Annotated in this window: 37 protein-coding genes and 2 tRNA genes; 18 read left to right on the top strand and 21 right to left on the bottom strand. The window is 55.8% G+C overall.

The window, feature by feature from the left end; genetic code table 11:
* Positions 1-1,048, top strand: a 1,048-nt coding sequence (locus tag H1D41_RS17820) for a hypothetical protein (RefSeq protein WP_228850191.1), incomplete at its 5' end; no start/stop codon positions are given.
* A gap of 105 nt (positions 1,049-1,153) precedes the next feature.
* Positions 1,154-1,558, top strand: coding sequence for a hypothetical protein (locus H1D41_RS17815; RefSeq protein ID WP_107495172.1), 405 nt, complete (start codon positions 1,154-1,156; stop codon positions 1,556-1,558).
* Here H1D41_RS17815 and H1D41_RS17810 read toward each other — a convergent pair.
* Genes H1D41_RS17810 through H1D41_RS17785 form a run of 6 tightly spaced genes read right to left on the bottom strand, consistent with a single transcriptional unit; the run spans position 1,555 to position 8,123 of the window.
* Positions 1,555-2,499, bottom strand: coding sequence for a 2-hydroxyacid dehydrogenase (locus tag H1D41_RS17810; RefSeq protein WP_228850190.1), 945 nt, complete (start codon positions 2,497-2,499; stop codon positions 1,555-1,557). The two genes, H1D41_RS17815 and H1D41_RS17810, sit on opposite strands and share 4 nt — an antisense overlap.
* A gap of 7 nt (positions 2,500-2,506) precedes the next feature.
* Positions 2,507-3,646: a rod shape-determining protein RodA gene (rodA, locus tag H1D41_RS17805; protein WP_107495170.1), complete on the bottom strand. Its 1,140-nt coding sequence runs from the start codon at positions 3,644-3,646 to the stop codon at positions 2,507-2,509.
* Positions 3,643-5,562, bottom strand: a complete 1,920-nt coding sequence (gene mrdA / locus H1D41_RS17800) for a penicillin-binding protein 2 (RefSeq protein WP_228850189.1) — start codon at positions 5,560-5,562, stop codon at positions 3,643-3,645. Before mrdA ends, rodA begins: the two co-directional genes overlap by 4 nt.
* Positions 5,562-6,101, bottom strand: coding sequence for a rod shape-determining protein MreD (locus H1D41_RS17795; protein WP_228850188.1), 540 nt, complete (start codon positions 6,099-6,101; stop codon positions 5,562-5,564). Before H1D41_RS17795 ends, mrdA begins: the two co-directional genes overlap by 1 nt.
* The gene (mreC, locus tag H1D41_RS17790) at positions 6,094-7,026 is read right to left on the bottom strand and encodes a rod shape-determining protein MreC (RefSeq protein WP_228850187.1); all 933 of its coding nucleotides are present in this window, start codon (positions 7,024-7,026) and stop codon (positions 6,094-6,096) included. The genes H1D41_RS17795 and mreC overlap by 8 nt, the downstream gene beginning before the upstream one ends.
* A 59-nt stretch (positions 7,027-7,085) precedes the next feature.
* A complete protein-coding gene (locus tag H1D41_RS17785; protein WP_107495184.1) occupies positions 7,086-8,123 on the bottom strand; it encodes a rod shape-determining protein in 1,038 nt (345 codons plus the stop codon).
* A 280-nt stretch (positions 8,124-8,403) separates the two neighbouring features.
* Between H1D41_RS17785 and H1D41_RS17780 the strand changes: the two genes are divergently transcribed.
* Together H1D41_RS17780 and H1D41_RS17775 are read left to right on the top strand one after the other, a co-directional pair.
* A complete protein-coding gene (locus H1D41_RS17780; RefSeq protein WP_228850186.1) occupies positions 8,404-9,312 on the top strand; it encodes a sterol desaturase family protein in 909 nt (302 codons plus the stop codon).
* Positions 9,312-9,806: a DUF2141 domain-containing protein gene (locus H1D41_RS17775; RefSeq protein WP_228850185.1), complete on the top strand. Its 495-nt coding sequence runs from the start codon at positions 9,312-9,314 to the stop codon at positions 9,804-9,806. Before H1D41_RS17780 ends, H1D41_RS17775 begins: the two co-directional genes overlap by 1 nt.
* A 74-nt stretch (positions 9,807-9,880) precedes the next feature.
* On the opposite strand, the gene H1D41_RS17770 is transcribed toward H1D41_RS17775, so the two are convergent.
* On the bottom strand, positions 9,881-11,470 hold the full coding sequence (locus tag H1D41_RS17770; RefSeq protein WP_228850194.1) for a 2-isopropylmalate synthase: 1,590 nt from the start codon (positions 11,468-11,470) through the stop codon (positions 9,881-9,883).
* A gap of 286 nt (positions 11,471-11,756) precedes the next feature.
* Entirely contained in the window at positions 11,757-13,280 is a 1,524-nt protein-coding gene (locus H1D41_RS17765) for a 2-isopropylmalate synthase (protein ID WP_228850184.1), read from the bottom strand.
* Positions 13,281-13,475: 195 nt separating this feature from the next.
* Between H1D41_RS17765 and H1D41_RS17760 the strand changes: the two genes are divergently transcribed.
* A complete protein-coding gene (locus tag H1D41_RS17760; protein ID WP_228850183.1) occupies positions 13,476-15,134 on the top strand; it encodes an NAD+ synthase in 1,659 nt (552 codons plus the stop codon).
* Here the strand turns inward: H1D41_RS17760 and soxR are convergent, their stop codons facing one another.
* Entirely contained in the window at positions 15,135-15,596 is a 462-nt protein-coding gene (gene soxR / locus H1D41_RS17755) for a redox-sensitive transcriptional activator SoxR (protein WP_107495162.1), read from the bottom strand.
* A gap of 90 nt (positions 15,597-15,686) precedes the next feature.
* On the opposite strand from soxR, the gene H1D41_RS17750 reads away from it, so the two are divergent.
* The 4 genes from H1D41_RS17750 to H1D41_RS17735 all read left to right on the top strand — a co-directional run bounded on the left by H1D41_RS17750 (position 15,687) and on the right by H1D41_RS17735 (position 19,329).
* Complete coding sequence (locus tag H1D41_RS17750) at positions 15,687-16,070, top strand: VOC family protein (RefSeq protein ID WP_228850182.1); 384 nt, start codon at positions 15,687-15,689, stop codon at positions 16,068-16,070.
* A 191-nt stretch (positions 16,071-16,261) separates the two neighbouring features.
* Positions 16,262-17,584: a glutamate--tRNA ligase gene (gltX, locus tag H1D41_RS17745; protein WP_228850181.1), complete on the top strand. Its 1,323-nt coding sequence runs from the start codon at positions 16,262-16,264 to the stop codon at positions 17,582-17,584.
* Positions 17,581-17,829 (top strand): CBU_0592 family membrane protein, encoded by a 249-nt coding sequence (locus H1D41_RS17740; protein ID WP_228850180.1) that lies wholly within the window; start codon positions 17,581-17,583, stop codon positions 17,827-17,829. Before gltX ends, H1D41_RS17740 begins: the two co-directional genes overlap by 4 nt.
* 105 nt (positions 17,830-17,934) lie before the next feature.
* Positions 17,935-19,329, top strand: a complete 1,395-nt coding sequence (locus tag H1D41_RS17735; RefSeq protein ID WP_107495158.1) for an MATE family efflux transporter — start codon at positions 17,935-17,937, stop codon at positions 19,327-19,329.
* On the opposite strand, the gene H1D41_RS17730 is transcribed toward H1D41_RS17735, so the two are convergent.
* The 8 genes from H1D41_RS17730 to H1D41_RS17695 form a co-directional block, all read right to left on the bottom strand.
* Positions 19,330-19,920 carry a gamma-glutamylcyclotransferase family protein gene (locus H1D41_RS17730; protein ID WP_228850179.1) on the bottom strand — a complete coding sequence of 197 codons (591 nt, stop codon included), beginning with the start codon at positions 19,918-19,920 and terminating at the stop codon, positions 19,330-19,332. It abuts the gene before it with no gap.
* Positions 19,917-20,642: a type 1 glutamine amidotransferase gene (locus tag H1D41_RS17725; RefSeq protein ID WP_228850178.1), complete on the bottom strand. Its 726-nt coding sequence runs from the start codon at positions 20,640-20,642 to the stop codon at positions 19,917-19,919. Before H1D41_RS17725 ends, H1D41_RS17730 begins: the two co-directional genes overlap by 4 nt.
* A 25-nt stretch (positions 20,643-20,667) precedes the next feature.
* On the bottom strand, positions 20,668-22,041 hold the full coding sequence (locus H1D41_RS17720; protein ID WP_228850177.1) for an NAD(P)/FAD-dependent oxidoreductase: 1,374 nt from the start codon (positions 22,039-22,041) through the stop codon (positions 20,668-20,670).
* On the bottom strand, positions 22,016-23,356 hold the full coding sequence (locus tag H1D41_RS17715; protein WP_228850176.1) for a glutamine synthetase family protein: 1,341 nt from the start codon (positions 23,354-23,356) through the stop codon (positions 22,016-22,018). The genes H1D41_RS17720 and H1D41_RS17715 overlap by 26 nt, the downstream gene beginning before the upstream one ends.
* The gene (locus tag H1D41_RS17710; RefSeq protein ID WP_228850175.1) at positions 23,349-24,167 is read right to left on the bottom strand and encodes an ABC transporter permease; all 819 of its coding nucleotides are present in this window, start codon (positions 24,165-24,167) and stop codon (positions 23,349-23,351) included. The genes H1D41_RS17715 and H1D41_RS17710 overlap by 8 nt, the downstream gene beginning before the upstream one ends.
* Positions 24,164-25,042, bottom strand: coding sequence for an ABC transporter permease subunit (locus tag H1D41_RS17705; RefSeq protein WP_228850193.1), 879 nt, complete (start codon positions 25,040-25,042; stop codon positions 24,164-24,166). The genes H1D41_RS17710 and H1D41_RS17705 overlap by 4 nt, the downstream gene beginning before the upstream one ends.
* Positions 25,043-25,055: 13 nt before the next feature.
* Complete coding sequence (locus tag H1D41_RS17700) at positions 25,056-26,195, bottom strand: ABC transporter ATP-binding protein (RefSeq protein ID WP_228850174.1); 1,140 nt, start codon at positions 26,193-26,195, stop codon at positions 25,056-25,058.
* 62 nt (positions 26,196-26,257) lie between these two features.
* Complete coding sequence (locus tag H1D41_RS17695; RefSeq protein ID WP_107495151.1) at positions 26,258-27,337, bottom strand: polyamine ABC transporter substrate-binding protein; 1,080 nt, start codon at positions 27,335-27,337, stop codon at positions 26,258-26,260.
* Between the two features lie 147 nt (positions 27,338-27,484).
* On the opposite strand from H1D41_RS17695, the gene H1D41_RS17690 reads away from it, so the two are divergent.
* The 4 genes from H1D41_RS17690 (at position 27,485) to H1D41_RS17675 (ending at position 32,381) form a co-directional block, all read left to right on the top strand.
* The gene (locus H1D41_RS17690; RefSeq protein ID WP_228850173.1) at positions 27,485-28,174 is read left to right on the top strand and encodes a GntR family transcriptional regulator; all 690 of its coding nucleotides are present in this window, start codon (positions 27,485-27,487) and stop codon (positions 28,172-28,174) included.
* Positions 28,175-28,244: 70 nt separating this feature from the next.
* Positions 28,245-29,639, top strand: a complete 1,395-nt coding sequence (locus H1D41_RS17685; protein WP_228850172.1) for a glutamine synthetase family protein — start codon at positions 28,245-28,247, stop codon at positions 29,637-29,639.
* A 43-nt stretch (positions 29,640-29,682) separates the two neighbouring features.
* Positions 29,683-31,080 carry an aspartate aminotransferase family protein gene (locus H1D41_RS17680; RefSeq protein WP_228850171.1) on the top strand — a complete coding sequence of 466 codons (1,398 nt, stop codon included), beginning with the start codon at positions 29,683-29,685 and terminating at the stop codon, positions 31,078-31,080.
* 5 nt (positions 31,081-31,085) lie between these two features.
* Positions 31,086-32,381: an NAD(P)/FAD-dependent oxidoreductase gene (locus H1D41_RS17675; protein WP_228850192.1), complete on the top strand. Its 1,296-nt coding sequence runs from the start codon at positions 31,086-31,088 to the stop codon at positions 32,379-32,381.
* Between the two features lie 287 nt (positions 32,382-32,668).
* Here the strand turns inward: H1D41_RS17675 and metG are convergent, their stop codons facing one another.
* Positions 32,669-34,387 (bottom strand): methionine--tRNA ligase, encoded by a 1,719-nt coding sequence (gene metG / locus H1D41_RS17670; RefSeq protein ID WP_228850170.1) that lies wholly within the window; start codon positions 34,385-34,387, stop codon positions 32,669-32,671.
* 76 nt (positions 34,388-34,463) lie between these two features.
* On the bottom strand, positions 34,464-35,693 hold the full coding sequence (locus tag H1D41_RS17665) for an MFS transporter (RefSeq protein ID WP_228850169.1): 1,230 nt from the start codon (positions 35,691-35,693) through the stop codon (positions 34,464-34,466).
* Positions 35,694-35,982: 289 nt separating this feature from the next.
* Between H1D41_RS17665 and H1D41_RS17660 the strand changes: the two genes are divergently transcribed.
* The 5 genes from H1D41_RS17660 to H1D41_RS17640 are packed head-to-tail and all read left to right on the top strand — an operon-like array spanning position 35,983 to position 40,606.
* Positions 35,983-37,026 carry an aldo/keto reductase gene (locus H1D41_RS17660; RefSeq protein WP_228850168.1) on the top strand — a complete coding sequence of 348 codons (1,044 nt, stop codon included), beginning with the start codon at positions 35,983-35,985 and terminating at the stop codon, positions 37,024-37,026.
* A 57-nt stretch (positions 37,027-37,083) separates the two neighbouring features.
* The gene (locus H1D41_RS17655; RefSeq protein ID WP_228850167.1) at positions 37,084-37,992 is read left to right on the top strand and encodes a BKACE family enzyme; all 909 of its coding nucleotides are present in this window, start codon (positions 37,084-37,086) and stop codon (positions 37,990-37,992) included.
* A 22-nt stretch (positions 37,993-38,014) separates the two neighbouring features.
* Positions 38,015-38,353 (top strand): hypothetical protein, encoded by a 339-nt coding sequence (locus H1D41_RS17650; protein WP_107495143.1) that lies wholly within the window; start codon positions 38,015-38,017, stop codon positions 38,351-38,353.
* Between the two features lie 55 nt (positions 38,354-38,408).
* Entirely contained in the window at positions 38,409-39,851 is a 1,443-nt protein-coding gene (locus H1D41_RS17645) for a carnitine 3-dehydrogenase (RefSeq protein WP_228850166.1), read from the top strand.
* Positions 39,851-40,606, top strand: coding sequence for an SDR family oxidoreductase (locus H1D41_RS17640; protein WP_228850165.1), 756 nt, complete (start codon positions 39,851-39,853; stop codon positions 40,604-40,606). The genes H1D41_RS17645 and H1D41_RS17640 overlap by 1 nt, the downstream gene beginning before the upstream one ends.
* 65 nt (positions 40,607-40,671) lie before the next feature.
* On the opposite strand, the gene H1D41_RS17635 is transcribed toward H1D41_RS17640, so the two are convergent.
* Positions 40,672-40,748, bottom strand: a tRNA-Met gene (locus H1D41_RS17635).
* A 6-nt stretch (positions 40,749-40,754) separates the two neighbouring features.
* A tRNA-Glu gene (locus H1D41_RS17630) sits at positions 40,755-40,829 on the bottom strand.
* Between the last annotated feature and the right edge of the window lie 48 nt (positions 40,830-40,877).

The raw sequence follows: 40,877 nt of genomic DNA, 5'->3' as shown, positions 1-40,877 counted from the left end.
AAGCGGAGGCGAAAAATTCGTCGACGCCCTCTTCGAGGCAACCCACGACATCATCAAAAACAAAAAACAAAAACTGAAAAAATACAAACCAAACCAAAACACACCAGGAATTCAAATCGCAGCGCAAAGGCAAGAAGATGTCTCCGGTGCTGTTGCCCCGGCTGCAATGCCTGCAGAGCAACCGGCATCTGCGCGCGCACCGGGAATTACGATGCCACGTCGTCCCGTGCGGGTATCGCGTGACAAGGCTGCAGAGCCTCGCCGCATCCATTCCGGAGAGGCGCAGAATCTGCGGGCGGAATTGTTGCAGACTGCAGAGGCCGCGCAGCCGAAACCACCAGCGCCCGAACAGGGGCTTGTTGAACAGATGCGCCAGGAAATTCCGGCAAATGACCGACAGCCGCCGGAGCAGCCGGAACCAGACGTGACAGACAGATCTGATCTGGCCTTAATTCTTGGTAATGAAAGCCGTGTAGAAGAAGTGGTCGAAGCGCCGTTGATTGCTGCATCAGAGCCTGAGATTGAGGAACTTCCAGTGGAAACGGAGCTTCCAGAGGTCAACTTTGATAAAATTCTTTCGCATGTCGTGAAAAATGTGACTGAAAAACCGGTCGAAGAGATGGTTGAAGCCCCTGAGGCTGAGGGCGAGCCAGAGGATCTCGAATTGTCTCTGGACCTGTCCCTGTTTGTAGACGAGCAGAACCATTCTGAACCAGAACCACCGGAGACAGACGTTTCGGAAGAAATGATGATCGGGAATGTGCTGACGGCAGAGAGCGATATCAGTGAGGCGCCGGCAGAGGTGATCCATTCTGAAGATCCGCCTGCACAGTCCGGGCCATTAACGGCTGCTGAAATCTGGACTGAACTGACATCAGGGGCGGACAGGCCCACGGATGTAGATGGTGTGATTGATGCGATTGGCAGGTTGTTGCAGGTACAGTCTGTTCCGGCCCCTGAAGATCAGGAAGTTGCGGATGCAGATAAAATGCCTGTGGCGACCAACGCAGGGGCGAAATCTGTTTCTGGCTGGGATTTCCTGACCTGATCATTTGAGAATTCCGGTTGCTCTTTTTGGGGGCAACCAGAAAACATAACATAGAAATTTACGGGTGTGCTGAGCAGCACTTTCCTACAACTGAACGAGATCACAATGGCTCTGGACGCGGCGCTTCACACATCGATGCAGACAATCCCTGAATGTCTGGCATCGGGTTATATCGATATGACATCCGGAATGCTTTTGGGGGTGCAAACCTCAGAGGAACATTCGCAGGATACACTGGATACGCTGGCGGCTGCAGCCGCGGATTTGTTTCAGGGCGCGAGCGTCACGGAATTCGGCCGGAAGTTCAATGAGGCAACCGGTGGCACTGGAAGTGATGAACATTACTTCCAGGAAATTATCATTTTCAGTTCCAACCTGCTGCATGTGTTCATGCGATCCAAGGCCTGGCCTGATCAGGTGCTTTGTTATATCTGCCGCAGTTCTGCGAACCCGGGCCTTGTGTTGACCAAAGCCCGGATGAGTCTGGAAGCCGTATCCGGGGCGGTTTAATACCCGTTTTTCCGGTCTGCGAGGTTGATGAAACCTTCGCCGGTTTCACCCCGGCGAATGTTTTCGGCAACCATTTCTGACGCAGTGTCTGTCCGGGTTTCAGCCGCCATGTGCGGGGTGACCGTGACATTTGGATGTGTCCAGTAAGGATGTGTGCCGGGCAGGGGTTCGATGCGGAAAACATCTAAGGTCGCATGGGCGATTTGTCCGCTGCCCAGCGCCGCCAGAAGCGCATCATCGTCAATCAACGGGCCGCGTCCAGGGTTCACAATGAAAGAACCACGCGGCATCAGGGCAAGGGTTTCTGCGTTCAGAGTGTTTTCGGTTTCCGGGGTGTTTGGCAGCAGAAGCACGACGATTTCGGATCGCTTAAGAACATCGCGCAGTCCGTCTTCGCCAGAAAAACAGGTGATGCCTTCCAGATCTTTCTGGCGGCGGGACCAGCCCGCTACGTCAAACCCAAACTGCCGCAGCATCCGCGCACAGGCACTGCCAAGTGCCCCCAGCCCCAGAACCGTCACCTGACGCTGCCGCGCCAGCGGCGGGCAATGGGGTTTCCATTCTCCGTTTTGCCCGAGGATCTGCGCATCCATTCCCAGGTGGTGACGCATCACATGGCCGCAGACCCATTCGACCATACCGTCTTCCAGGCCCTTATCGACCATCCGGCACAGGGGCTGGGTCAGGGTTGGATTGTTGATCACACGTTCGACCCCGGCCCAGAGGCTCAGCACTGCTTTGCAGCGGCTGTAGGGGGTGAAATCCTGCACAGGGCTGTTTGGCGACCAGACAAGATAATCGACCTCATCCGGTGTACAATGCGGCGCGCTGTGGGCGGAAAGGGTGAATTCAACATCCACCGCCCGCAGTGCTTTTGTTAGTGCCCCTTCATATTCAGCCCAGTCGGATTGTTTGGCGGCGAAGAGAACATTGACAGACATGGTTTTCCTATCTGGGTCGGTGGATATATGCGCTTTGAACAAAGCCGAAAGCGACCAGAATGACAAGCATTGCTGATCCGCCATAGGACACAAGTGGCAGAGGAACCCCAACGACAGGTGCAAGCCCCATGACCATTGACATATTAACGGCAAAGAACAGGAAGAAAGTTGCAGCAACCCCAATGGTCATCAGCGAGGCAAAACGATCTTTGTTCTGGAAGGCCGCGGCAAGACAAAAGAGCAAAACCAGCAGGTAGAGGCCCAGCAGGGAAATGCCGCCAATAAAGCCGAATTCTTCTGCAAGCGTCGTAAAGATAAAATCTGTATGCTTTTCAGGCAGAAAGTTCAGGCGGCTCTGTGTGCCCTGCATATATCCTCTGCCGGTCCAGCCGCCGGAACCCAGGGCGATTTTGGATTGCGTGATGTGATAGCCACCGCCCAGGGGATCCCGCGATGGATCAAGGAACGTATCAATCCGGCCATATTGGTAATTCTTCAGCAGTTGCCAGTCGGTGCCGCGTGATTTGAACACTGCTACAACAATACCGATCACCGAACCAATCACGCCAGCGAAATACCACAGGCTGACACCGGCTGCGAACATGACGATGCCCCCGCCTGTGATCAGAAGAATGGCAGTGCCAAGGTCCGGTTGGCGCAGGACAAGCCCGACAGGCAACAAGATCAGAAGTACCGGAACCAGAACCCAGAAGGGATGCGAAACTTTGCGGACATCCAGCCAGTCATAATAAGCTGCAATCAGCAGAATGACGGTGATCTTCATAAGCTCTGATGGCTGCAGACGCATAAAACCCAGATTGATCCAGCGCTGCGCCCCCATGCCGACTTCGCCAAACAGCTCCACCGCAACCAGCAGCAACAGGGACACCAGATAGGCGACCGCCGCCATATTGCGCCAGAACCAAATCGGCACCATGGCAACGATGAACATGGCGACCATGCCCATAGCAAAGCGTTTCATCTGCGGTTCGGCCCAGGGGCTGAAGGAACCCCCGGCCACAGAATACAGCATCATAAACCCGACACCACAGATTGTGCTGAGCAGAACGATCAGAGGCCAGTTCAGGTAAAGAACTTTGCGCAGCCCGGTTGGCGTGTGTTTGATCTGATATTCAAGATAACTCATGCCTGGCTGCTTTCATCCCGCAGGGCGTCGAAATCGCGCAGTTCCAGGTTGTTGCGGATCTGGCGGGCTTTGGCGCGTGCTGAAGACGGATAGGCATCCTCTGGTGGAAATCCGCCATACATCGCAAACAGCAGAATGTCGCGGGCAACAGGGGCTGCCGCTTTCGATCCGCCGCCACCATGTTCCACCACCACAGACACCGCATATTTTGGCGCATCATAGGGGGCAAAGCCAACAAACAGCGCATGGTCACGTTGTTCCCAGGGCACATTGGCGTTGTTTACGCGGTTGTTGGACACCTGGCTTGTCCCGGTTTTGCCGGCAAGTTCTTTGCCGTCTGCAGCAATGCGTGATCTAAACGCGGTGCCACGCCGGTTGTTGCTGACAGCGAACATCCCCTGGCGAATGGCGCGCAGATGATTTTGGTTCAGGCCCAGTTCCGGGGGTTCCTCAATCGGCACCTCGACAGAATTCACCGATTTCACAATACGTGGTTCAACGGCGCGCCCGGTGGCAAGGCGGGACGTCATCACAGCCAGTTGCAGTGGGGAGGCCAGTACAAAGCCCTGTCCGATAGACGCGTTCAGACTGTCGCCAATCACCCATTCTGCACCCCGGCGTTCCAGCTTCCAGGCTTTGGTCGGTGTAAGGCCGGAAGAGACCGCAGACATGGGCAGCGCATGGCGTTCCCCCAGGCCCAGACGGCGGGCCATTTCACTGATCTTTTCGATCCCCACACGCTGGGCGATGTCATAATAGTAAATATCGCAGCTGTTGCGCAGGCTTTGGTTCAGGTTCATGTTCCCGTGACCTGAATGTTTCCAGCAGTGGAAGCGACGTCCACCAACTTCGGTGTAACCCCGGCAATAGATGGTTTCTTCCGTGTCAATCAGACCGGCATCCATCGCAGCAAGCGCTGTGACCATCTTAAAGGTGGAACCTGGCGGATAGGCCCCTTGCACAGCTTTCCCCTGAAGCGGGTTCAGGGGGTTTCCGGTCAACTCGCCGTAATCCGCAACTGAAATCCCGCGCACGAATTTATTCGGATCGAATGTCGGGACCGATCCGCAAGCCAGAAGATCACCGGTTTCCACATCCATCACCACGGCAGAGGCCGCTTCGCCCGCAAGGCGTGCCTGAACATAGTTTTGCAGAGGTGCATCAATCGTTAGCTGGATATTATCGCCGGGAATACCTTCGCGCCGGTCCAGTTCGCGAATGATCCGGCCCCCCGCGTTGACTTCATTGCGTACATTCCCGGCCTGACCGCGAAGCTGACGTTCAAGCTTATTTTCAGCCCCGGATTTGCCGATCTGGAACTTGGGGATCTGAAGCAGCGGATCCTGATCTTCAATACGGGAGAGATCATAGTCAGATACAGGTCCGACATAACCGACAACATGACAGAGATCTTCCGCGACCGGATAGCTGCGCGACAGACCAACTTCGGGCGTGATGCCGGGCAGGGCCGGGCCATTAACCGCGATCGCTGATACTTCTTCCCAGGTCAGACGATCCGCGACGGCAACCGGCACATGTGGGGCACGGTCCATGACGGCCTTCAACGCTTTGGCCCGGTCATTTTCCGTCATCGGTATAAGTTCAGAAAGCTTGTCCAGGGCTTCTTCCGGATCACCAGCTTCTTCGCGGACCATCACCACGCGGTAATTCTGTTCATTGGTCGCAAGCGGCAGGCCATTGCGATCCCAGATAAGCCCGCGGGCAGGGGCGATCAGGCGGTCTTTGATGCGGTTTTCATCCGCCAGCAGGCGGAACTGATCTGCCTGATCGACCTGCAGATAACGCATACGTGCAGCAAGCCCCGTGCCAAAAGCAAGCCAGGCCGTGCCCAGAAGTAATCCCCGGCGGGTGATCCCGCGTGTGCTTTCTTCATTCTCTTTTGGCGGCCGGCGCATCAGGCGTACCCTCCACTGCTTTCACGATCTCCGGGGTGAAGGTATCGCACTTTCAGGACAAAATGACAGAATGCGGCGCATGCCGGATATGCCAGAGTTGTTACAAGAACCTCGCGTGCACTCAGGTCAAACGGCGGTGGTGACAGCATCAGCATCTGCATAGGAAGCCGTACACCAAGTGCCAGGGCAATCATGACGACCGTGACGACGCCCCATTCCAGGAGGAAGGGGAATTCGCGCATAAACGGACTGCGCGAACGTAAAAATTCGGTTGCGACAATCATCAGTGCAACGCCAAGTCCCGGGGGGCGTTGCAAAAGGATATCTGTCAGAAAAAACACCAGTGCCACGGATACAACCGGCACCTGATCAGGTCGGCGCACAACCCAGGCACAGGTCAGGGCGATCAGCAGATCAGGCGGTGGAATATCCATAGGGGTGGTTTGCAAGGGGATGAGCTGCGCAAAGACAATCACGGCACATATCAGCGGGTACAGCAGACGCCAGCTCCAGAGATGCAGGCTGACCGGATCAACCATTGTCATCCCCGGTGGTGGCTGCTGTGTCGTCGGTTTCTTCCTGTATTGCGTTGTCTGTTGTCGGATCAGATGTTACAACAAGTCCGCCGGGATCTGTCAGGGCTGGGGCCTCATGCAGGCGGATCACACGCAGGAATTCCAGCCGTTCATAATCCGCAGCCAGCAGAACCCGCAGACGCCCACCGGGGGATTCCGTAATCTGACCAATCAGAAGATCCGCCGGAAACACACCGCCGTCGCCTGATGACACAACCCGGTCGCCGGGGCGCACAAGATCAGGTTTATCCAGAAGCTCAATTGCCGGGGCGGGCGTGTTATCCCCCGCAAGAAGCGCGCGCTGACCAGATGGCAGGATGGTGATCGGAATACGGCTGTTTGAATCAGTCAGAAGCAGCACGCGTGAAGACCGGTTGCCCACACCAGAAATTCGCCCGACAAGGCCCAGCCCGTCCATCGCGGCCCAGCCATCGGTAATCCCGTCCCGTTCGCCAACATTCAACAGAACAGACTGATGGAAAGGCGACCCGCTGTCTGCGGTGACAACACCGGTCACCCAGGTCAGTTGCGGATCAAGGCGGACCTTGTTCAGATCCAGCAGGCGGGCATTGCGTTGGTCAAGCTGCAGGGCGGCTTCCTGCCAGACGCGCATTTCCTGGAGTTCGCTGCGCAGCTCCTGATTTTGCTCATACAGGCGCTGATAACTCTGGAAATTCGCGATCATTTCACTGATCCCGGTCACCGGCGCCATGGCCCAGTCCATGTTTGGCAAGATCACATCCGTGATCTGGGCGCGCAAACGTTCCACACGGGGGCTGTCGATGCGCCAGATCAGGAAAATCGCAAGCATAAAGACAACCAGGATACCCACCAGCATTCGCCGGATCGGGCGGCCATAGGTTTCAGTCTGGGCGCGGTCACGGGCCACGGCGCTCTCCTGGTTCTGGTGTCAGTGCTGGTCGGATGAGGCAGTGGGCCTTGTACAGATCAGCTGTCGTAATCAATGACGTGGCGCAGTTGTTTTTCGTATTCCAGCGCTTTGCCGGTGCCAAGCGCCACACAGTTCAGGCTTTCGTCGGCAACAGATACGGCCAGGCCGGTCTGTTCGCGCAGAGCCAGATCAAGCGACCCGAGCAGCGCGCCACCACCGGTCAGCATAACGCCACGATCCACAATATCAGCGGCCAGATCCGGCGGCGTGGTTTCAAGGGCTGTCATCACCGCTTCGCAGATCTGCTGTACGGGTTCTGCAAGGGCTTCTGCCACCTGTGCCTGATTGATCTCGATTTCTTTTGGTACACCTGTCAGCAGATCACGGCCACGGATCTGCATGGACGCACCGCGTCCATCATCCGGCATACGGGCGGTCCCGATGGAGGTTTTGATACGTTCCGCAGTGGCTTCACCGACCAGAAGGTTCTGCTGACGGCGCAGGTAGCTGATGATGGCTTCATCCATACGGTCACCACCGACGCGCACGGAACGCGCGTAAACGATGTCACCCAGGGACAGAACCGCAACTTCTGTCGTACCACCACCGATGTCGACAACCATGTTGCCGGTCGGATCAGTGATCGGCATGCCAGCCCCAATCGCCGCAGCAATTGGTTCTGCAATCAGGCCCGCGCGACGTGCACCGGCAGACAGCACAGACTGACGAATTGCGCGTTTTTCAACCGGGGTTGCGCCATGGGGCACACAAACGATGATCTTTGGCTTTGAGAAAGTCGTGCGTTTGTGAACTTTGCGGATGAAGTGTTTGATCATCTCTTCCGCAGTGTCAAAATCCGCAATCACACCTTCGCGCATCGGACGGATCGCCTCAATGCTGCCCGGTGTCCGGCCCAGCATAAGTTTCGCGTCTTCGCCCACGGCCAGGACTTTCTTAACACCATCTTTGACGTGATATGCCACAACAGAGGGTTCAGACAGGATCACACCTTTACCTTTGACATAGACCAACGTGTTCGCTGTGCCCAGGTCAATTGCCATATCTGACGAAAACAGCCCGCTCAGTATTGCCATGTTATATGTGATCCCCGAAATACAATTATTACGCGCAGACTCGGCTGCGCTGCGTGGAAGTTTATGCGGCGTGTTTACGCCATAGTAAAGAGCGAGGGTTTGCGGAATATAGCCAAGGGGCGGGAATTTGCCCGATTTTGCGCTATATTGCGAAAAATTCCCCATTTCCGGGTGGTTTCACCGGGGCTGGGGCCATTGCGCAAGAAAGATCACGCGCCTCGCAAGATTTGTCCATCGTCAGGGTCTATCTGGTTTTCAGTATCACAGCAAAGGGTCATCCATGCCTGATTTTCTTCTTAAACCCATTCCTGGCTTCCAACTGGAGATCTGGGAAAAATTCATCGGCGACTGGTTTTTCGTCTTCGCAATCGCCTTTCTGGTGTTTGAACTTGCGCTTTATGCGCTTCGGGGGAAACTGTCGAAGCATATGGCGGGTGACACAGTCACCAACTATATCACGCTCGCCTTTTTTCTGATCACAACAACGCTGCTCTTTGCAACGCTTTACGCTGCGGCCTATTTCTTTGCGGCAGAGTTCGCCGTGTTCGGTATCCAGACCAACCTTCTGACACTGGTGATTTGTCTGATCCTTGCTGATCTGGCATACTACTGGGAACATCGCATTCTGCACCGGATCAACTTCCTCTGGGCGACCCATTCGGTGCACCATTCCTCGCCGTTCTTCAATATTTCCGTCGCCTATCGTCACGGCCCGTTGGACGGGTTCTGGCCGCTGTTTTTTCACCTGCCGCTGGTGCTTCTCGGCTTTGATCCGCTGCTGGTTCTGGTCTGCGAACTATTGGTGCAATTGTTCCAGACGGCCCTGCATACCGAGGTGATCGGCAAGCTCTGGAAGCCGATTGAACTGCTTTTCAACACCCCAAGCCACCACCGGGTACACCACGGTTCAAATCGGAAATATCTGGATAAGAATTACGCTGGCATCTTCATCATCTGGGATCGTATGTTCGGAACCTTTGAAGAAGAGATCGAAGACGTGAAGTACGGCCTTACCCGACCGATCAATTCGATCAACCCCTTTGTTGCCTTCTTCCATGGGTTCACACGCCTTGGCGCTGAGGTTGCGAAAGCAGATGGGCTATACAACAAACTTGGCCACCTCTTTGGCCCGCCTGGCTGGAAGCCCAAAAAGAAACCTGCCCAGCCCACATCAGAAGGAGAAAAGTAATGCCTTCCAACGCTATGCGCCTGTCCGCCGCTGCTGTAACAATCGCCCTGACCATCGGGGGGGCTTATATTGCCTCAGGTCTGCGGTATGTGGTGCCTGAAGCCAATGCATCCACCACCGACACGGAGAACGTTTCAGGTTATCAGATCAACATCCATGACACGCGATCTGATCAGGGCAAATTGCTGATCATGGCCTTCGAGCATCAGGAAGCTTTTGATGCGCTCGATTATAAAGCTGCCAGTGGCTATCTGGAAATCCCGGCGGATGCTGTTCCTCTGCGTGTGGATTTCCCGGACCTGACAGAGGGCTATTATGCGTTCTTCGTGCTGCATGATGAAAATGGCGATTATGAGTTGAACTTTGAAGGTGAATTGCCATCAGAAGGTTACGCCGTGTCAGGCACGAACGAAGCCTATGGTGAGCCCGTGTTCGAATATTCTGCCATCGCCCCCGGCACGCATGACCTGTCTGTGCGCTATTGGTTGCCATAAGCGGGAGATCGTTTTCTTTCGAAGTTTCCGGGCCCGCCAAAAGAAACGCCGCCTCAGAGGGCGGCGTTTTGTCTTTACACGCTGTCGGTCATCGAGATGGTTTTCACATCCTCACCCGGCGCGCCTTTTTCACGACGTACAATCAGGCGGTTCAGCGCGTTCACATAGGCTTTGGCAGACGCCACAACCGTATCCGTATCTGCAGCCTGACCCGTGGCAATACGCCCTTCTTCTTCCAGACGTACAGACACAGTTGCCTGGGCATCCGTGCCCTCTGTCACCGCATGCACTTGATAAAGTTGCAGGTTTACATCATGCGGGAAGATCGCTTTAACAGCGTTGAACACGGCATCAACAGGGCCATCACCGGTGGCCGTGGTTTGCTGATCCACACCATCCACTGTCAGGGTCAGATCGGCGGATTGTGGGGCTTCTGTGCCACAGATCACACGCAGGAACTTCACCTGAATGGCCTCATGTTCCGCCTCAGATGCGCTGTCCCGCATCAGGGCCAGAACATCATCATCGTGTACTTCTTTCTTGCGGTCCGCCAGGGCCTTAAACCGCACGAACACGTCTTTCAGCTGGTTGTCACCCACATCAAAACCAAGTTCAGCCAGCTTTGCACGCAGCGCCGCACGACCGGAATGCTTGCCAAGCGGCAGGGAGGTCCCGGACAGGCCCACATCTTCAGGACGCATGATTTCAAAGGTCTCAGCGTTCTTCAGCATGCCGTCCTGGTGAATGCCGCTTTCATGGGCAAAGGCGTTTTTGCCAACAATCGCTTTGTTATATTGCACCGGGAAGCCGGACACAGTCGCCACACGGCGGGAAATCTGCATCAGACGGCGGGAGTCGATACCAGTGGTAAATGGCATAATGTCATTGCGCACTTTCAGTGCCATGACGACTTCTTCCAGGGCCGTGTTGCCCGCACGTTCGCCCAGACCGTTGATGGTACATTCAATCTGACGCGCACCGGCCTCAACAGCGGCCAGAGAGTTCGCCGTCGCCATGCCCAGGTCGTTATGACAATGGGTTGCAAAGACGATTTCATCTGCACCTGGCACACGCTCCAGCAGCATTTTAATCAGCTCGGCACTTTCACGTGGTGCGGTGTAACCCACTGTATCCGGGATGTTAATTGTGGTCGCACCGGCTTTGATTGCGATTTCGATCACACGACACAGATAGTCTTCCTCTGTGCGGGTCGCATCCATCGGGGACCATTGCACATTGTCACAGAGGTTGCGCGCATGGGACACGGTTTCATGGATCTTATCCGCCATTTCATCCATGGACAGGCCCGGGATTTCACGGTGCAGGGGGGACGTGCCGATAAAGGTGTGAATGCGTGGCTGGGCTGCGTGTTTCACGGCTTCAAAGCAGCGGTCAATGTCTTTGAAATTCGCGCGGGACAGGCCACAGATCACAGAATTCTTTGAGCGTTCAGCAATCTCGGAAACCGCCTTGAAGTCGCCTTCAGACGCAATCGGGAAACCGGCTTCGATAATATCCACGCCCATATCATCGAGCATCTCTGCAATCTCAAGCTTCTCATCATGGGTCATGGTTGCGCCGGGGCTTTGTTCGCCGTCGCGCAGGGTGGTGTCAAAAATTACGACGCGGTCCTGCTGGGATGCGGTGTCAGATGCGTTGGTCATCGGATCATCTTTCATGTCTTCGCCAGTGAAATTTTGGATGGCGGGGGAATCGTTTTCTTCTCTCATATTCCGGCGCGATATACCCCCTGAGCGGTCGCGCCGAAAGGCACGCTCAGAGGCGAGTAAGGAGAAGAAGAGCAGATAGCGCGCGAACAGGCTGCGCGGAGGCGCAGTTCAGTTGGGCGGTATGTGCTTTGGTCATCATGGGCGCGATCATAACCCGGGATTTCGATTTGAAAAGAGCCTTCCTGCGAAAATCCGGAAATTTTCACAGGCGGCCCGGAAATCAGTTCCCGGAGGTCTCTGTTTCAGTATCTGGTGTTTCGGTGGTGCCTGAGGTTGTCGTTTCACTTTCAACCGGCAGGGCGTCATGTTCCCAGATCCCTTCGGACACTTCGCCACTGGCGTAGCGCAGTACGCCCTGGCCATGGCGTTTGCCAGATATCAGGGCACCTTCGTAAACATCACCGCTGGCATAGGTCATCACACCTTCGCCTGTGATGTCACCCGCTGACCACTGGCCAACATAGCGAATGCCATCCGGCACATCGAGTTCGCCATGCCCGTCTGGCTGATCTTTGCTGTGTTCGCCGGTGTAAATTGCACCGCTGGCAAAACGTGTGACGCCTGGTCCTTCGCGATGCCCGGCGATCCAGCTGCCGTCATAAGTGAATTGTTCCGGCACAATAAGCTGCCCTTGCCCATGTGGGCGACCTTCGCGGAAACCGCCGGTGTAAGTTGCGCCGCTGTTGTAACTGGCGGTGCCATCGCCATCGATCAGCCCGTTCTTCCATGCGCCTTCATAGCTGCCACCGCCGGGATATTCGATACGCCCCGTGCCATGGGCAACACCATCTGCAAGCATTCCACGGTAGATGGACCCATCGGGGTAAGTCACCTGACCTTCGCCCATGATTTTGCCTTCAGACCATGCTCCCTCATAGATATAACCGTCATTCAGGGTCAGTTTGCCCTGACCGTGGCGCGCATCATTCAGATAGCCACCCTCATACGTTTCGCCACTTGCTGTGGTCATCACAGCTGCGCCCGCGCGGCGGCCATTGACAAAGCCGCCCTCAAACACATCGCCATTCTGATAGGTCAGCCGGCCTTCTCCATGCATCTGATGGTTCTCCCAGGTTCCTGCGTAATGCAGCCCGTCGGCAGATGTGAACTCGCCAGCCCCATGGCGCTGATTGTTCAGGAAGAAGCCTTCATAGCGTGATCCGTCCGGATAGGTCACACGCCCTTCGCCTTCACGGCGGGCTTCGACCCATTCGCCTTGATAGGTAAACCCGTTCGGATTGCGCAGCGTGCCCACGCCATGGTGGCGGGCATGATCAAATCCGCCCTCATAGACAATGCCATTGGCATAAATCGCAATGCCATTTCCGGTGAACTCGCCCTGTTGCCAATCCCCTTCAAAGACGCTGCCATCGGGCAGGGTCAGCTTGCCAAACCCATCGGCCACACCATCGGTGAATTCCCCGGCGTAGGTGGATCCATCCGCAAATGTCATATTGCCCTGTCCGGTGATCGCGCCTTCATTCCACTGACCACTGTAATGAAACCCGGACGGCAAATCATAGCTGCCATTGCCATGACGTTTGCCGTCCAGAATATCCCCTTCATAGACGCCGCCGTACAGATCTTCCTGACGCAGAACTTCCACTGTTGCAGCAGGGGCTTCATCCACCGCAGTTTCTTGTGCGAAAACGGGCAGGGCAGAACCGGTGAAGCCGGCAGAGACAAATGAAAACAGGCACAAACGGAAGAAATGACGGGTCACAGGGGGTGTCACGAAAGGCATAGAGCGCTCCGGTTGAGGCAATGAAATTGCGCGGCAAAGCCACAGGTTGTGCGCAGACTAGCCCCCGTCCGCCCGGGTGACAATGTTAATTCCCAAAGCTTGCAAACAGAAGCACAAGATTTCTGCGAGGGTGGTTTATCCCGGCGCATTCTCTGTTAAGAAGTGGCAGAGAACCAGAGATTCAGGCAGGTAGATATGGCAGATCGTTTCAAACTGACGCTGGCACAGCTGAACCCGACTGTGGGTGCGATTGCGGCGAATGCCGATAAGGCGCGTGCTGCATTTGCAGAAGGCAAAGCCGCAGGTGCTGATATGGTGGCGCTGCCTGAAATGTTTATCTCGGGCTACAACACCCAGGATCTGGTGATGAAACCGGCGTTCCAGCAGGCCTGTGTAGAGGCCGTGCAGACCCTGGCCGCCGATTGTGCCGATGGCCCTGCGCTGGGCATTGGCGGGCCGTTTGTTGAGGATGGAAAGCTGTTTAACGCTTATTTCATTCTGAAGGGCGGGAAAATTGTTTCGCGGGTGCTTAAGCATCACCTGCCCAATGAAACCGTCTTTGACGAAGTCCGCATCTATGACAGCGGGCCCCTTGGTGGTCCTTATTCCGTCGGCAACACCCGTATCGGCACACCGATCTGCGAAGACGCCTGGCACGAAGATGTGGCAGAAACTCTTGCGGAAACCGGGGCGGAATTCCTGCTGGTGCCGAACGGGTCGCCGTATTTCCGCAACAAAATGGACGTGCGATATTCCCATATGATGGCGCGTGTAACCGAAACCGGCCTGCCGTTAATCTATCTTAACATGGTAGGCGGTCAGGATGATCAGGTGTTTGATGGCGGAACCTTTGTGCTGAACCCCGGCGGTGAAGTTGCCCTGCAGATGCCGGTGTTTGACGAAGCGATTGCGCATCTTGAACTGGAACGCACGGATGAAGGTTGGCGGGCTGTCAAATCTGACCTTGCCGCTTTGCCGGATGAGTGGGAACAGGACTATCGTTGCATGGTCGAAAGCCTGCGCGATTATATGGGGAAGACCGGCTTTGAGAAGGTTCTGCTTGGTCTGTCCGGTGGGATTGATTCTGCGATTGTGGCGACCATTGCTGCTGACGCGCTGGGGCCGGAGAATGTGCGCTGTGTGATGTTGCCGTCTGAATATACATCGCAAAGCTCGCTGGATGATGCCAAAGACATCGCTGAACGTCTGGGCTGTCACTATGATTTTGTGCCGATTGCCGAGGGGCGTGCTGCCATTACCAACACGCTTGCGCCGCTGTTTACGGGGCGTGATGAAGACGTGACCGAGGAAAATATTCAATCCCGTCTGCGTGGCCTGCTGCTGATGGCCATGAGCAATAAGTTTGGTGAAATGCTGCTAACGACCGGCAATAAGTCGGAGGTCGCCGTTGGGTATGCGACAATTTATGGTGATATGTCAGGTGGTTACAATCCTCTGAAGGATATGTACAAAGTGCGGGTGTTTGAATCATGTCGCTGGCGCAACGCCAATCACCGCCCCTGGATGGCGGCACCTGCGGGTGAGGTTATTCCGGTGTCTATCATCGACAAGCCGCCGTCGGCAGAACTGCGTGACGATCAGAAAGACAGCGATTCATTGCCGCCTTATGAAGTGCTGGATGCGATCCTGGAAGGTCTGGTGGATGATGAAAAATCCGTGGCTGATCTGGTGGCCGAAGGGCACGATCGTGCGACTGTGAAACGCATTGAACATCTGATCTATATCTCTGAATACAAACGCTTTCAGTCGGCCCCAGGCACGCGTCTGACCCAAAGTGCTTTCTGGCTGGATCGCCGCTATCCGATTGTCAGCCGTTGGCGCGATAACGGCTGATCAGTCAATGCCTTCGGGCATGTCCCCCACCAGATAACGCGCGCCTGTACCTTTGTGGCGGGCGTTATCTAACGGGTTGTAAAGCTGACACTTTTTCAAGCTGAGACAACCGCAGCCGATACATCCGTCCAGCTTGTCGCGTAACCCTTCGAGGGTTCTGATCCGGGCATCCAGGTCAGCGCGAAAGTGACGTGAAATCTTTGCCCAGTCGGCCTTGGTTGGAGTGCGGCCTTCGGGCAGGCGGGACAGTTGTTCTGCTATATCTTTCAGTGAAAAATCAAACTGTTGTGCGATCTGCACAAAGCTGAGACGCCGGATATCTGCGCGGCGAAACCGGCGTTGACCACCTGCATTTCGTTCTGAAAACACAAGCCCCTGTTCTTCATAATAACGAATGGCGGACACCGCCAGGCCGGTGCGGCTGGCCAGTTGCCCGATGGATAGAAAATCGCGGTGATGCATGATCTGGCCTTTCGAATCTTTTGCTTGATCTCAAGTTAGCTTGAGGAATTACACACGAAAAATGAAATAAAATCAACGATAGGAAATACCATGTCAGAAGCAATGCTTGAACATGTCAACGTCACCGTCAAAGATCCGGATGCCACTGCGGAGATGCTGAATCAGCTGTTTGGCTGGCACGTGCGATGGCGGGGGGATGCGAAATATCAGGGCACCACGCTGCATGTTGGCGGGGCGGACAGTTATATCGCGGTGTACAGTTCTGGGGGCAATGATCCGGTGAACTTTGATCGCTATAAAACCCCGGGGTCGATGAACCATATTGGGGTGGTTGTTGAGGATCTGGATGCGGTGGAAGCGAAGGTCAAAGCGCTGGGGTTCACGCCACATAATCATGGCGATTACGAACCTGGAAAGCGGTTCTATTTTGATGATGCGGACGGGATCGAGATCGAGGTGATCAGCTATGTTTAAAGCCCGGATCTGGGGCTGAGTATGCCATGCACAAAGCATGCACATGTCATGCACATCCTATGCATACACAGCGTTCGCCCTGTTAACAGGTATTAACGGGGCGATTTCCCTTGAAACTGGACATTTGGGCGCGGGTGTGAAACACCACGCGCGACCTGATATTGTGTCAGGGATCAGAGGAAACGTAACAGATGACAACTACCCGTTTTGCACCGTCGCCCACCGGCTATATTCATATCGGCAACCTGCGTACCGCGTTGATGAATTACCTGATCGCACGACAGAACGGCGGACAATTTATTCTGCGTCTGGATGATACGGACCCTGAGCGTTCTAAAGAAGAATATGTTGATGGCATCAAGGAAGACCTGACCTGGCTGGGCCTGACCTGGGATCGGGTTGAGCGCCAGTCTGACCGTCTGGACCGTTACAACGAGGCGATGGATCAGCTGCGTGCGTCTGGTCGTCTTTATGAATGTTTTGAGACCCCGGTTGAACTGGACCTGAAACGCAAGAAACAGCTGAACATGGGCAAGCCGCCGGTTTATGACCGCGCGGGTCTGAACCTGTCCGACGCTGAAAAAGACGCGCTGCGGGCGGAACGTGGCAATGGTCACTGGCGGTTTAAGCTGGATCTTGAACGGATCGAATGGAAAGACGGCGTTCTTGGCGATATTTCCATTGATGCGGCGTCTGTGTCTGATCCTGTTCTGATCCGTGCGGATGGGCAGTACCTGTATACGCCTGCGTCTGTTTGTGACGATATTGATTTTGGCGTGACCCATGTTGTGCGTGGTTCTGACCATGTGACCAACACCGCGACCCAGATCCAGATCATCAAAGCGCTGGGCGGTGCTGTGCCGGAATTTGCGCACCATTCCCTGCTGACCGATGCGGATGGTGGGGCGCTGTCCAAACGTCTGGGCACTTTGTCCCTGCGTGATCTGCGTGCCCAGGGGATTGAACCTATGGCGATGCTGTCACAGCTGGCGCGCCTTGGCTCTGCTGATCCGGTTGAGCTGCGTTCACAGATGCAGGAACTGGTCGATGGGTTTGACATTTCCAAGTTTGGTTCTGCCCCGACAAAGTTTGACGTCGAAGATCTGAAGCCGCTGACGGCGAAAGTGAACCATGGGCGTGATTTTGCAGAAGTGTCTGATTACATTTCTGAAATCGGTGTTCCTGCGGATAAGGCTGAGGCCTTCTGGACCTTGATGCGTGAAAATATCACATTGCTGTCTGACCTTGAAGGCTGGTGGGCCTTGCTGCGCGATGGTGCGGATCCGGTGATTGAAGGCGAAGACAAAGATTTCGTCGCCGAAGCCCTGTCCATGATGCCTGAGATGCCGTTTGATGATGCGACCTGGGGCACCTGGACGAAAGCTGTGAAAGACGCGACCGGGCGCAAAGGCCGTGGTCTTTTTATGCCGTTGCGCAAGGCGCTGACCGGGCAGGCACATGGGCCTGATATGGGGCAGCTTCTGCCGCTGATGCAGGTCATTCGCGCGAAATGAGTGACCTTGGCCTGCCCGATTTCATAGGTGTCTGCGGCACTTTGATGGTTGGGCTGGCCTATCTGGCGACACAGATGCGCTGGATGAATTCTGACGACCTGGCCTTTCCGGTTGTGAACCTGGCCGGGTCGTTTCTGATCGCATTTTCCCTGAGGTATAACTTCAATCTGGCGTCTGCCCTGATGGAAGGGTTTTGGATTGTGATCAGCCTGATTGGCATCGCGCAATATCTGCGCGCACGTTGATTTTTTGCACTAAAGCATGGCGACTGCGGGCAGTCTGTGCATTTGCGCAGGTTTTCATTTGGCGCGGGGCCGTTCACAGTGGCGTGAACAGCGACAGGAGCCAGCATGTCCGATAATCCTCAGGCCAAATTCCTTACCGGGAACTTATTCAAACACGTGACGACCATGTCGCTGACGGCCTCTATCGGGTTGATGGCGATCTTTCTGGTTGATTTCGTGGATATGGTTTTCATTTCCATGCTGGGCAAAGCAGAGCTTGCAGCGGCAGTCGGATATGCGGGCGCAATCCTGTTTTTCACCTCAAGTTTTGGGATCGGCATGTCGATTGCGGCGGGCGCATTGGTTGCGCGCGCCTTGGGCCAGGGCGACACACAAATGGCCAGCCGTCGGGCAGCCAGCGCGATGTTATACGGCGTTGGTGTTGGCGCGCTTTTTGCGGCTGCAATCTGGATGAACCTGCATTTCCTGGTGGGGCTGATGGGCGCCACGGGGGAAACACAGGATCTGGCAGTCAGCTATATGCAAATCATTGTTCCGGCTTTGCCATTGCTGATCATCGGGATGATTGGCGGGGCGATTTTGCGGGCCCATGGGGCGGCGAAACGGGCGATGTTTGCAACCATTCTTGCGGGTGTTGTGAATGCGGTGCTGGACCCGATCCTGATCTTTGGTCTGAACCTTGATCTGACGGGGGCGGCACTGGCGTCTGTTGCGTCTCGTTTTGCGATTGCGGCGGCGTCGCTTTACCCGATTTTCAAACATTACGGCGGGTTGCAAAAACCCACATCCGACGAATTCCGCGAAGATTTCCCAGCCATCCTGACCATCGCAATCCCGGCGATCCTGACGCAATTCGCAACCCCCTTGGGCCAGGCGTTTGTCACGCGATCCATGGCGGCCTATGGCGAGGCGGCTGTTGCGGGGATGGCGATTGTTGGGCGTTTGACACCGGTGGCCTTTGGCGCGGTGTTTGCCTTGTCCGGCGCGATTGGCCCGATCATCGGCCAGAACGCAGGCGCAGGCCAGCAAGACCGGGTGAGCCAGGCCTTTATGGAAGGGCTGAAATTCCTGGTGCTTTGGGTGGTCGCGATGTCAGGGTTGTTGTTCCTGCTGCGCCCGCTGATTGCGGGCATGTTTGCCGCCGAGGGCCTGACCCTGACGCTGGTGTTTCTGTTCTGTGGGCCGCTGTCGCTGATGTTCTTTTTCAACGGTGTGATCTTTGTCGGCAACGCGGCGTTTAACAACCTGGGCCATCCGTTTTATTCGACCTGGATCAACTGGGGCCGCCACACGCTGGGCACCATTCCCTTTGTCTGGGTTGGGGCTGCGTGGTTTGGCGCGCCGGGCGTGTTGATCGGTCAGGCCACAGGTGGCGTGATTTTCGGTGCGCTTGCTTATGTTCTGGCAAAACGCGTGATGGCGCGGGGCACGGCACCTGCAAAACCGCAGGAGTTTTCCCGTCAGGGTCGGCTTATGGCACTGTTTTCACTGCGCAGATAATCACCAGAGCGGAAAATCTGCCTGCATCACACGCGTCTGGCCCATTGCGGCAAGGCGCGTGTCTGTTTCTGCCTGAAGGCCGGGATCACAGAGTTGCGCACGCGGATAGATCGGTGCCACGCGATCATCCAGATAGCTGCCCGTCCAGTTGAAGGTGGTGTCGAAGAAATGATCAACGCCGTCGCCGCCAAAGACATCAAAATAGCCCTGCACGACCACATCGAGATAGGACAGCAGGATCGGATTTTTATCGCTGACAGGCTGCTGATCATCGGGGGAGACGGAATATACGACGGTCAGGCTGTCCGCAGGCATATCCGTCATCTGATGCGTCAGTTCCGGCTCCAAAGGCACGCGCTGATAGGCGGCTTCACGTTGATCCAACGCCTCCCAGCCCTGATCGGGTACTTCAGCGATGAGGCCGTCAATCGCGCTGTTTGCGTCGCGGATGACGGAGAGATATGGCAGGGCGCGGGCAGGGGTTGCGACCCAGACGCGCTTCCAGCCTTGCAGGCGGGCAGGGGCGTGATTGGCGTGATCATGGGTGCCTTTGTGCACAAGCGATCCGTACCCGAAGAAGAACCGTTTCATAGCTGATCCAAGTGGGCTGCGATCATTTCTGCAAGCGCGGGGGCGGTGATGTCGCGGGACATATAATCCTGGCCCTGGTCTGCGTCGGCTTCTGACAGAACCGTGCCGCGACGGCTTTCAATCAGGGCGCTGGCGTAGTCTTTTGAAAACTCAGGATGGCCCTGCACGGTGATGGCAAACCCCGGATACCAGAGCGCGGCATGTTCACAGAAGTCAGAACTTGCGATGGTCTGTGCGCCTTCCGGCAGCACTTCGACCTGGTCCTGATGATAGGCTTGCAGATTAAGGCTGGCAGGCGTGTCGCCAAGGGCTTTGGGCCATGTGCTGGTGTCATAGATATGCGGACCAACGCCCCAGCCTTTGTCAGATTTGCGCACAGTGCCGCCAAGGGCCTGGGCGATCAGTTGGTGGCCGAAACAAATGCCAATCATCAAGGCGTTTTTGGCCTTTGCGTCGCGGATCAGATTTTCAAGCGGCGCAATCCAGGCATGGTCTTCGTAGACGCCAAATTTTGATCCGGTGATCACCCAGATATCGGCCTGTGCGCCATCCTGCGGGATGTCGCCGGACAGCACAGGATAGAAGGTGAATTTCGTGTCATATTGCGCGGACAGCGGTTTCAGCCAGTTTTCGACCATAGAAGGGTAGTTGCCGAAATCGGGCGCCAGTTCTTCAGGGGGCAGGCCGGTTTCCAGAACGCCGATTTTCAGGGATTTTATCATTGGGTTCACCTTCGTCAGGGCCGGATCACAGCGGGCCGTCTTTCAGATTATACCATTGGTACAGAAGTGGCAGGATATGCCGCCGATAACGCCGGAAGGGGAAAGTCGCAAGGGGGCGCGACAGGAAATCCGGGGCAGGCGTGGTATGTTTTACGTTCAGCAGGCTTTCCGCAACCAGCTTGCCGCAGTAACTGCCCATGGCGACACCGTTGCCGTGGTAACACATGGCGGCATAGCTGTTGGGCAGACCTTTGAGAGGCCCGGCAAAGGGCACAAAGCGGCGGGCACCGGCAATCAGGCCGGACCAGAAATAGGGCGTTTCCACGTTGCGCCAGGCCGGGAACATCTTGTCGAAATGTGTGCGGGTGTTCTGACGGGCTGTGTCAAAGGCCTGGGGGTTGGCAGATGTGGCGCCGCGCATGCCGAATAACATGCGGTTGTCGGGCAGCAAGCGGAAGTAATGCAGCAGATTGCGCGTGTCATAACACATCTGGCGCGAGGTCCAGTTCTGATCCTGCATTTCGCTGTCCGTCAGGGGGCGGGTCAGCAGGATATTGGACTGCACCGGCAGAAATTTACCGCGCAGGATATGGGGCGTGTTTTCTGACGTGTAACCATTGGTCGCCCAGATCACACGACTTGCCCGCAGGTGGCCGGTGGGCGTGTGCAGATGGTGCAGCCCGTCCTGGTGATAATGGCGTATCACCGGGGTGTCGCCAAAGATACGTGCGTCCGAGGCGGTCACAGCCTGCGCAAGGGCGCGGGTATATTTGTAAGGGTTGAGCGCAAAGCCGATGGGGTTGGTCAGGGCGGCGTGAAAGCTGTTTTGCCTGTCCGGCCCAAGGCCATGTTCTGCCAGGGCATCACGGGGCAGGAATTCGGCCTTCATGCCATAGATCTGACGGAAATATTCCTGCCCTTCGCGCAATGGTTCCACAAGGGAGGCCCGGTGGGCCAGGATGGTTTCGCCTTTGGAATGCCGGTCGGCATCTTCGCCAGCACTGTCGAGAAATTCAGCGACATGATCGACCGAGGCGCGCTGCGCCATGGCCCAGGTCTGGGTTTCCTCTGGTCCGTAAGCTTTCAGGATGTCCCCGGTTTCCAGATGGGCACCACCCAGACAGCAAAAGCCACCATTGCGCCCGGAAGCGCCCCAGCCGGGTTGTTCGGCCTCAAGCACGACAACATCTTCGCCGGTCAGACGATGGGTGGCGGACAGGCCGGTGTAACCCGCGCCGATCACGGCGATGTCGCAGATCAGATCGCCTTCCAGCGCGGGATATGTCAGGGGATCAGCGGTGGTGTGCCAAAAGCACTGCTGAACCGGCAGCCTGCCATAGGCAGCTGGTTCGTAGATGCGATCAAGGGGCTGCTCAGAGGCGGCCAAGGTAGACCTCATATTCCACCTGTGTCAGGCGGGTTGCGATTTTGCTGATCTCGTCCCGGCGCAGGGTGGCGTAGATATCGCGGTATTCTGTGCCGAAGATCGTGGCTGCAATATCTGCCTGTGCAAACCGTTCCACCGCCATCAGCCAGTCATGGCCAAGGGGGGCGGATGGTGTGGCCTGTGGGTCGTCCAGAGACAGGGGCAGGGCGGGTTTGGTTTCAATCCCGTGCAACATGCCACCAAGGATCGCTGCAAACGCCAGATAAGGATTCACATCCGCGCCGGAAATGCGGTGCTCCAGTCGCGCACCGGGGCCTTTTGTGGCCGGAATGCGGACAGATGCGCCGCGGTGGTCCAGCGCCCAATCCGGCGCGGTCGGCGCGAAACTGTTTGGCTGGAACCGGCGATAGCTGTTCATATGCGGGGCAAAGATCGCCTGAAGATCGGCCATGGTGGACAACACACCTGCGACAGCGTTTTGCAGGGTCTCGCCCACGCCTTCATCTGCTGAGAACACATTGTCGCCTGCGCCATTCACCAGAGAGGCGTGCAGGTGCATCCCATTGCCCGGGAATTCTGCATAGGGTTTCGCCATAAAGCTGGCTTCCATGCCATGGCGCGCCACAACTGCGCGCACAAGGCGGCGGAACAATAGGGCGGTGTCAGCGGCACGCAGGACATCGCCTGTGTGGTGAAAGTTGATCTCAAACTGGCCAGGACCGTATTCCGCAATCAATGTATCTGTCGCCAGGCCCTGGGCTGCGCAGGCCGCCTGAATTTCGGTCAGAATGTCTTCCTGACGATCCAGAATTTCCAGATCGTAATTTTGGGCATCTGGCGTGCGCGCCGGGGGCTGTGGGGCGTCAGAGGCATTGGCACGGGGCTTGAAGATGTAAAACTCAAGCTCGCTTGCCACCACCGGGAACATGTCTTTTGCCGCAAAGCGATCCAGCACAGATTGTAGGATGCCGCGCGGGGACAGGGGATTGTCATCCTTGCCCGCTTCGACCATTTCCACCAGCATCTGCGCAACGTTGCCCTTAGCCCAGGGCACAGGCGCAAGACTGCTTTCCACCGGCACAAGGCGACCATCCGGGTCACCGGCCACGATGCCAAGCCCGGTTTCCTCAACCTCTTCCCCCAGAATATTCGGGGCATAGGTCGACAGCGGCAGGCGCACATCGCCTTTGGCAAATTTGCCAGTCTGATCACCGGGCAGCCATTTGCCACGCAGGATACCGTTGAGATCACATAACATCAGTTCAATCCGGTCAGGCACACCAAAGGTTTCGGTGTAACCCGTGAAGGATTTTTCAAACTTATCCATCCTGAATTGCCTTCTGTTCATCCCGTTTTGCGCGGGCGATTGCCTGTTTGGTTACAAGGGATGCCGTGATCACACCGATGGCCACGATAGAGATCATGATCGTCGACAGCGCGTTGATTTCAGGTGTCACGCCCAGGCGCACGGAACTGAAGATTTTGATCGGCAGGGTGGTGGAACTTGGCCCCGCCGCAAAGCTTGCGATCACAAGGTCATCCAGCGATAGCGTAAACGCCAGCAACCAGCCCGACAGAACCGCAGGGGCGATCAGTGGCAGCGTCACAAGGAAGAAGGCAGATGCGGGCGTGCAGCCCAGATCAAGTGCGGCTTCTTCCATAGATTTGTCAAAAGCCACAAGACGCGAGGACACCACAACAGACACGTAACACATAGAAAATGTTGTATGGGCCAGCACGATGGTCATCACGCCGCGATCCATGCCGATGGCGATGAACAACAGCAACAGCGACAACCCGGTGATGACTTCGGGCATCACCAGCGGCGCATAGATCATGCCGGAAAACAGCGTGCGGCCAAAGAACTTGCCACCACGCACCAGTATCCAGGCGGCCATGGTGCCAAGAACCGTTGCGACCGTGGCGGAAAAGAAGCCGACTTTCAGGGTCACAAGGGCTGCATCAAGGAAGGCTTCGTTCTGGAAAAGTTCGCCATACCATTTGGTGGAAAACCCGGCCCAGACCGTGACCAGACGGCTTTCGTTGAAACTGTAGATGATCAGCAGAAGCATCGGCAGATAAAGGAACGCCAGCCCGAAAGTCAGGGATGTGACGTTGAACCATGACATGCGTCTCATTGGCCTGCCTCCTGCTTTTCCTGGTTTTTCTGGAACAGAATGATCGGAATGATCAGGATCAGCAGCAGGATCACCGCCACCGCACTTGCCACCGGCCAGTCACGGTTTGAGAAGAATTCCTGATACAGAACCTTACCAATCATCAGCGTGTTTGAGCCGCCCAGAAGTTCCGGGATCACAAATTCACCCAGCGCCGGGATAAACACGAGGAAACAACCGGCAATCACGCCGGGTTTTGACAGGGGCAGCGTCACCAGCCAGAAGGCGGATGTGCGGGTGCAGCCAAGGTCTACCGCGGCTTCGTTCAGGCTTTCGTCCAGCTTTTCAAGCGTTGCATAGATGGGCAGCACCATGAAGGGCAGGTAGGTGTAAACGATACCGATATAGACCGCGATATTGGTGTTCAGGATCACGAGGGGATCACTGATCAGGCCAATGTTCATCAGCATCTGGTTCAGATAGCCTTCCTGGCTGAGAATGCCTTTCCACGCATAAACGCGGATCAGGAATGACGTCCAGAAGGGCAGGATCACCAGCATCATCAGGGTCGGACGCCAGTGATCGGCGGCACGTGCCATGGCCCAGGCAATAGGAAAGCCTACCAGCAGGGTCAGGAAAGTTGAAATAATCGCGATCTTCAGGCTGGACAGATAGGCTTTGAAATACAGGCTGTCTTCAGAGAGGAAGATAAAGTTTTCAAAATCCAGCTGAGACAGCAGATCCCAGATGCCTTTTTCCGGATCATAGGTCGGGGTGTACGGGGGAATGGCCAGTTCGATGTCTGAAAGAGAGATCTTAAAGACAATCAGGAACGGCACAAGAAAGAGCATCAGCAGCCAGAGGTATGGCGGCAGGATCAGGGCGGTACGACGCAGCATATTCATGCGCTTATTCCGCCAGAACGACACCGGCGGTGTCGGTGAAGCTCAGGTAGACGTCATCTTCCCAGGTGAAACTGCGGCGGGACAGACGGCGGTTGTTGGCGGATTGTGCCTTGATGATCTGACCATTGCTCAGGCGTACGTGATAGGTCGAGATATTGCCGAGATACGCGATGTCATGCACTTTGCCCTGCAGCACATTTGGCTTGTCTGTGGGTTTGTCGGCAGAGACTGTGATTTTCTCAGGGCGGATTGCGAAATGCACTTTGCCGGACAGGTCCGTGCCGCAGTTGGAATTGATCGCAGGCTGGCCTTCAGCCCAGGTGATTTGACAGCCAGCGTCGGATTTTGCCGCGTGGCCCTCAAGAATGTTCACATCACCAATGAAGTCAGCCACATAGGTGGAATTCGGATTTTCGTAGATCCCGGCGGGGGTGTCGACCTGAATGAGTTTCCCGTGATCCATCACGGCGACGCGGGAGGCAACTGTCATGGCCTCTTCCTGATCGTGGGTCACAATAACAAAAGTTGTGCCGGTCTTTTCCTGAATATCCATCAGTTCAAACTGGGTTTCCTGACGCAGCTTTTTATCAAGCGCCCCAAGAGGTTCATCCAGTAGAAGCAGCTTCGGCGCTTTCGCCAGAGACCGGGCAAGCGCTACACGCTGACGCTGGCCGCCGGAAATCTGGTGTGGTTTGCGCTTGGCGAATTGACCAAGCTGCACAAGGCGGATCATTTCATCAACGCGCGCATCAATATCAGCCTTGGGTATGCCGTCCCGTTTCAGGCCAAAGGCGATGTTGTCGGCGACGGAAAGATGTGGGAACAGGGCATAAGACTGAAACATCATATTGGTTGCGCGTTTGTTCGGTGGGATCGGGGCCATGTCCTGGCCACCCAGAAGGATTGTGCCTTCTGTTGGTGTTTCAAAGCCCGCCAGCATCCGCATCAGCGTGGTTTTCCCACAGCCGGAAGGACCAAGCAGGGCGAAGAATTCGCGCTCGTAAATCTGAAGGTTGAGGTTATCAATTGCAGTAAAATCACCGAAACGTTTGGTGACATTCTGAAATTCGATCAGCGGTTTTTCATCCGCATTTTCCCATGGTGCAAAATCTGCAGGCACAGCGGCGGCGTCGGTTGATGTCATGATTTCCCCTCCCTCAGAAAAACCCTGCCGGCGGAACCGGCAGGGCACTTGTTATAACCGGATCAGGTGCCGGATTTGATCTTGGTCCACATACGGGTCACGGTACGCTGAACACGTGCCGGGTAAGGTGTGGTCACAAACAGGTTTTCGATGGTCTCAGCCGGAGGGTACACAGCCGGATCACCGATCACGTCCTCAACAAGATGTTCCTGAGCGGCCAGGTTGCCGTTCGCGTAGAACACATAGTTGGACGCAGCCGCCATGTTTTCAGGATCCATGATGAAGTTCAGGAACTTATGCGCGCCTTCCGGGTTCTGTGCGTCTGCCGGAATGGCCATCTGGTCAAACCACATCAAAGCGCCTTCAACCGGGATGTTATAGGCGATTTCATGGCCATTCTCGGCCTCAGCTGCGCGACCGGCAGCCTGCAGAACGTCACCGGACCAGCCGAATGCAACGCAGATGTCGCCATTGGCCAGGGCGTTGATGTATTCAGAGCTGTGGAACTTCTGTATATATGGGCGGATCGCCATCAGCACAGGTTCTGCTTTTGCGATCACGTCCGGATCATGGCTGTCGGGATCTTCGCCCAGATACTGCAAAGCAGCCGGGATCATTTCAGACGGGGCATCGAGGAAATGAACGCCACATTCCGCCAGCTTTTCCATGTTGGCCGGATCAAAGATCAGGGCCAGGCTGTCCAGCGGCGCATCTTCGCCGAGGATTTCTGTGACTTTACCAACGTTTACGCCAAGGCCGGTTGTGCCCCACATATAGTTGATGGAATAGGTGTTGTCCGGGTCGTATTGTGCGGTGCGGCTGGCAACCACATCCCACATATTGCCAATGTTAGACAGCTGGGCACGGTCCAGTGGCTGGAAGGCGCCGGCAGAAATCTGGCGTTGCAGGAATGTGCCGGACGGAACCACAACATCATAGCCAGAGCTGCCCGCAAGCATTTTGGTTTCCAGCAGTTCGTTTGAATCAAACACGTCATAGATCAGATCAATGCCGGTTTCTTCTTCGAATTTCTCAAGCAGCGACTCATCAATATAGTCGGACCAGTTATAGACGCGGACTTCTTCAGCAAAGGCGGGGGCAGCGAAGGCAGCCAGCGCCAGAGGCAGCAGTGATTTTTTCATGATAAGTGTCTCCCTGAGTTTAAGGTATTTGCACCTTTGGTCTGTGATATGATCAAATTAATTGATTCGGTGCAACACAGGCCTGATGTTTTCAAGAAATAGCGCCGGGACGCGCTGCGCCGCAAGCAGGATTGGGAGGGAATATATATGGAGCACCGCAAAGTGCCTGAACATGAGGCAATCTACCTGCGTATCCGTGAAATGATCCTGTTTGGTGTGCTTGTGCCGGGACAGCCCGTGACCATTCAGGGGCTGGTTGAGGTTCTGGATGCGGGCACCACGCCAGTACGCGAAGCCATTCGTCGTCTGACGGCAGAAGGTGCGCTGGAAGCAAAGGGAAATCGGCGGATCACCGTGCCGGAACTTTCACTGACACAGGTGGAAGAGTTATATTTTGCAAGGCTTTCGATTGAACCCAAACTTGTGCAGATCGCGGTGCCACGCGCGAATGAAGAGCTGACAAAACACCTTCGCGAGATCGACAATCACCTGAATGCCGCGATTTCTGAGGGGGATATTGAAGGGTATCTCAAGTATAATTACCGCTTTCATTTCGCGTTGTATGAAGCTGCAGGGGCGGGAATTCTGCTGGCGCTGGCGCAATCTTTGTGGCTGCGGGCCGGGCCATCGCTGCGCGGTGTTCTTGGGCGGTATGCCAATACAATTCAGCCGGATCAGCATGATATTACCATCCGCGCGCTTGAGAATCATGACGCTGCCACCGCTTGCCGTGCCATTGAAGACGACATCCGCCAGGGCATGGATCAGGTGCGCCAGGTGCTGATTTTTGGTGATTCTGCGACGCAGAACACCGTGAAATCTGTACTGGCTGATTGACAGTTCAAAATATTTGATCATATTTTTGAGAAACGGCCGGATTGATCCGCCCCAACAACAGGAAATCCCTATGGCACGCCGCCCGACCCCCGCCGAGAAACAGTCCACCCCGTGGATTGAACAACTGCCCGAAGCCTTCATGGATTACCTTGATGGGCGGCGGCTGGATGAGGTTGAAATTATCACCCCGGACCTTGTGGGCATGTCCCGCGGTAAGGCGATGCCGTCGTATAAATTTGACCCGGATGGGACTTTCTTCCTGCCTATTTCACTGTTCTATCAGACGATTTCCGGTGAATATGTGGATATGGAAATTGAAAATCAGTGGCTGGAAAAGGACATCGTCCTGCGCCCTGATATGGCGACCTGTACAGCGGTGGCCTGGGCTGAAGATCCGACCCTGCAACTGATCTGTGATTTGGAAACCCGTGATGGTGAACCCCTGGGAATCGCGCCGCGCAATGTGTTGAAACGCGTTCTGAAGTTTTACGAAGACAAAGGCTGGAAACCGGTTGTTGCGCCTGAGATCGAATTCTTCCTGACCAAACCACACACCGACCCGAATGAAGACATTGAACCGCCGCTTGGCCGGACTGGCCGCCGTTCTGCATCGCGTCAGGCCTATTCCATGGATGCCGTTGATGAATATGGCGATGTGATTGATACGATTTACGATTTCGCCGAAGCCCAGGGCCTTGCGATTGATACGATCATCCAGGAAGGGGGCGCCGGGCAGATTGAAATCAACCTGATGCATGGCGATCCACTGAACCTTGCGGATCAGGTGTTTTACTTTAAGCGGTCTATCCGTGAAGCAGCCCTGAAAAACGGTATTTTCGCGACCTTTATGGCAAAACCGATGCGGGATGAACCGGGTTCGGCCATGCATATCCACCAATCAATCGTGGACAGCGAAACCGGCGAAAATATCTTTTCCGATAAGGATGGCAATCCAACGGATCATTTCCACCATTTCATTGGTGGTTCGCAGAAATACCTTGTGCATTCCGTGCCATTGCTTGCGCCTTATGTGAACAGCTTCCGCCGGTTCAGCAAAGAAGGCATGAGCGCCCCGACCAATGTGGAATGGGCCGCCGACAATCGGACCACCGGCATTCGTATTCCGAATTCGGGACCGGAAGCGCGCCGCGTCGAAAACCGTGTGATCGGCATTGATACCAACCCGTATCTGTCTATCGCTGCCAGCCTTGCCTGTGGCTACCTGGGGATGGTGGAAAAGATCGCACCACGTGATCCGGTGAACCATGAAATCTATGAAGGCGGGGCAGAACTGCCTGGCAGCCTGACCGAAGCTTTGAACCTGTTTGAAGAAGACACCGCCCTGCGTGAGATCCTGGGCGAAGAGTTTTGTCAGCTTTATTCCGACATCAAACGGGCCGAACTGGAAGAATATCAGCGCGAAATTTCCCCATGGGAACGCCAGCATCTTTTGCTGAACGCCTGACCCGAACACACTTAACACCCTCTCTTTCTGTTGGAGACAACTTATGAATATGATCACAAATCACCTGCCCACTGAAGAACTTCAGGCGCTGGACGCGGCCCATCACCTGCATCCGTTTACCGACGGGAATGCTCTGGCTGCCAAAGGCGCACGTGTTATCACCCGCGCCCAGGGCGTGACCCTGACCGATAGTGACGGCAATGATTATCTTGATGCAATGGCGGGCCTGTGGTGCGTTAATATCGGCTATGGCCGTGACAGCATTGCGGATGTGGCTGCGCGCCAGATGAAAGAACTGCCCTATTACAATACGTTTTTCCAGACGACCCATGTGCCGGCGATTGCCCTGTCACAGAAGCTGGCTGAACTGGCCCCCGGTGATCTGAACCACACGTTCTTTTCTGCGGGTGGGTCAGATGCGAATGACACCAACATTCGTCTGGTACGTCATTACTGGGCGGCGAAGGGCAAGCCTGAGAAGAAGGTTATTATTTCTCGCCACAACGCCTATCACGGGTCCACCATGGGTGGCGCAAGCCTTGGTGGCATGAAGCCAATGCACGCACAGGGCGGTCTGCCGATCCCGGATATTGCCTTTATTGACCAGCCGAACTGGTATGCGGAAGGTGGCGATCTGGATCCGGCTGAATTCGGTCTGGAACGCGCGCGCCAGCTGGAAGCAAAGATTGCAGAGCTGGGTGAAAACAAGGTTGCAGCCTTTATCGCGGAACCTGTGCAGGGTGCGGGTGGCGTGGTTATTCCACCGGAAACCTACTGGCCTGAAATTCAGCGCATTTGTGACGAACATGAAATCCTGTTGATCGCGGATGAAGTGATCTGTGGCTTTGGTCGCACCGGCAACTGGTTCGGGTCTGAAACCTTCAACATCCGTCCTGACGTGATGACCATCGCGAAGGGCCTGTCTTCCGGTTACGCGCCGATTGGCGGTTCCATGGTGACCGACGAGGTCGCCGCAACCCTGAACGCGGGTGGTGATTTCAACCACGGTTACACCTATTCCGGTCACCCGGTTGCGGCGGCTGTGGCGTTGGAAAACCTGCGTATTCTGGAGGAAGAAAAGATCGTGGAAACCGTGTGCAACGAAACTGCGCCTTACCTGGAAGAGAAATGGATGCAGCTTGGCGATCACCCATTGGTGGGGCAGGCTGGTATCTGTGGTATGATGGGATCCATTGCCATGACGCCCGATAAATCTGCGCGCGCGGGTTTTGCTGGTGGCGCTGGTCAGGTCGGTCTGATCTGTCGCGATCACTGCTTCAGCAACGGCCTTGTGATGCGTCACGTGGGCGATCGTATGATCATTTCTCCGCCACTGGTACTGACCAAATCTGACATTGATACGCTGATTGACCGAGCCTCTAAGGCGCTGGATCTGACGCTGAAAGATGCGACGGATCAGGGTCTGATGAAGTCCGCGTAATGGCGCTGAACCTTCTCACAGCAAACGACAGATCCGGGGAATACCCCGGGTCTTATTATGCGGCGACGGCAGATCAGCTTGCGTCGTTTCCACCGGCTGCCGGGGAAATGCGGGCCGATGTCTGTGTGATTGGCGGCGGCTTCACCGGGCTGTCTGCGGCGCTGCATCTGGCGCGGGCCGGGTATGATGTGGTTCTTCTGGAAGCGCAGCGTGTTGGCTTTGGCGCCTCTGGCCGCAATGGTGGTCAGGTTGGCATGGGGCAGCGGCTGGAACAGGATGAACTTGAAGCTATGGTCGGCGTGCCCCGTGCGCGTGACCTCTGGGATCTGGCCTGTGAAAGCGTTGCTGTGACCCGTGAACTGGCCGAGGCCGGTGGTGTGACCTTTCACGAAGGTATCATTCACGCAGATCACAAACCAGGTTTTGTCCGGGAACATCGTGAATATGTTGATAAACTGCGTGATGAATATGGGCACGACAAGATCCGTTCCCTTAACAAAGATGAGATGCGCGAGATGGTGGGGTCGCCAGCCTATCACAGTGGTTCCATCGACATGCAGGCGGGCCATCTACACCCGCTGAACTACGCGCTCGCGCTTGCGCGGGCCTGTGTGGCTGCCGGTGTGCGTATCCATGAGCGCAGCACGGTTGCAGATGTGCTGGAAGGAACCCCTGCCACTGTGAAAACCGATCAGGCGCAGGTGACGGCGGGCTATGTGCTTTACGCCTGCAATGGTTATCTGGGCAGGCTTCAGGGCAAAGTTGCAGCGCGCATGATGCCGATCAATAACTTTATTGTTGCCACCGAACCCCTTTCGCCCGACGCCCAGGAAGGTCTGATCAAAGGCAATCACGCGGTGGCCGATAGCAAGTTTGTCGTGAATTACTTCCGCTTTTCAGAAGATGGCCGGATGCTGTTTGGCGGGGCGGAAAGCTATGGCTACCGTTTTCCGAAAGATATCCGGGCGTTGGTCAGAAAGCCGATGCTGGAAATCTATCCACAACTGCACGGGATTAAACTGGATTATGCCTGGGGTGGGACCCTGGGGATTACCATGAACCGTATGCCCCATTTCGCACGCCTCTCTGGCAATATCCTGTCTGCATCCGGTTATTCCGGGCATGGGGTGGCCATGGCAACGCTGGGTGGGAAACTAATGGCAGAAGCTGTGCAGGGGCAGGCCGAACGGTTTGACTTTATGGCAGACGTTCCGACTCCGCGTTTCCCAGGCGGCGCAGCCCTGCGCAGTCCGCTGCTGGTGCTTGCAATGTTGTGGTATTCACTGCGCGATAAGTTGTGAGGCTAAGGCAGGCCGGGGGCCAGCCCCCGGACCCCCTGGGATATTTGTACTGATAAGAAAGAAACATTTGTCCCGTGTTAACTTTATTGTGGAAAAGAAAGAGGGCGGTACAGGCTGGGAAGCCGATGACCGCCTGATGAGAAAGCACCCTGCGATTTACGTCGCAGGGTGTTCCTTTTCTTTTCAGCGCAAATATCCCCGCCGGAGGCACGCGGCCCGAAGGGCAGCGCTACGCCCAACCGATGAGGCCCTGGCTTTGCCTGGGTTGAATGGGCGGGAGCCTCTGCTTAATCGCGGGTGCCTGCGAAACGTTCCTGCCAGGCTTCGCGATCCTCGTCCGAGATTTTTGCAAAGAGAACCTCTGGCACTTCAAATGCGTGACCTGCTGGCAGCGCTGCCAGGAACTCGGCCACATCACCTGGCCAGTCAGCGTTCTCAGTCTTCATCGCTGCCAGCATTTTCGCAGATGCATCCGGGATGAATGGGGCAGACAGCACCGAATAGAGGCGGATCAGGTTCAGGGACAGGCGCGTGATCGCGGCCGCGCGATCCGGGTCCGTCTTGAAGGCAGACCAGGGGGCTGTGGTCTGCAGGTATTCGTTGCCCGCAACCCAGATTGCCCGCAGCTCCTGCGCAGATTTACGCACTTCCATGGCGGACATATGGCCTTCATATGCGCGGATGCGTGTGGTCAGGCTTGCGATCAGTTCTGCTTCTTCCGCCGTGTATTCCCCACCGGCAGGTACCTCTTCGCCAAATTTGGAACGGCAGAATTTAGTGACCCGTGAAACGAAGTTCCCCAGAACATCAGCAAGGTCTTTGTTCACGCCAGCCTGGAAGTTCTCCCATGTGAACTCACTGTCAGAACTTTCAGGTGCATTGGACAGCAGCCACCAGCGCCAGTAATCTGCAGGCAGAAGTTCAAGCGCCTGATCCATGAACACACCGCGCCCGCGCGAGGTTGAGAACTGGCCACCGTCATAGTTCAGGTAGTTGAACGATTTGATGTAATCCACCAGCTTCCATGGCTCACCCGATCCTTTGATCGTTGCCGGGAAAGACAGCGTGTGGAAAGGAACGTTATCCTTGCCCATAAACTGGAAATACTTAACGTCTTCTGCGCCTTCATCCAGACGCCACCAGCGTTTCCAGGCTGCGTCATCTTCGCCATTAGCGTCGGTCAGTTCCTTGGTTGCTGCGATATATTCAATCGGCGCATCAAACCACACATAGAACACTTTGCCTTCCATACCGGGCCAGTCTTCGGTGCCTTTTTTCACAGGCACGCCCCAGTCCAGATCGCGGGTGATGCCACGGTCCTGCAGACCGTCGCCATCATGCAGCCATTTCTTCGCAATAGAGGTTGTCAGCACGGGCCAGTCATGCTTGCTGTTAATCCAGGCGTCCAGATCGTCTTTCAGGGCGGATTGGCGCAGGTGCAGGTGCTTTGTTTCGCGCACTTCCAGATCGGTTGCGCCGCTTTCCGTGGAATAGGGATTGATCAGATCTGTCGGATCCAGCTGTTTGGTGCAGTTGTCACATTGGTCGCCGCGGGCACTGTCATAGCCGCAGTTCGGACAGGTGCCTTCGATATAACGATCCGGCAGGAAACGGCCGTCGGTGGGGGAATACACCTGTTCTTCCACCACTTCGCGAATAAATCCGTTTTCCGCCAGCTTGCCTGCGAAATGTTGGGTCAGCACATGGTTCTGCGGGCTGGAGGAACGACCGAAATTGTCAAAACTCAGACGGAAGCCTTTGGCGATCTCTGCCTGAACTTCGTGCATTTCGGTGCAGAATTCCTCAACCTGTTTACCGGCTTTCGCAGCGGCCAATTCCGCAGGTGTACCGTGCTCATCCGTGGCGCAGATAAACATCACCTCATGACCCCGACAGCGCATGTAACGCGCAAACAGATCAGCCGGAAGCTGGCTGCCCACAAGATTGCCAAGGTGTTTGATCCCATTGATGTAAGGGATCGCTGAGGTGATAAGAATACGGTCCATAATCTGCCTTCATGCGTCTGGTTTGTGCCTTCAATACCCTATGGGTCAGGCCTGTACCAGTGCCAGATTGGACAGGTTATTTACCTTTATCACTTCGGTTGCGTCCCAGATAACGTCCCATGCTGAAAGATGTACGCGGGGAATAGCGATACGGTGTACGTTCTGACAGGGTCGGACGGGCAGACATCCGTGTCAGACCAAAGACGATCAGCGCAAGATGACCAATGGCCACAAAGGCAAACAGGGCAGACGGTCCATAGAATTCAATCAGGGCAGAGGCCACCCAGGGCGCTGCAATCGCACCTATGGCGTAGAAGAACATCAGGGCAGCAGACAGTTCAACCCTTTGATCGCCGGAAGCAAAGTCATTTGCGTGGGCCGCAGAAACCGAAAAGATCGGAAAAGATGTGAACCCAAAGAACCCGGCAGCCAGCATCACGCCCAGGGTGCCAGTATCGCTCGCGGCCATCGTCGTGCCGCAGGATACAATGGCCGCACCAGACAGCCAGATCAGAACCCAGCGACGATCATATTTATCTGCAAGCCAGCCCATCGGGTATTGCGCCAGCGCACCACCAGCGACGAAGGACGCAAGGAAAAACGCGATCTGTCCGATTTCAAGACCAACCTCCTGACCATAAATCGGCCCAACCATCCGGAACGATGCAGATGACAGCGCCGCAACGATCACGCCGGCAACGGCCAGCGGTGAACAGGCCCAGGCCAGCTTCGGGCGAAGACGGGGGGCGTCCGGCGTTTGGGGCTGGCTGGCTTTGGTCAGGGTCAGAGGCAGAATAGACGCACAACACAAGAGGGCCAGCAGATTGTAAGATACATACCAGGCAGGCGGTAGAACGGCGATAATCAGCTGTGCCCCAAGGGACGCCCCCATATCAACGATCCGGAAAGTGCCCATCGCGCGGCCCCGGTTTTCATTGGTGACTTTGTCGTTCAGCCAGGCTTCGACCACGGTGTAACATCCGGCCACACACAGGCCGGTTGCAATCCGGAAGGCAGCCCAGAACAGCGGATCTTCAATCAACGTGTGGCTGATCAACCCCATGGCACCCAGGGCGGTGAAAGCCGCAAATGCGCGCGAATGGCCGATGGATCCCATCAGGCGTGGTGCCCACCAGCAGCCAATAAAAAAGCCCAGGAAATGGGACGACCCCAACAAACCGATTTCCTGCTTGGAAAACCCCAGTGCAAACCCCGAAAGCGCATCAAGCGGTCCCACCCCGCCGGATGAAAGTTGCAGGAAGATCACCGAAAGAAACAGGGCGGCAAAGGAAACAATCAAGCGCATAAGAAAGCCAGGGCTGCAGGCCGGCGCACCGGCAATTCCTGCAGACTTGCAGATGTCACCGGGAAGGCCCAGAGGAAATCGACGATTTGATGTCGTTTTTGGCGGTTTTGTAACATTTCACCGGCGTTTCTGGTGATACGTTGGTGCGCCCCGTCAGGGGCGCCCGGCCCAACCGGTGAATGCCCGGCTTTGCCGGGGGTGAACGGGCGGGAGCCCCTGGTCGCAAAAATCGCTTGCGGTGCTTGCTGGGCGGGGTCACTCTGGCCTTAGAGAAACGCCGGAGAAGAACATGCGCAAAGTTGAACTTGGACAAACAGGCCTGATGGTCAGCGAACTCTGCCTTGGGTCCATGACCTGGGGCTCCCAGAATACCGAAGCCGAAGGTCACGAACAGATCGACATTTCGCTTGAACACGGCATTAACTTTATCGACACGGCGGAAATGTACCCGGTCAACCCGATCCTGCCGGAAACCCAGGGCGACAGCGAACGCGTTATGGGCAGCTGGTTTGCGAAAACCGGGCGACGTGAAGATGTGATCCTTGCGACAAAACATTCCGGCGAAGGCCTGGCGCATGTGCGGGACGGTGCGCCGATTTCATCCAAAACAATCACTAAGGCGGTCGAAGGTTCTCTGAAGCGTCTGCAAACGGATTATATTGATCTTTACCAGTTCCACTGGCCCAACCGTGGCTCCATGGCTTTTCGCCAGAACTGGACCTATGACCCCGGCACCTCGGACAAAGCGGGCATTCGTGCGGATATGGAAGATGCTCTGAACACACTTCAAAAACTGGTTGATCAGGGCAAGATCCGTCATTTTGGCCTGTCCAACGAAAGTGCCTGGGGCACCGCACAATGGTTGCGGATTTCTGAGGAAATGGGGCTGCCACGTGTGGCATCAATCCAGAATGAGTATTCACTCCTGCATCGGATGTATGACACTGATCTCAGCGAACTTTCCGTACATGAAGGTGTGACCCTGCTGGCGTTTTCGCCTCTGGCAACGGGGCTTCTGACCGGGAAATATCAGAACGGTGCGATCCCCGCGGGTTCTCGTCGCGAAGTTTACCCGGAACTGGGTGGGCGCATCACGGAACGGGTATTTCCGGCCGTGGATGCGTATCAGGAAGTCGCAGAAAAACATGGCCTGGACCTGATCCAGATGTCTCTGGCCTTCTGCCGGACACGCCCCTTTACGACCTCAGCTATCTTTGGTGCGCGCAGCCGTGAACAACTGATGAATATCATTGGCACCAAAGATGTGGTGCTGAGCGAAGAGGTTCTCGCAGATATCAATTCGTGCCATTTTCGACACCCTATGCCGTATTAAGCACAGCGAACCGATCAGAATCCCGATCAGGTGGGGGAGACTAAAGGGAGTAACTTCATGCCTTTGACCATGAACAAAGACGTCTTCATCACCGCGGCCATCACCGGTTCCGGTTCCACTCAAGATCGTAGCCCCCATGTGCCGCGCAGCCCCAAGGAAATCGCCGACAGTGCGATTGCCGCTGCAAAGGCTGGGGCTGCGATTGTGCATTGCCATGTGCGTGATCCGGAAACAGGCGCACCGTCACGCAAGACTGAATATTACCGGGAACTGACCGATCGCATTCGTGACGCGGATGTGGATATGGTTCTCAACCTCACCGCTGGCATGGGCGGTGACATCGTCTTTGGTGGCGTTGAAAGCCCATTGCCGACAGCTGCCGGCACGGACATGGTCGGCGCGACAGAACGCATGGCCCATGTGATTGAGTGTCGCCCCGAAATCTGCACACTTGATTGCGGCACCATGAACTTTGCCGAAGCCGATTACGTCATGACCAACACGCCTGGCATGTTGCGGGCCATGGGCCAGATGATGACCGATGCGGGCGTAAAGCCTGAGATTGAGGCGTTTGACACAGGCCACCTTTGGTTCGCCAAGGAGTTGGTGAAGGAAGGTGTTCTGACATCCCCGGCATTGGTGCAGCTCTGCATGGGTGTCCCTTGGGGCGCGCCGAATGATCTGAATACTTTCATGGCGATGGTGAACAACGTGCCTTCCGACTGGAACTGGTCGGCGTTCTCGCTGGGTCGCGATCAGATGCCGTATGTGGCGGCCTCTGTTCTGGCGGGCGGCAACGTGCGCGTGGGCCTGGAAGACAACCTGATGCTTGGGCGCGGCAACCTTGCCACAAACGAACAGCTGGTGTCTCATGCGAAAGGAATTATCGAAAGCATGGGGGCAACTGTTATGGGGCCGGATGCTGTGCGTGAAAAACTGGGACTGGTGAAACGCGCACCTGTCTAAATCAAACTTAAGGAGACAAGAGATGTGGAAAACTATGATGGTGATCGGAACAATCGCAGCTCTTGCCTCCTGTCAGGAAAGCGCAACGCCGGTTGATGTTGTCGCGATGACTGCGGGTGAACGTGCAGCTTGTCACGCGGATTACGGCAAGGTCGAAGCCGGCCTGTTCGGAAATGAGATCTGCGTCAGGCCGACAACAGATGGTGGCGATGTCTGCACGTCCAGTCGGTCCTGCGAAGGGCTGTGCCTGGCGATTGAAGAAGATGGCGAAAAAAGCGGCTATTGCAGCGAAGACAGCACGACATTTGGCTGTACCGAAGTCTTTGAAGACGGTGATGTTGCGACGCTTTGCATAGATTGAATACCCCGGGGAGGGGGCAGGTCTGCACCTGCATGAAGACCAAAGGGATGAGAAAATGACGAAAATTGCTGCGATTATCGGCGGTGGTGTAATTGGTGGTGGATGGGCTGCACGCTTTCTGCTGATGGGTTGGGATGTCCAGGTCTTTGACCCTGATCCCGAAGCCGAACGCAAAATCAGCGAAGTTCTGGCCAATGCGCGCCGGTCCTTGCCCGGGCTGTCTGATGTGGCGATGCCGGCGGAAGGCAAACTGACCTTCCATGCAGAAATCAAAGATGCTGTGGCTGGTACCTCCTGGATTCAGGAAAGCGTGCCGGAACGTCTTGAGATCAAGCATAAGGTCTACGCAGGCCTGCAAGAACATGCGCCGGCCTCTGCGATTATCGGATCTTCCACCTCGGGCTTTAAGCCGTCTGAACTTCAGGAAGGCATGGCGAACCCGGGCCAGATTGTGGTGACCCATCCGTTTAACCCGGTTTACCTTTTGCCACTGGCTGAACTCGTGACAACAGAGGCCAACCCTGCGGAAGTGGTTGACGGTGCAAAGGAAATTCTGACCTCTATTGGGATGCACCCGCTGCATCTGAAGAAAGAAATCGACGCCCATATTGCTGATCGTTTCCTTGAAGCTGTGTGGCGCGAGGCGCTTTGGCTGGTCAAAGACGGGATCGCTACAACAGAAGAAATCGATGACGCGATCCGCTATGGATTTGGTCTGCGTTGGGGGCAGATGGGCCTGTTTGAAACTTACCGCATTGCCGGTGGCGAAGCGGGAATGAAACATTTCATCGCGCAGTTCGGTCCTTGCCTGCAATGGCCCTGGACCAAGCTGATGGATGTGCCGGAACTGACGGATGAGCTGATCAATATGATCGCGGACCAATCCGACGCACAATCCGGGCATCACTCCATTCGCGAATTGGAACGCATCCGTGACAACAACCTGGTCGGTATGATGCGCGCACTGAAGGCGCAGGATTACGGGGCAGGGGCGCTGTTGAATGCCCAGGACAAACGTATGGCGCAACCCATTGATATGTCTGGCCTCATCACCACCGTCAGCCGTGTCGTGCCGCTCGATTGGACCGATTACAACGGGCACATGAATGAGGCGCGCTATCTTCAGGCCTTTGGTGATGCGACTGACAAGTTCATGGAGCTGATCGGCTGCGATGCGGAATATATTTCCTCAGGTGGCAGCTATTTCACCGCCGAAACCCATATCCGCCACCTGGACGAAGCCCATGCCGGGGCGCAGATCGAAGTGCGCACGCGCTGTCTGCTGGGCGAGGGCAAGAAGATGCATCTCTGGCATGAGATGTATGAAGGTGATCGTCTGCTGGCCACTGGGGAACATATGCTGATCCATGTCAGCCTGGAAACCCGTCGTGCGTCTGAACCCGCGGTGCATATCGCGGCAACGCTGGGTCGGATCGCGGAAGGTCACGCGACACTGCCCATGCCCGAAGGTGTTGGCAAAGCCGTGGGGAAGAAATGATGAAACGTGTTCTGATAACTGCCGGAGGATCTGGCATCGGGCTTGCGATGGCGCAGGCGTTTGATGCGGATGACTATGAAATCCATGTGACAGATGTGAATGAGGCAGCGCTAAATGCGCTGCCTTCGCATTTTAAGGGCCACCTAGCAGATGCCTCTGCTGAAGAGGATATGAAGGCCGTCTTTAAGAAGATCACGCAGGCGGGCGGGCTTGACGCGTTGTGCGCCAATGCGGGCATCGCAGGGCCGACGGCGGCAATTGAAGACGTGGCACTGGCGGACTGGCAGACATGCGTCTCTGTGAACCTTGAAGGTGCGTTTCTGGCCGCAAAATATGCAGCCCCCCTGATGAAGACCGCAGGGAGGGGTTCTATCGTTATCACATCTTCCACAGCCGGGCAGTATGGCTATCCTTTCCGCGCGCCCTATGCTGCCGCGAAATGGGCGATGATCGGGCTGATGAAGACCCTTGCGATGGAACTGGGACCATACGGTATCCGCGCAAATGCGATCTGTCCGGGGGCCGTGGAAGGGCCGCGTATGGAAGGTGTGCTGGAACGCGAAGCAAGCGCCAAAGGCATGACACGCGACGAGGTTTACGCAGGCTACGCGGTGGGCACATCCATGCGCAGTTTTGTCGAAGCCTCAGACATCGCAGATATGGCGGTTTTCCTGAGTTCAGATAAAGCCCGCCTTGTTTCCGGTCAGGTGATCGCGGTGGATGGCCATACGGAAAATCCTGATCCTAAGATCTGAACAGAATATCTGAGATACATGTAAGGCGGTGGGTTTAACCTGCCGTCTTTTTCTTGTGTGGAAAGTGGTGGCGTGGGGGAGACTTGAACTCCCGACCTCTCGATTATGAGTCGAGCGCTCTAACCAACTGAGCTACCGCGCCATACCGTGGTACTCCCTAGGGGAATCGAACCCCTCTTTTCAGGTTGAAAACCTGACGTCCTAACCGATAGACGAAGGGAGCACCGTTCGGTGAGCGGGTATTTAGCTTGTCCTCGGAGACTCGGCAAGA

Source organism: Halocynthiibacter styelae (assembly GCF_016123485.1).
GTDB lineage: Bacteria > Pseudomonadota > Alphaproteobacteria > Rhodobacterales > Rhodobacteraceae > Halocynthiibacter > Halocynthiibacter styelae.
Note: the sequence above shows the minus strand (reverse complement) of the source record. Positions and strands in the feature narration are given on the sequence as shown.

What these genes read in the sequence shown, in the direction of transcription:
- H1D41_RS17810 (WP_228850190.1), bottom strand. Translation starts at nt 2,499, where the DNA reads ATGTCTGTCAATGTTCTCTTCGCCGCCAAACAATCCGACTGGGCTGAA.
- H1D41_RS17640 (WP_228850165.1), top strand. Translation starts at nt 39,851, where the DNA reads ATGAAACGTGTTCTGATAACTGCCGGAGGATCTGGCATCGGGCTTGCG.
- H1D41_RS17695 (WP_107495151.1), bottom strand. Translation starts at nt 27,337, where the DNA reads ATGAAAAAATCACTGCTGCCTCTGGCGCTGGCTGCCTTCGCTGCCCCC.
- H1D41_RS17740 (WP_228850180.1), top strand. Translation starts at nt 17,581, where the DNA reads ATGAGTGACCTTGGCCTGCCCGATTTCATAGGTGTCTGCGGCACTTTG.
- H1D41_RS17690 (WP_228850173.1), top strand. Translation starts at nt 27,485, where the DNA reads ATGGAGCACCGCAAAGTGCCTGAACATGAGGCAATCTACCTGCGTATC.
- H1D41_RS17650 (WP_107495143.1), top strand. Translation starts at nt 38,015, where the DNA reads ATGTGGAAAACTATGATGGTGATCGGAACAATCGCAGCTCTTGCCTCC.
- H1D41_RS17715 (WP_228850176.1), bottom strand. Translation starts at nt 23,356, where the DNA reads ATGGATAAGTTTGAAAAATCCTTCACGGGTTACACCGAAACCTTTGGT.
- H1D41_RS17750 (WP_228850182.1), top strand. Translation starts at nt 15,687, where the DNA reads ATGTCAGAAGCAATGCTTGAACATGTCAACGTCACCGTCAAAGATCCG.
- mrdA (WP_228850189.1), bottom strand. Translation starts at nt 5,562, where the DNA reads ATGCGCCGGCCGCCAAAAGAGAATGAAGAAAGCACACGCGGGATCACC.
- H1D41_RS17700 (WP_228850174.1), bottom strand. Translation starts at nt 26,195, where the DNA reads ATGACATCAACCGACGCCGCCGCTGTGCCTGCAGATTTTGCACCATGG.
- H1D41_RS17795 (WP_228850188.1), bottom strand. Translation starts at nt 6,101, where the DNA reads ATGGTTGATCCGGTCAGCCTGCATCTCTGGAGCTGGCGTCTGCTGTAC.
- metG (WP_228850170.1), bottom strand. Translation starts at nt 34,387, where the DNA reads ATGGACCGTATTCTTATCACCTCAGCGATCCCTTACATCAATGGGATC.
- H1D41_RS17680 (WP_228850171.1), top strand. Translation starts at nt 29,683, where the DNA reads ATGAATATGATCACAAATCACCTGCCCACTGAAGAACTTCAGGCGCTG.
- rodA (WP_107495170.1), bottom strand. Translation starts at nt 3,646, where the DNA reads ATGAGTTATCTTGAATATCAGATCAAACACACGCCAACCGGGCTGCGC.
- H1D41_RS17760 (WP_228850183.1), top strand. Translation starts at nt 13,476, where the DNA reads ATGGCAGATCGTTTCAAACTGACGCTGGCACAGCTGAACCCGACTGTG.
- H1D41_RS17775 (WP_228850185.1), top strand. Translation starts at nt 9,312, where the DNA reads ATGCCTTCCAACGCTATGCGCCTGTCCGCCGCTGCTGTAACAATCGCC.
- H1D41_RS17685 (WP_228850172.1), top strand. Translation starts at nt 28,245, where the DNA reads ATGGCACGCCGCCCGACCCCCGCCGAGAAACAGTCCACCCCGTGGATT.
- H1D41_RS17720 (WP_228850177.1), bottom strand. Translation starts at nt 22,041, where the DNA reads ATGAGGTCTACCTTGGCCGCCTCTGAGCAGCCCCTTGATCGCATCTAC.
- H1D41_RS17710 (WP_228850175.1), bottom strand. Translation starts at nt 24,167, where the DNA reads ATGAGACGCATGTCATGGTTCAACGTCACATCCCTGACTTTCGGGCTG.
- H1D41_RS17655 (WP_228850167.1), top strand. Translation starts at nt 37,084, where the DNA reads ATGCCTTTGACCATGAACAAAGACGTCTTCATCACCGCGGCCATCACC.
- soxR (WP_107495162.1), bottom strand. Translation starts at nt 15,596, where the DNA reads ATGCATCACCGCGATTTTCTATCCATCGGGCAACTGGCCAGCCGCACC.
- H1D41_RS17765 (WP_228850184.1), bottom strand. Translation starts at nt 13,280, where the DNA reads ATGCCTTTCGTGACACCCCCTGTGACCCGTCATTTCTTCCGTTTGTGC.
- H1D41_RS17780 (WP_228850186.1), top strand. Translation starts at nt 8,404, where the DNA reads ATGCCTGATTTTCTTCTTAAACCCATTCCTGGCTTCCAACTGGAGATC.
- H1D41_RS17725 (WP_228850178.1), bottom strand. Translation starts at nt 20,642, where the DNA reads ATGATAAAATCCCTGAAAATCGGCGTTCTGGAAACCGGCCTGCCCCCT.
- gltX (WP_228850181.1), top strand. Translation starts at nt 16,262, where the DNA reads ATGACAACTACCCGTTTTGCACCGTCGCCCACCGGCTATATTCATATC.
- H1D41_RS17770 (WP_228850194.1), bottom strand. Translation starts at nt 11,470, where the DNA reads ATGACCAACGCATCTGACACCGCATCCCAGCAGGACCGCGTCGTAATT.
- H1D41_RS17645 (WP_228850166.1), top strand. Translation starts at nt 38,409, where the DNA reads ATGACGAAAATTGCTGCGATTATCGGCGGTGGTGTAATTGGTGGTGGA.
- H1D41_RS17660 (WP_228850168.1), top strand. Translation starts at nt 35,983, where the DNA reads ATGCGCAAAGTTGAACTTGGACAAACAGGCCTGATGGTCAGCGAACTC.
- H1D41_RS17735 (WP_107495158.1), top strand. Translation starts at nt 17,935, where the DNA reads ATGTCCGATAATCCTCAGGCCAAATTCCTTACCGGGAACTTATTCAAA.
- H1D41_RS17665 (WP_228850169.1), bottom strand. Translation starts at nt 35,693, where the DNA reads ATGCGCTTGATTGTTTCCTTTGCCGCCCTGTTTCTTTCGGTGATCTTC.
- H1D41_RS17785 (WP_107495184.1), bottom strand. Translation starts at nt 8,123, where the DNA reads ATGGCAATACTGAGCGGGCTGTTTTCGTCAGATATGGCAATTGACCTG.
- H1D41_RS17815 (WP_107495172.1), top strand. Translation starts at nt 1,154, where the DNA reads ATGGCTCTGGACGCGGCGCTTCACACATCGATGCAGACAATCCCTGAA.
- H1D41_RS17730 (WP_228850179.1), bottom strand. Translation starts at nt 19,920, where the DNA reads ATGAAACGGTTCTTCTTCGGGTACGGATCGCTTGTGCACAAAGGCACC.